Source organism: Ignavibacteriales bacterium (assembly GCA_026390595.1).
Classification (GTDB): Bacteria; Bacteroidota; Ignavibacteria; order UBA10030; family UBA10030; genus UBA9647.
In genome coordinates this window covers 1-57,671 of sequence record JAPLFQ010000021.1, presented here as the reverse complement: position 1 = coordinate 57,671, position 57,671 = coordinate 1, and the positions used below count along the sequence as shown (strand labels likewise).

Annotated in this window: 45 protein-coding genes (1 of these 45 running past the window's edge); 38 read left to right on the top strand and 7 right to left on the bottom strand. The window is 54.6% G+C overall.

Translation table 11 applies throughout. From position 1 onward, the window contains the following. The 4 genes from NTU47_10410 to NTU47_10395 form a co-directional block, all read left to right on the top strand. Nucleotides 1–973: the 3' portion of a M28 family peptidase gene (locus NTU47_10410; GenBank protein ID MCX6134211.1), read on the top strand. It extends 545 nt beyond the left edge of the window; only the last 973 of its 1,518 coding nucleotides appear in the window; its start codon lies beyond the left edge, outside the window; its stop codon occupies nt 971–973. A gap of 11 nt (nt 974–984) precedes the next feature. Beyond that, nucleotides 985–2,625, top strand: a complete 1,641-nt coding sequence (locus NTU47_10405; GenBank protein ID MCX6134210.1) for a M1 family metallopeptidase — start codon at nt 985–987, stop codon at nt 2,623–2,625. Between the two features lie 190 nt (nt 2,626–2,815). Further along, nucleotides 2,816–3,178: a thioredoxin gene (gene trxA, locus NTU47_10400; protein ID MCX6134209.1), complete on the top strand. Its 363-nt coding sequence runs from the start codon at nt 2,816–2,818 to the stop codon at nt 3,176–3,178. A gap of 340 nt (nt 3,179–3,518) precedes the next feature. Then, nucleotides 3,519–4,685, top strand: a complete 1,167-nt coding sequence (locus NTU47_10395) for an alanine--glyoxylate aminotransferase family protein (protein ID MCX6134208.1) — start codon at nt 3,519–3,521, stop codon at nt 4,683–4,685. Nucleotides 4,686–4,755: 70 nt separating this feature from the next. On the opposite strand, the gene NTU47_10390 is transcribed toward NTU47_10395, so the two are convergent. From NTU47_10390 to NTU47_10375, 4 genes are all read right to left on the bottom strand, one after another. Further along, complete coding sequence (locus NTU47_10390) at nt 4,756–5,277, bottom strand: hypothetical protein (GenBank protein MCX6134207.1); 522 nt, start codon at nt 5,275–5,277, stop codon at nt 4,756–4,758. Nucleotides 5,278–5,430: 153 nt separating this feature from the next. Further along, nucleotides 5,431–5,868: a hypothetical protein gene (locus tag NTU47_10385; GenBank protein MCX6134206.1), complete on the bottom strand. Its 438-nt coding sequence runs from the start codon at nt 5,866–5,868 to the stop codon at nt 5,431–5,433. Between the two features lie 73 nt (nt 5,869–5,941). Next, entirely contained in the window at nt 5,942–6,148 is a 207-nt protein-coding gene (locus NTU47_10380; protein ID MCX6134205.1) for an Arc family DNA-binding protein, read from the bottom strand. Next, a complete protein-coding gene (locus NTU47_10375) occupies nt 6,145–7,020 on the bottom strand; it encodes an SPFH domain-containing protein (protein ID MCX6134204.1) in 876 nt (291 codons plus the stop codon). Before NTU47_10375 ends, NTU47_10380 begins: the two co-directional genes overlap by 4 nt. A gap of 262 nt (nt 7,021–7,282) precedes the next feature. On the opposite strand from NTU47_10375, the gene NTU47_10370 reads away from it, so the two are divergent. From NTU47_10370 to NTU47_10355, 4 genes are all read left to right on the top strand, one after another. Further along, nucleotides 7,283–7,840, top strand: coding sequence for an RNA polymerase sigma factor (locus NTU47_10370; protein MCX6134203.1), 558 nt, complete (start codon nt 7,283–7,285; stop codon nt 7,838–7,840). 61 nt (nt 7,841–7,901) lie between these two features. Then, nucleotides 7,902–8,726: a zf-HC2 domain-containing protein gene (locus NTU47_10365; GenBank protein ID MCX6134202.1), complete on the top strand. Its 825-nt coding sequence runs from the start codon at nt 7,902–7,904 to the stop codon at nt 8,724–8,726. 24 nt (nt 8,727–8,750) lie between these two features. Continuing rightward, a complete protein-coding gene (locus NTU47_10360) occupies nt 8,751–9,620 on the top strand; it encodes a hypothetical protein (protein MCX6134201.1) in 870 nt (289 codons plus the stop codon). Between the two features lie 107 nt (nt 9,621–9,727). Then, nucleotides 9,728–10,573, top strand: coding sequence for a DUF4097 family beta strand repeat-containing protein (locus NTU47_10355; protein MCX6134200.1), 846 nt, complete (start codon nt 9,728–9,730; stop codon nt 10,571–10,573). Between the two features lie 67 nt (nt 10,574–10,640). Here the strand turns inward: NTU47_10355 and NTU47_10350 are convergent, their stop codons facing one another. Both NTU47_10350 and NTU47_10345 read right to left on the bottom strand, forming a co-directional pair. Continuing rightward, a complete protein-coding gene (locus NTU47_10350; GenBank protein MCX6134199.1) occupies nt 10,641–11,960 on the bottom strand; it encodes a VWA domain-containing protein in 1,320 nt (439 codons plus the stop codon). 195 nt (nt 11,961–12,155) lie between these two features. Beyond that, nucleotides 12,156–13,673 carry a hypothetical protein gene (locus NTU47_10345; GenBank protein MCX6134198.1) on the bottom strand — a complete coding sequence of 506 codons (1,518 nt, stop codon included), beginning with the start codon at nt 13,671–13,673 and terminating at the stop codon, nt 12,156–12,158. Nucleotides 13,674–13,870: 197 nt separating this feature from the next. Here NTU47_10345 and NTU47_10340 point away from each other — a divergent pair, with 197 nt between their 5' ends. The 28 genes from NTU47_10340 (at nt 13,871) to ccsA (ending at nt 53,773) form a co-directional block, all read left to right on the top strand. Next, nucleotides 13,871–14,440, top strand: a complete 570-nt coding sequence (locus NTU47_10340) for a sigma-70 family RNA polymerase sigma factor (protein ID MCX6134197.1) — start codon at nt 13,871–13,873, stop codon at nt 14,438–14,440. A 93-nt stretch (nt 14,441–14,533) separates the two neighbouring features. Continuing rightward, on the top strand, nt 14,534–15,625 hold the full coding sequence (locus NTU47_10335) for an anti-sigma factor (GenBank protein MCX6134196.1): 1,092 nt from the start codon (nt 14,534–14,536) through the stop codon (nt 15,623–15,625). A 678-nt stretch (nt 15,626–16,303) separates the two neighbouring features. After that, nucleotides 16,304–22,396, top strand: a complete 6,093-nt coding sequence (locus NTU47_10330) for a fibronectin type III domain-containing protein (protein MCX6134195.1) — start codon at nt 16,304–16,306, stop codon at nt 22,394–22,396. 312 nt (nt 22,397–22,708) lie between these two features. Next, entirely contained in the window at nt 22,709–23,725 is a 1,017-nt protein-coding gene (locus NTU47_10325; protein MCX6134194.1) for a PDZ domain-containing protein, read from the top strand. Nucleotides 23,726–24,143: 418 nt separating this feature from the next. Beyond that, nucleotides 24,144–25,553 (top strand): PAS domain S-box protein, encoded by a 1,410-nt coding sequence (locus NTU47_10320; GenBank protein MCX6134193.1) that lies wholly within the window; start codon nt 24,144–24,146, stop codon nt 25,551–25,553. 8 nt (nt 25,554–25,561) lie between these two features. Further along, nucleotides 25,562–26,929 (top strand): sigma-54 dependent transcriptional regulator, encoded by a 1,368-nt coding sequence (locus tag NTU47_10315; protein ID MCX6134192.1) that lies wholly within the window; start codon nt 25,562–25,564, stop codon nt 26,927–26,929. A gap of 285 nt (nt 26,930–27,214) precedes the next feature. Continuing rightward, a complete protein-coding gene (locus tag NTU47_10310) occupies nt 27,215–27,463 on the top strand; it encodes a hypothetical protein (protein ID MCX6134191.1) in 249 nt (82 codons plus the stop codon). Between the two features lie 85 nt (nt 27,464–27,548). Further along, nucleotides 27,549–27,746 carry a hypothetical protein gene (locus NTU47_10305; protein MCX6134190.1) on the top strand — a complete coding sequence of 66 codons (198 nt, stop codon included), beginning with the start codon at nt 27,549–27,551 and terminating at the stop codon, nt 27,744–27,746. Nucleotides 27,747–28,061: 315 nt separating this feature from the next. Continuing rightward, on the top strand, nt 28,062–28,511 hold the full coding sequence (locus tag NTU47_10300) for a MarR family transcriptional regulator (GenBank protein ID MCX6134189.1): 450 nt from the start codon (nt 28,062–28,064) through the stop codon (nt 28,509–28,511). 676 nt (nt 28,512–29,187) lie between these two features. Further along, a complete protein-coding gene (locus NTU47_10295; GenBank protein MCX6134188.1) occupies nt 29,188–29,763 on the top strand; it encodes a hypothetical protein in 576 nt (191 codons plus the stop codon). Continuing rightward, a complete protein-coding gene (locus NTU47_10290) occupies nt 29,712–32,006 on the top strand; it encodes a T9SS type A sorting domain-containing protein (protein ID MCX6134187.1) in 2,295 nt (764 codons plus the stop codon). The genes NTU47_10295 and NTU47_10290 overlap by 52 nt, the downstream gene beginning before the upstream one ends. A 99-nt stretch (nt 32,007–32,105) precedes the next feature. Continuing rightward, nucleotides 32,106–32,762, top strand: coding sequence for a hypothetical protein (locus tag NTU47_10285; GenBank protein ID MCX6134186.1), 657 nt, complete (start codon nt 32,106–32,108; stop codon nt 32,760–32,762). Beyond that, nucleotides 32,752–35,010, top strand: a complete 2,259-nt coding sequence (locus tag NTU47_10280; GenBank protein ID MCX6134185.1) for a T9SS type A sorting domain-containing protein — start codon at nt 32,752–32,754, stop codon at nt 35,008–35,010. The genes NTU47_10285 and NTU47_10280 overlap by 11 nt, the downstream gene beginning before the upstream one ends. Nucleotides 35,011–35,374: 364 nt before the next feature. Further along, nucleotides 35,375–35,755 carry a hypothetical protein gene (locus tag NTU47_10275; protein MCX6134184.1) on the top strand — a complete coding sequence of 127 codons (381 nt, stop codon included), beginning with the start codon at nt 35,375–35,377 and terminating at the stop codon, nt 35,753–35,755. A 61-nt stretch (nt 35,756–35,816) separates the two neighbouring features. Beyond that, on the top strand, nt 35,817–36,176 hold the full coding sequence (locus NTU47_10270; protein MCX6134183.1) for a hypothetical protein: 360 nt from the start codon (nt 35,817–35,819) through the stop codon (nt 36,174–36,176). Between the two features lie 712 nt (nt 36,177–36,888). Next, nucleotides 36,889–39,081 carry a cytochrome b/b6 domain-containing protein gene (locus NTU47_10265; protein ID MCX6134182.1) on the top strand — a complete coding sequence of 731 codons (2,193 nt, stop codon included), beginning with the start codon at nt 36,889–36,891 and terminating at the stop codon, nt 39,079–39,081. Nucleotides 39,082–39,085: 4 nt separating this feature from the next. After that, nucleotides 39,086–41,098: a cytochrome c3 family protein gene (locus NTU47_10260; protein ID MCX6134181.1), complete on the top strand. Its 2,013-nt coding sequence runs from the start codon at nt 39,086–39,088 to the stop codon at nt 41,096–41,098. Next, the gene (locus NTU47_10255) at nt 41,091–41,957 is read left to right on the top strand and encodes a hypothetical protein (protein MCX6134180.1); all 867 of its coding nucleotides are present in this window, start codon (nt 41,091–41,093) and stop codon (nt 41,955–41,957) included. Before NTU47_10260 ends, NTU47_10255 begins: the two co-directional genes overlap by 8 nt. 89 nt (nt 41,958–42,046) lie before the next feature. Beyond that, nucleotides 42,047–43,537, top strand: coding sequence for a NapC/NirT family cytochrome c (locus NTU47_10250; GenBank protein MCX6134179.1), 1,491 nt, complete (start codon nt 42,047–42,049; stop codon nt 43,535–43,537). A gap of 58 nt (nt 43,538–43,595) precedes the next feature. Beyond that, on the top strand, nt 43,596–44,057 hold the full coding sequence (locus tag NTU47_10245; protein ID MCX6134178.1) for a Rieske (2Fe-2S) protein: 462 nt from the start codon (nt 43,596–43,598) through the stop codon (nt 44,055–44,057). After that, the gene (locus NTU47_10240; GenBank protein ID MCX6134177.1) at nt 44,054–45,133 is read left to right on the top strand and encodes a cytochrome b N-terminal domain-containing protein; all 1,080 of its coding nucleotides are present in this window, start codon (nt 44,054–44,056) and stop codon (nt 45,131–45,133) included. The genes NTU47_10245 and NTU47_10240 overlap by 4 nt, the downstream gene beginning before the upstream one ends. Further along, nucleotides 45,130–46,602: a cytochrome c3 family protein gene (locus NTU47_10235; protein ID MCX6134176.1), complete on the top strand. Its 1,473-nt coding sequence runs from the start codon at nt 45,130–45,132 to the stop codon at nt 46,600–46,602. Before NTU47_10240 ends, NTU47_10235 begins: the two co-directional genes overlap by 4 nt. A gap of 42 nt (nt 46,603–46,644) precedes the next feature. Next, nucleotides 46,645–47,178 (top strand): cytochrome c family protein, encoded by a 534-nt coding sequence (locus NTU47_10230; GenBank protein ID MCX6134175.1) that lies wholly within the window; start codon nt 46,645–46,647, stop codon nt 47,176–47,178. 100 nt (nt 47,179–47,278) lie between these two features. Further along, nucleotides 47,279–47,680, top strand: coding sequence for a hypothetical protein (locus NTU47_10225; GenBank protein ID MCX6134174.1), 402 nt, complete (start codon nt 47,279–47,281; stop codon nt 47,678–47,680). A gap of 112 nt (nt 47,681–47,792) precedes the next feature. Then, on the top strand, nt 47,793–49,106 hold the full coding sequence (locus tag NTU47_10220) for a hypothetical protein (protein MCX6134173.1): 1,314 nt from the start codon (nt 47,793–47,795) through the stop codon (nt 49,104–49,106). Nucleotides 49,107–49,116: 10 nt separating this feature from the next. Next, nucleotides 49,117–50,355, top strand: a complete 1,239-nt coding sequence (locus tag NTU47_10215) for a cytochrome C (GenBank protein ID MCX6134172.1) — start codon at nt 49,117–49,119, stop codon at nt 50,353–50,355. A 10-nt stretch (nt 50,356–50,365) separates the two neighbouring features. Beyond that, the gene (locus NTU47_10210; GenBank protein MCX6134171.1) at nt 50,366–51,451 is read left to right on the top strand and encodes a hypothetical protein; all 1,086 of its coding nucleotides are present in this window, start codon (nt 50,366–50,368) and stop codon (nt 51,449–51,451) included. 69 nt (nt 51,452–51,520) lie between these two features. Beyond that, the gene (ccsA, locus tag NTU47_10205) at nt 51,521–53,773 is read left to right on the top strand and encodes a cytochrome c biogenesis protein CcsA (GenBank protein MCX6134170.1); all 2,253 of its coding nucleotides are present in this window, start codon (nt 51,521–51,523) and stop codon (nt 53,771–53,773) included. Nucleotides 53,774–53,965: 192 nt separating this feature from the next. Here the strand turns inward: ccsA and NTU47_10200 are convergent, their stop codons facing one another. Further along, nucleotides 53,966–54,673 carry a response regulator gene (locus tag NTU47_10200; protein ID MCX6134169.1) on the bottom strand — a complete coding sequence of 236 codons (708 nt, stop codon included), beginning with the start codon at nt 54,671–54,673 and terminating at the stop codon, nt 53,966–53,968. A gap of 507 nt (nt 54,674–55,180) precedes the next feature. On the opposite strand from NTU47_10200, the gene NTU47_10195 reads away from it, so the two are divergent. Further along, nucleotides 55,181–56,305, top strand: coding sequence for an alanine dehydrogenase (locus NTU47_10195; GenBank protein MCX6134168.1), 1,125 nt, complete (start codon nt 55,181–55,183; stop codon nt 56,303–56,305). Nucleotides 56,306–56,332: 27 nt separating this feature from the next. Next, nucleotides 56,333–57,619, top strand: a complete 1,287-nt coding sequence (locus NTU47_10190; protein ID MCX6134167.1) for a 4-hydroxybutyrate CoA-transferase — start codon at nt 56,333–56,335, stop codon at nt 57,617–57,619. The last annotated feature ends 52 nt before the right edge of the window (nt 57,620–57,671 follow it).

The window sequence follows — 57,671 nt, the reverse complement described above, 5'->3', positions numbered from 1 at the left end:
ACGGAAATTCGCTGCAGATCATGGGGCCGTCGCATTCATCGAGCTTTATAAAGGAACGTTCGCCTGGCGTGGACTGGCTTCGTTTCTGAGCCGGCCGGGCATGGAACTCGGCGCAGCCGGACCGGATCTTCCGCATTTCATGATTGAAGATACATCCTTCGCTATCGGTGCGAAGCTGCAGGCTCAGGGCAAAGGGCCTGTCTCTATCCAATCAGGAGGGATTCGGCGTGAACCTATTCAGGCTCGCAATGTGATCGGCTTCGTTAGGGGCTCCGATCCAAAACTCCGCGACGAGTACGTTCTCCTCACCGCTCACTACGATCACATAGGGACGGGCAAAGGGAGGAGCTCGTCGGCGGACACGATCTTCAACGGTGCGCGCGACAACGCAATGGGAATCGTTGCCCTCATTGAGGCAGCGCAGGCGTTTTCTATCCAGCCGCCCAAACGCTCGGTCATCATCGCCGCGGTCACGGGAGAGGAAGTGGGAGAGTTCGGCAGCCGGCATCTGTCTCTCAATCCTCCCGTCCCGATGGATCATATTGTGTTCGACCTGAACAGCGACGGCGCCGGCTTCGATGACACGACGATCGTGACAGTGGTCGGGTTGGAGCGCACAACGGCTGAGGGTCCCATGCAGGAGGGATCCAAGCGGTATGGTTTGACGGCGATCGCAGACCCGGTCCCCGAACAACATCTGTTCGACAGATCGGACAATGCGAACTTCGCAGCCGTCGGTGTTCCGGCGCCTACATACAGCGCCGGCTTCCGATCGTTTGGTGATGAAATCTTGAAGTACTACCACAAAGCGGAAGATCAGGTCGACGATTCGTTCAATTTCTCCTACTTCCTCAGATTCTGCAAGGCCTACGTCCACTCTGCCCGGCTCATCGCAGACATGAAAGAGAAGCCGTTCTGGAAACCCGGGGACAAGTACGAACCCGCGGGTAAAAAACTCTATCGGATTCAATAAAGCTGAGACGGATGACGACCCGGTCTTTCTTCCTGCTTCTCCTTGCCGCATTTGCTTCTACGACAAGGTTGACGGCACAGGAGCGCCCGCTCCAACCGGGCATGGACGTGCTCCACTATGAATTCTCTCTGTTACTTCCTGAGGAGGGCCGCCACATCGAAGGGCTCGCCCGTCTCACCGTCCGTCGAACACTGCCTGTCGATCATCTCATGCTTGACCTCGTCGGCTTGCGTGTCGACACCGTGTGGGTGAACCAGAAGCCGGTCGGATTTGAACGAAGGCCTGGCTTGTTGGACATCCCTTTGATCCCATCCCGGGATTCTTCGCCGGATACACTGCTCATCGCGGTCCGGTATGGCGGCGAGGTGAAGGATGGACTGATCATCCACACCGATGAGAAGGGGCGCTGGTATGCGTTTGGCGACAATTGGCCGACGCGGGCCAGGTGCTGGCTTCCGACTGTCGACCAGCCCGGCGACAAGGCCACCGTGACGTGGACTATCGTAGCGCCCAGCAATCGTACCGTCGTCGCCAACGGAACATTGGTCGAACAAAAAACGCTTCCTCTCAAATCCGGCGTAGCGAGTCAAACATCCACCACGTGGACCACGACTCGGCCGATTCCTCCGTATCTCATGGTGATAGCAGCTGGGCCGCTTGTCGCGTACGACCTCGGTTTGACCGCCCGGGGTCTCAGTGAGTTCCCCCCGGGTGTCAGACAGTCGGTTTTTGTTGTCCCGGAGTTGGCGGACTATCCGCCGGGGCCGTTCAAGAAAGCGGGAGAGATTGTCGAGTACTATTCCCGCACAGTAGCGCCGTTTCCGTTCGAAAAGCTGGCGCATGTGCAGAGTTTCACGCGGTACGGCGGAATGGAAAACGCGAGCGCGATCTTTTACGCGAACGATCTCTTCGAGAGCCGGAGCACCAACACCGGCATCATCGCACACGAGACGGCTCATCAGTGGTTCGGCGATGCGGTGACGCCGCGCAGTTGGGGACATCTCTGGCTTTCGGAAGGCTTCGCGTCGTATTTCGAGCAGCTGTGGGTACAAAAGAGCGAGGGTACGGATGCATTCCGGAAGGGGATGATCAGACTGCGGAATGAGATCATCGATTCAAAAGTGACCTACAACCACCCTGTCATCGACACGCTGCAGGCAAATCTCATGCAGCTTCTGAATTCAAACAGCTACCAGAAGGGCGCCTGGGTCCTGCATATGATGCGCTCGATGCTTGGGGATAGTCTCTTCTTCGCGGGAATCAGAACATACTATGATCACCACCGTCACGGCACGGCGACGACCGATGATCTGTGCGAGTCTTTTGAGCAGGTCTCCCGTTCGAAGCTTCGATGGTTTTTCGATCAATGGCTCCGCAGACCCGGACTTCCCGAACTGAGGACTGCTTGGTCGTACGATGAAGCGCTGCATCGTGTTACCGTGGACATCTCCCAGAGACAAAGCGCTTCTGCGTACAGGTTCCCGTTGGCTCTTGAAGTGCATTCCCATGAAGGCAAGGTCCACATCGTGTCCATAGATGTTCCGGCCCTGGAATCCGCACGGATCCAGCTTCCGCTCATCCTTGAATCGAAGCCGCTGAAACTGGTGTTCGATCCTCAGGTTGCTCTCCTCGCATCAATCAAATCGAACTAGACCCCGGAGAATCAGTCCGGTTGTTGTCGTCTTGCGCTATGGAAAAGCCCAATTCTGCCCATGTTTATTCGCCTTTTTTGATAATCCGAATCCTTCTTGGAATTCCCGCATCACATTTGCAGCATGGTCGGAACAAGACCAAATCGGAATTGAAACACCAAAACAACCATCAAACTGTTCGGAGCAAATTATGGCAGAGAATCTCACAAAACAGACGTTCGTCGAAAAAGTGTTCGACTTTGAAAACAACCCCGAGTGGAAGTATGAAGGCGAACTTCCTTGCGTCATCGACTTCTGGGCGCCGTGGTGCGGTCCGTGTCGCGCCGTAGGTCCCGTCATCGACGAGCTCTCCAAAGAATATGCCGGTAAAGTCAACTTCTATAAGATCAACACGGATGAGGAGCAGGAACTTGCCGGTGCATTCGGCATACGCAGCATCCCATCGCTCCTCTTTGTGCCGAAGTCCGGTCAGCCGAAGATGGCGGTCGGTGCCATTCCGAAAAACGCCATGAAGGAAGCAATCGACAAAGAACTGCTCACCGGAGTCAACTAAACCGCTTTCGGCCCTCCTGCCGGCCATCGTAGTTCCACGACGGCCGGCGGGGATGTCAAGCCGAGCAACATGAATTTCGAGCGAAGCGCCGGGCAATCCCCGGCGCTTTTTTTTCCTCACAGTTTCAAACCCGCGACAATTGAGCCCGACTGTCAGTCAACACGCTGTCTCAACTGACATGGGTCCCGACGGAATTCAATCCCCCCGCTCACCAACAGAACTGCTTTTTCAATACTTTTACGTATCTTCTCCTGATTGATGTTCATCTCCTCTGTGGTTGCCGAACACAAAAAGAGTCTTTACCTTGAGCCGAATCTGAACTTAGAATGAGGATCGCACAATGAAGAACCGAAAGCTCCTGATGATTCCCGGACCCATCGAATTCACGCCAGATGTCTTGCGCGCGATGGGAATGCCTACCACCAGTCACGTCGCCGCAAACTTCATCGAGGTTTTCGGTCAGGCGCTCGAGAATCTCCGGAAGGTCTTCCTTTCTCCTTCGGGTCAGCCGTTCGTGGTGCCAGGGTCCGGAACGCTGGCAATGGATATGGCAGCCGCGAACGTTATCGAACGCGGCGACCGAGCTCTCGTCGTCAACTCGGGGTACTTCAGCGATCGGTTTGGAAAGGTTCTCGAGCGGTATGGTGCACATGTCACACACGTGCACGCCCTGACGGTCGGGGACGCCCCGTCATTGAGTGAGGTCAAAGCAGCGCTGCAAACCATCAAGCCGAAAGTGATGACGATTACTCACGTCGATACCTCCACGGCGGTGGCGACAAGCGTGAAAGATCTGTCGGCACTTGGACGCAAGCATGGCGCTCTCGTCATCGTTGACGGAGTGTGCGCGACGGCGGGGGAGGAGATGCGTCAGGATGAGTGGGGGATTGACATCGCATTGACAGCGTCGCAGAAGGCGATTGGTGTACCGCCGGGACTTGCCATCGTGGTTGCAGGACCGCGCGCGATGGAGGCATTCCGGAAGCGCACAACGCCGGTCGGAAGCTTCTACTCCGACTGGACGGAATGGTTGCCGATCATGCAATCGTATGAAGGGCGAAAGCCGAGCTACTTCGCGACGCCTGCTGTGAACCTGGTGTGGGCACTCAACGTCAGTCTGCAGGGGATTGTGTCAGAAGGAATGGACGTTCGATTTTCCAGGCATCGCAAACTGAGTGATGCGTTCAAAGCCGGTATTGGTGCCTTGGGATTGAAGCAGCTTCCCGTGAGAACAGATCTCCTTGCCACAACTCTGAGCGCCGTCTACTATCCTCAGGGAGTCGACAAAGGGGTGTTGAAGTACATCGATGAGGCGGGTGTTATCGTGGCCGGTGGGCTGCATCCTGCCATCCGGGATCAATACTTCCGTGTCGGCCATATGGGAGCCGTGACGGCTGCAGACATCCTCGCAACGGTTGGTGCGATCGAAAGCGGATTGAAGCGGGCTGGCTATAAGTTCGAATCGGGAGCAGCCCTCGCCGCTTCCCAGAAAGTGCTTCAAGCCTGACGGTTTTTTCAGGCCAACTGAACTCACCCATTCGACAATCTGCAATCGCCGATCGACAATTACATGTCTTTCAATGTACGGCCGAATGTGTCGCCGTGTCTCTCCGCATCATGATCATCTGATAGAACATAAGCGCCACCAGCCATGGGAGTTCAGGCCATTTCAGGGCCGCCCGGTTCATCTTGACGTCGACGAAGTACTTCAGGAATCCCCGCCCCTTCATATGCACGAGTGATTCACCTGCATCCGTGTACCATTCAAACGTGCTTCTCCACATATTTATTCGGAGCTCCAGCTTGCGTCCTTCCGAAAGTTCGAGAATTCCTCCCCCTTTCCACGCACGCGCAACATACGTCGCAATTTCTGCCCCCGAGGCCGCATTCCGTACGACTGTTTTCGAACTGAGAAATCCGACTCTCTCAATCGTCCAGTTTCCTTCCTCGCAGTGAAACACCGCGGCGGAGCTGAGCATCTTGGGGAGCTTCATGGTCCCAACAAGGTCGTCACCGAAGCGCAGTTCGAACTCGGATTTGAAGCCCTGGAGCTGCTGCCACACAATTTCATGGTCTACAAGTGCACTGATTTTTCGCATCGATCGTTTCCTCGTTATTTCCGAATCAGATGATCAAAAACTTGTCGAAACCGCCTGCTCAAGAAATCAGAATGCCGTGCCGAGCCTCTAAGAAGTGTTTTCTATGTTCTTGCTTGGCGCCTTTGCGTGAAGATTCTTGATATGACTCCTCGATCACAAATATCCAACGATAACACACCAGCCGAGCATCAAGATCCATGGGAGTTCACGCAGGTCTTTCCCTTTACCCAGTATCTCGACGTCAGCCGATGGACGGAAGAGCCCTCGAAAGCGGAACCGGATCAACGGTTCTCCTGACGGAGTCTCGAATTCAGCGCGCCCTTTCCAGAAATCAGATCGCAGCACGAGCGCCTGACCCTCGTTCGTGCGGAGAATGCCGCCTCCGTCGGGGAAAATCATTTCGAAGACACCAACCTCCCGGAACGAACCGTCGGCCCGTACAACGATCCTTCCCGACTCCCGCGCCAGCGGCTCCATCTCCCAGGAACCGCCGATCCCCTTGCCGTGTCCGGCGGGGTGGAAGAAGCCGCTGACCGTAAGCGTTGCGACGCAGTCGCCTGCCGACCGGAGCTCGTAATCGTTCCCGAACATTCTCGGCTTGACCCATCTCAGACTCCCGGCTTGCGGGGCCGATCGTTCCTCACGAACGGGTCGTGCCGAAAGGTCAGGAAGCGGGAGAGGATATGTCCGTATTCTCTCTGTTATCACTGTTCTCTTCCTGTGATTTCAGCCTGCCCGATTTCCGCAGCGCATCCGTGAGGATGAATTCGATCTGCGCGTTGACGCTGCGCAGATCGTGTGCGGCCCACTTTTCGAGACTCGTATAATGGCTCTCGTCAAGCCGGAGCAGGAATTTCTTCTTTTCGCTCATTGATACAATGTTCCGGTATTGATGACGGGCTGCGCCGCGGACTCGGAAACGAGCGCAACCAGGAGGTTGTTCACCATCGTTGCTTTCTTCTCCTCGTCGAGCTCGACGATGTGCTGCTCGCTCAGCGTACGGAGAGCCTGATCGACCATGCCGACTGCGCCTTCAACGATCTTCTTGCGTGCGGCGATAACAGCCTGCGCCTGCTGGCGACGTAACATGGTCTGGGCGATTTCCGGCGAGTACGCCAGGTGACTGATGCGCGCATCTTTCACCTCAACGCCTGCAATCTCGAGCCGCGTCTGCACCTGGTGCTTCATGCGCTCCGAGATCTCCTGCGGCCTGCCGCGGAGCGAAGGGACTGTTTCCTCCTCGGCGTCATAGGGGTATTCCGACGCAAGAGCGCGGATGGCGGTTTCACTCTGAATTGCGACGAAGTTCTCATAGTGCTCGACATCGAAGAGAGCTCGGGCGGAATCGGTGACGGACCAGACAACAACGGCCGCGATCTCAATCGGGTTGCCGTGGAGATCGTTCACTTTGATCTTTTCACTGTTGAAGTTCCGTATCCGCAGCGAAACGTGCCGCTTGATCGCAAACGGATTCGCATACCAGAATCCCGACTCCCGGACTGTCCCGATGTACTTTCCAAAGAGCACCAGCACGCGGGCTTCGTTTGGCTGCACAACGAAAAACCCGGCGGGGAAAAGCAGCGTGGCGACGAACAGCGGAATTTCCAGCCACAGATACATGAGCGCTTCGTTCACCGCGATGAAATAGACCAGGTAGGCGTTCAGGGCGATAAGGATTACCTGAAGAACGAAGGCAGAATATCCATTCATTCCTTTGGCTTTGAATTCAGTAACTGTATTCATTGAATGACTCCTTTCCAGATGTGTGATAGCATAATGATATCATAGCGATATCACAAAGTCAAGTTAAATTTCCAACTATTCTGTCATTCCAGATAGTGCGAAACACTGGAAATTACTGCGATTTCGATGCATTTTCAAAGGGTAGTCGCTGTGGAATTGTGTGCACTCAGTTGACGCAACCTTTTTCCACGAGGCCGGTCTCTAGTTATGGCCGGTTGAGATCCAAATCACCACACCGGCCGGGGACCCTAATCGGAGTCGAGTGAATTCACTCTTAGCTACAGACAATGAGCTCATGTTGCAGGTTCGCGAGGGCGATGTCGCGAAATTGGGCATACTGTTCGAACGGCACCATGTGAAGCTTTACAACTTTCTCGCGCGTGTCACGAACAGGCGCGACTCCAGCGAGGACCTGGTGCAAGAAGTATTCTTCCGCATGCTGAAGTACGGGCATTCGTTCCGCGGTGAGGCGCCGTTCACGGTGTGGATGTATCAGCTGGCGCGCAACGCTGCAACTGACCACTACAGGAAGTGGAAGAACGAAACGCCCATGGAAGGAGCCGAGGATGCGCCCGATCGGGACTCGGCACCCGACGATTCACTTCTGCGCGATGAGAGGGCGGAGCATTTAAGGAAAGCACTGGCATTGCTTTCGGTTGACAAGAAGGAAGTGCTGATTCTGAGCAGGTACCAGGAACTGAAGTATGAAGAGATTGGCGCCATACTCAATTGTCCGGTTGGCACCGTCAAGGCGAGAGTTCACAGGGCGCTGAAAGATCTGAAACGGGAATATCAAAAGTTGACCGGCGAGAGGTTCTGAGGCACGCGACATCGTAATATCGTTATTTGCATATGCGACAGACAGATATCAAGGTGACATCATGAAGAAGACGATTCATATTCTGATTCAACTCCCTGATTACCTTGCGGGAAGTGTGAGCAAGGCCGAAAGGACATCGATTGCGCACCATCTCAAGTCCTGCAAGTCATGCCGATCGGAGTACACAGTCCTCGCGAAGGTCTGGGCGGAGCTTGGTCGCTTGCCTGATGAGAGGCCGGGTCCGCAATTGCAGGAGCAATTCTACTCCAAACTCGAGACGCTGAAGGCTCCCAGCGAACCCCGCGTGGCGCCGGAGATGCGGTTGATCGATCGGATGAACAACCTGGTCGAGCGACTCTGGCCAAAACAACCGGCTGTTCAGATCGCAATCGCGCTAGTTTGCCTCCTCGTTGGATATGTCATCGGTTTCAGGATAGATGGCGGGAACGGTTCCAATGGCGATGTTGCCCGGCTTCGGAGCGAAGTCGTCAACATGCAGCGACTCGTCATGGTCTCGCTCTTGAAAACGGAATCTGCCAGCGAACGGATTCGTGGAGCGAATTGGTCCGAGCGGATCAACCAGCCGGACACAGACGTCTTCTCTGCGCTTTTCGAGTCGCTCAACTATGATCCCGTGGTCAACGTACGGCTGGCAGCGCTCGAGGCACTGACGAAATATTACGCCGAAGCAGAAGTCAAAAAGGGGATCATTGGTTCATTGTTGCGTCAGACCTCTCCGCTCGTTCAACTGGCTCTCATTCAGGTCATCACAACCGTTCATGACGCTGAAGGCGTGGCCGCATTAATGGAGCTCCTGAAGAATAAAGATCTCAACAAGACTGTCCGGGAGCGAGTGGAGAAACGCATCAAAGAAATGGGATCATAGCTCATCAATCAAGGAGTCGTACACATGAGACATCGGTGGATTGAGATACTGTTGATTGGCTGCGGGTTGATGATGCTGCCGGTCGGCTGCGCTGTTGGACAGAGGAACGCACTTTCCGAAAGAGAAGAGATCAAGAAGAGCTTCCGGTTGTCCGACAACGGTCACAGGCAACTCGTCGTCGACAACATCAATGGCGAGATCAACGTGGTCGGTTATGACGGAGACAGCATTGAGCTCGTTGCTCATAAGGAAATCAAGGCAGAGTCAGGCGAGAAAATCGAAGAAGCGAAGCGGGAAGTGACGCTGGAGATCAGGGAAGAGAAGAACAAGATCATACTCTACGTTGATGCCCCGTGGCGAAGAGGCGACGGGATCCACTACAGGGGATGGCACTACTACGGGTATGACGTGACGTATGATTTCGACCTGAAAGTGCCTCGCAAAATCAGCCTCTATTTGAAGACCATAAACCACGGCAAGGTCCTGGTTCAGAGCATCGAAGGTGAGTTTGAGGTGAACAACGTGAACGCGGGAATCGAGATGAGCGATATCAACGGACCGGCCATCATCAGGACCGTGAATGGCCCTATTAAAGCCTCTTTTACGAAAAATCCCGGCTCCGATTGCTCCTTCAAGACGGTCAACGGCAAGATCGAGGTGGTGTTGCACGACGGGTTGAATGCCGATATGAAGCTGAAAACGTTCAACGGCAAGGTGTACACCGACTTTGACGTCTCCTCGGTGCCTCGGGAGAACAGGACCGTGGAAGAGCGCAAAGGATCCCGCAGAATCTACCGGCGCGGTGGTTCCCAGACCGTTCGGGTTGGAAAAGGGGGACCGGAGTTTTCGTTTGATACGCTGAACGGCAGCATCTACGTCCTTAAGCACGACTGAGTTGGTCTGCTCCGAGTGGTGGCCTGAATGCCATTCCGACCACACTGAGGTTTCCAAAACGATTGCATATTGAACAACCGAAATTAAGATAAAGAGGAGTACCTGAAATGAAACACGCACGAATGATATGGCTGGTGGGAGTGTTTACAGTGTGCTCATTTGCGCTGGCCTTGGCACAGAGTGCGCCCGCGGACAAAGTAAACGTCCCGCTTTCAGATCCATCCCGCCCGGTGATGCTGAAGATTGGCCTCATCAGCGGAAGCATCACGGTCAAGGGGGGAACCGTGAAAGACGTCACTGTCGAGGCACGAATTCGGGCCACGGAGGATGATGAAGAGAAGGCCGAGAAGCCGCGGGGTTTGAAACTCATCACAAACAATAGTACGAGTCTGACGGTCGAGGAAGATGACAACGTTGTTTCTGTGAGTACCGGGATGCGTGGAGGGTCGCGCACCGTGGACCTCACGCTGCGCGTTCCGACGAATTGCTCGATGCACCTGAGCACGGTGAATGACGGCAACATCGAAGTGGAGAATGTCAACGGCGACTTGGAAATTAATTGCACGAATGGCTACGTCAAACTGACGGGGATATCCGGTTCTGCAGTTGCCAATGCGCTCAATGAAGACATCACGGCATCGTTCGCAAAAGTCAATCCGCAGAAATCGATGTCTTTCAGCTCGCTCAACGGTAAGATTGACGTGACCTTCCCGTCCGACGTCAAGGCGATCGTCTCTATGAAATCGGACCAGGGTGAGATCTATAGCGACTTCGACATGAAAATGCTGACGGAGGATGTCTCCCCATCCTCGAGAGTGCAGGACAACAAAGGAAAGAAAGGGAAATTCCGCATTTCGGTTGAAAAGACTGTGCGCGCGAGTATCAATGGGGGTGGACAAGATATCCAGCTCACAAACTTCAATGGCGATATCTATATCCGAAAAGGAAAATAGAACGGTGTAAACCCCCGAGGTCTGAAAGGTATCTCCTCAGGACCTCGGGGGTTTCACTTCGCCATCCCTACTTCTTCTGCGCCTGGTAGTTTTCGTACTGCATCGACTTCTTTGCCTTCCTGAAATCTACGCTGTCCTCAAGCAATTTCTGAAAGCTCTCCAGCCGCACACGCTGTTCACCGAGCATCGCTCCACCGGCTCCCTTTGAAAAAGCCGCCGGCGACAACATCATAGCCGACTGAGCTGCCTTCAGCTCCCTTGCCGCGTCATCCTTCCGGCCTTCGTCGAGTGCCCTCAGGGCTTTGTCCACACTACGCGTCGAGAGAGCGACATCGACGAGCGCCTGGATTTCGTTGTCACGGTTCTTGTCGACGTCAGCCAGTATCCGTGTGTAGTGGAGAGACGCGCTGAACGAGGGCCACGACTCAAACCAGCCGCGCTTCTCTTCATACCGGAGCACCCCTTTGACCGCCTGCAGCGTTCCCGAACCCTCAGGGATCTCGAGCTCCACGGTGAGGTGTCGCTGTTCGCCGGAGAAGAGATCGCCGAGGGGGATCTTGATCCGTTTGCCTTCATGGTCCCGTTCGCATCCGATCACATCACGAACGTGAATGCCGTCGGCCAGTGTCAGCTCGATCGAAGCGTTCCGCGCTGCGATGCTCGAGAGCCTTGTGAGCTCTTTCCTGAAAATCGAAGCCAGGCTGTTCGGACTCTCGATGAAATAGTAGTTGCCTCCGCCGCTCTGGGAGAGCCCCATCATGAGGTTCTCATTGTAGTCGAGTCCGACACCCATCGTCGTCACGGAAATCGAATTTGACCGGTACCGCCGGGCGATGTGCTTGAGCTCAAGAGGGCTTGTGATACCACGATTTGCGAGTCCGTCAGAGAGCAGGATGACTCTGTTGAGATATTCCCTGTCCCGATGCCGCTCGACCTGTTCCAATCCTGCCACCAGACCGCCGCCGAGATTCGTCGCCCCCCGGGGATAGACCTCATCCAGGAGATTCCGGAGGTCCCGCTTGTCACTGACCCGCCTGGATTCACGCAACACCTGAACGACGTCGTCATAGATCACAAAAGAGAAGTAATCGCCTTCCTGCAGTTGGTCCATGAGAGAGCGGACTGCCTTTTTCGCATACTCGATCTTCCCTTCGTCAGCCATCGAGCCGCTGCGATCGAGAACGACCGCGAGATTCATCGGCTGGCGCTCGCGATTTTCGGCAGGCGGCGTCGTAATGCAGATCTGCAGATATGCCGTCCCGCCGTTGTGGGAAATGTAAGAGCTGCCGAATCGTCCATTTATGGTTGTTCCCTTGTCTGATCCTGTTGCCAGCCCCAACCCCAGCACCGCCGCAACGACGAGTGTAAATGCGATTCGTGCTTTCATGATTCTGTCCTCCTTATAATGACTTCAACATTCGTTATTCGGTGTTCGATATTGTCCGCTAAGAGCGGATGCGCCTCCAGCGCAGAAATTGTCTTATCGTCCACCTGCCTCAAGCTCGTCAGGAGATCTGCTCCTAACCTCCTGGAAGTGACCGGCACCCAATCGAAGAACCGGGAAGGTGACGGTCACTCCACGCTACCACGTGTACCGGATCGTGTAAGACACCGTCTTCTCGTCACCTTTGTCCAGCTTCACCGGAAACCTCAGCGTGGTCTGGTCGACCTTCACCCAATCGCTCGAGCTCTTCACGATCTCCCATTGGCTCCAGCGCCACGGATGCTCGTACACCTGGACATCCGCCTTCTCGTCTTTGTGATTGCGCACTTTTATCTCGATCGTCTCCTCCACGACGTGTCCCGACGCCAGCGTCTTGAAATCCTTCTGTGCCCTTTCTCCGACGATGTCAAACGCATTCCCCAAATATAGACGAACCTCTTCGTCCTTGGGTGTATGGTCGATCTGGTCCTCTCCGATGAATTGCTCTTTCCCGTCATCATCACGCTTGTAGACGCGAACCTTCCCCTTCGGCAGCGGGATGCCGATTCCCGAGGCCAGATCGTTCCTGAATGTCACGTACACGCCGACCTTGGCGTTCGACTGCTGCCCGAAACTTCCTTGCGTCCTGTAGGAGTAGTTGCGATACCAGTAACGCCACTGGTCTGAAAGTCCGTCGTAGATGAAAACCTTATGTGCAGGCACACCGGTCGCTGAAGCCAGCTCAATCTGTTTTGTCTCGTTATTATTGACATCCGTGCGCCGTTGCAGCGAATAAAGCTTGTACTCAAACAAGCTGGTTTGCTGGAATTGCGGAGCCGCCATATTCTGAGCCATGTCCATCTTGGCGCTGAGCCGCGCGTCATACTCCATCGCGTTCTTCACAACGTTCACGTCGCCTGCGACAAGTTTCAAACCTGCGTTTCTGAAACTGGTCCCCGAGTTGTTCGTGACGGTTACCCATCCGGTTACATCGATCTTCGAATCAGCACTGTTCAGCAATGCCACATAGTTGCAGCTCCAGCTCAACTGTCCGGCCAGATAGCTGATTTCCGTTTTCTGATTTCCATCGCGGTTGGAAGACAGCAGCCACTCAAGCTGCGGGCGGAGAATAAGTCCTTCTGAGATCGCAGGCAGAATCAGTCTTCCACTGGGACTGATCTCGATCTTGCCATCGATCTCTGCGATCATCCCTCCGGTGGAGTAGTAGTTTGGAACCGGGTTGCCATACTGCGGCTGAAAAGAATACCCCGTTGCAATAAGTTTCCCCCGCACCGTGTATTCCTTGTGGGTGACAGGGTCTTCGCGGATGAATTCGACCTCTTTGCCGACGTACTTCTCGAGCAGCTTTGCCTGGTGGACCAGGTCGTACTGATAGTTCTGTTCCAGCACACGCACGCCGGACGGGTCCGTGAGGCTGAGGAAGTGGAGCGATGTCCCGTCGATGGTTGCAGGGATGTCCGGCAGGATGACACGGTTCATCCCCCTGACGAGCCGGATTCCCCGCTCCTCGCGGATGAGCGACAGATTTTGGCTGTAGATCGTAAGATCGACGGATGTCCGATCCCCGGCCATTGTCTGCTGATTCCCCTGTGCGAACAGGTCTGCGCCGAACGCCAAAAGCAGCAGGATCATAAGTGCTTTGCGATGGTCTTTCATGGTTGCCCCCTTGATTGTTTAATGGTCCGTTAATGTGTATTTTTTGGATGCTGGATCGTTAAAGTCACACGCAAATGTCACGCTCAAAAGAACCAGCGTTCATCTGCTCTTCGCGTTCTTTGCGCCTTTGCGTGAATCGATTTTCATCTTCTCCGTTCACCTTTTGCCTGTTTATGACATTAACCCGAGAAAGGTAAATGAAGTCTCCCCTCCTTTTTCTTACTACTGATGCGAGGATCCTGGATCTCATCCGGAAGGGGGACGAGGAAGCGCTGGTCTTGTTGTACGATTCCACCCGGAGGCCAATCGTGAACCTGGTGATGCGGAATAGCGGCAGCTCGGACGACGCAGAGGATGTTCTCCAGGAATCCCTCATTGTCCTCTGGGAACGGGTCAGGGCCGGGAAATTTGAGTACAAAGCGAAACTGAGCACCTTTGTGTATGCGACAGCGAAGAACGTGTGGTCGCAGACGTTGCGTAGGAAAGGGAGGGAGGTCTCTGGAAATCTCGACCCGGATGGAGCGGAAGACCCGGCTCCTTCTGCGCTGGAGAACCTGATCGCATCTGAACAAGCGCTCAAGGTAAGTGACGCACTTGGGAAGATTGGCGAGCAATGCCGGAAACTCCTGCTTCTCTTCTATTGGGATGAATTGTCAATGGACGAAATCGCCGTGGAGCTGGGCTTCGCAAACGCCGACACCGCCAAGGCGAAGAAATACCAGTGCAAGAAGGCGCTGGAGGAAGTGTTGAGGAAGAAGAGTGGTTAGACGGTTAGTTGGTTAATTGGTTAACTGGTTAATTAACTATTTAACCAATTAACAAATACCTGGATTCGCTTCCCGCTCAAATTGAGCTAAGACATGGCTAATTCACAAAACACACACTGGACCACCGACGAGCACCTGCTCTCGCAGTACGTCCTCGGCCGACTCGATGCATCACATGCATCCGAGCTGGACAACCATCTTCGGCAGTGCGCTCCATGCCGCGACGCCGTGGAGGCTGAACAGCAGCTCGCCGCCGGCGTTCGCCGCGCCGGCCGTGACGCACTGAAGCAACGGCTCACAAAGCGGATCGAACAACAGGGGACCGGGACAAACTGGTATCGCGTGGCGGCGGTGGCTGCCGCCATCGTTGTGCTCCTCACGATCGGGATAAACAACAAGTGGTTCTTTTCCGGCGAGACAAAGGTCGCCGATTCTCGTCTGAAGTCCGACAGCATCGCACCGAAGACCGAAGTGATTCCTCAGCCGCCGTCTCCGGGTCAGCAATCACCTGAAAAGACACAACTCGCAGATGTGTCGAAGCCATCTTCGGTGGCTGAGCGCGATCTCGCAGAATCGAAGGGGGCAGGAGCAGGGGGTTCCGAGCTTGACAGGAAGAAAGGGGAGGCGGAGGGGGGGAAGCGCGACGTGATGAACGTGCCTGTGCCTGATAACTCCGGGAACATTCTCTCTAAAAAAGATCAGGTGATGGCCGAACCAAATGCAGAAGGGATCTGGGTGGAGGGAACCGTAGTTTCCGGGGAGGAAAACGTTCGCGCTGCGGGGAAGGCGATGGACAAAACGTCTGAGGATTTGCGTGAGATGGCTCCGAAGGGAAAGAAGGAGCCAACAGCTCTGATGTCCTTCGCAGCTCGTTCCCGTGCTCAGCAATCCGATGGCCCGCCGGTGGTGGTTACGCAGCATCCCATATCCGATCTTCCGAAAAGCCAGATGCGCAGAAAGCAAAGTCTTTCCCAGGTGCAGACTTTGTTCTGCTCCGATTCAGGAGGGCTTACGATGTCCCTCTATTCGGATTCCCTCTTCACAAGAAACGACCTAAGTGAGGCCCGCCTTCAAACGATCCGCAAAGACTCCGTGGTTCTTCTGCTGGGTAACCAGAGAATCGGTTACCGGTTGCCTCCCGTTCTTCCGGATCAACTTGCAAAGCAGCTCAAACAGGCACCATGAACTGACCGCGCCCAGACTTGGTAATTGGATATTGGGAGTTGGATATTGGACCTTGACCGGTTTCAAGGCGGTGTGAATTTTCAATCTCGAACGCCGAACTCCCAGCGACGAAGTTTGTTTCTTCCCTCCCGCGAAAACGGCCCGGATCTGCCTCCCGCTGGCTTCTGTCTCGCAAACGCCCCCCACACTGTAAATCCGCTCCATCCCCCCCCCCAAGCTCGTCACGAGCTCTGCTCCTGACGACACGACTGCGTGCGCTTATTTCCTCCCTGACCGAGAAGACCCTCCCGGAACAGCCCTACGTTGACTTTCTGGTCCGTCTGCGCCTCCCCCCAGACCACGCCTTTTCTGTGATGGCCAGCACATGTCACCGATTGCAGGGGCCCCTGCATTGATTTTCTATTCAGACGAACCTATCTTAATAACGACAAATTCTCGTTTTGGCGACGGGAGTAGCTTGCAAGTGACTGCTCCGGGTAGAACACCAGCCGGAATTGCTTACACGTACATCGGCAGCCGAGATTCCAGTGGCACCCGATTGGTGTGCGAGCACCGTTACCTTTCGGGTAAAGTGTGAATCACCCATTCCTTAGTCGCCAAAGCTATTGGTTCATCTGAACAGGTCATAACTTCGCCTACTCTTTCTACCGAATGAAGTTCGTTGCTAAGATATTGACCGTGCAGTTCATCTGTGTTGCTCTCGCGCTGTCGCAACCTCCACCGACGGAACTCAATGCTGGCGGCTCGAGCGGTTGGACTACGTCAAGCTTCGCCGCATTGGTTCCCGCTCCGGCCGCTCCTAGTGGCCTCGTTGCATCACCGACAACGACGGGCGCTGCACTGAGTTGGGGAAGCGTGAGCGGCGCAACTTCCTATGTCGTTGAGGTCCATTCCAATGCGAACTTCACTTCCCTTAAGTGGAGTGGCAGTCCGACATCAGCCTCAGCATCTGCGAGTGGTCTTCTGAGTGGAACGACTTATTATTGGCGTGTGAAGGCAGTCAATGCTAGCGGTTCGAGCGGTTGGACTACGTCAAGCTTCGCCACATTAGTTCCCGCTCCGGCCGCTCCTAGTGGCCTCGCTGCATCACCGACAACGACGGGCGCTGCACTGAGTTGGGGAAGCGTGAGCGGCGCAACTTCCTATGTCGTTGAGGTCCATTCCAATGCGAACTTCACTTCCCTTAATTGGAGTGGCAGTCCGACATCAGCCTCAGCATCTGCGAGTGGTCTTCTGAGTGGAACGACTTATTATTGGCGTGTACAAGCGGTCAATGCTGGCGGCTCGAGCGGTTGGACTACGTCAAGCTTCGCCACGTTGGTACCCGCGCCATCTGCTCCGACACTCTCCACGCCGGCGAGTGGCAGCAACGGAACGCCGGTAAGTCAGACGGTCAGCTGGAACCCGGTCAGCGGTGCGACAAGTTATACTTTGCAGTATTCTACATCCTCGGATTTCAGATCAGACCTCGTCACTCAAAGCGGGCTGCCGTCAACTTCATACAATGTCACCGGCTTGGCCAATGCCACGAAATACTATTGGCACGTGAGCGCAACAAACGCCGGAGGAACGGGCGCCTACTCGAATTTCTTTTCCTTTACGACTATTGTAAGAACTCCAACGGATCTTGGGTATTCGAAGATTTTCGGATGGGACGTCTTGCATTGGAGTCAAGTGACCGGGGCGGACTCTTACGCGGTCGAAGTGTACACTGATGTCTCCTATAGTGCGAATAGCCTGTTCTACGGCGATACTACGACGTCATACTGGGGGTTTTCACTTCTCAGGAATCTGCAGGACGGCACCAGGTACTATTGGCGGGTCAGAGCATCCAATGAGGGTTTTTTTGGGAGTTGGGCAACTTCCAGTTTCACAACTTCGGGCTCGCCACCTGTCAATCCGCCTTCGGCCCCTTCGCTGAGTTCTCCATCGAACGGAGCCACCGGAATAGCGACGACGTCAACGTTGAGCTGGACTTCCTCCTCGGGGGCGACATCGTACCGCCTGCAAGTTTCGACATCGTCTTCGTTTTCGACAACGGTCGTCAATGATTCCACGCTGACGGGGACTTCACAGACCGTCGGACCTTTGAACAACGGCACTCTCTACTACTGGAGGGTGAACGCGAAGAACTCGGGGGGCACGAGCTCGTACTCTTCGACGTACTCTTTTACGACAATAATTGCGGCGCCCACGGCTCCAACGCTCACTTTGCCTGCAAATAACGCAACCTCAGTTTCTGTTACTCCTTCGTTGACATGGAATCAAGTCAGTGGAGCGACGTCATTCACTCTCCAGGTTTCCACGACCTCCGCGTTTACTTCGTTCACCTTTAATCAAAGCGGCCTCACCACAACGTCAGGCACCGCGAGCGGTTTGACGAATAACACGACGTATTACTGGAGAGTGAGCGCCACCAACGCAGGTGGAACGAGCCAGTATTCATCGGCATGGACCTTCACGACAATCGTTGCCGCTCCTCCGGCACCATCGTTGACATCGCCGGCGGACAACGCAACAGGCGTCTCCACAAGTCCCACAATCACCTGGGGTACTTCATCGGGAGCAACATCCTATCGTCTCCAGCTCTCGACATCGTCACAATTCTCATCAACGGTTCTTGATGACTCATCGCTCACCGGAACGTCCCGGCTTGGCGGACCGCTGGCCAATGGCACGAAATATTATTGGAGAGTGAGAGCGAAGAATGCGGGAGGGACGAGTTCGTACTCATCAAACTTCTCGTTCACTACAATCATCGCCGTTCCGGGCGGAGTCTCAGGCCTCGCGGCAACGCCTACAACAAACGGCGCTGCGCTTACGTGGGGGAGCGTCAGCGGTGCGGCCTGGTATATCGTCGAAGTCTACAATGCAAGTTTCACTTCCCGGCTGTCTCGGGATAGTGTGGTTTCTGCCGCTTTGACGGTTGGAGGATTGTCGCCGGGCACCGATTATGCCTGGAGGGTCCAGGGGGCGAATTCTGCCGGATCGGGCGGCTGGACAAATGCTGCGTTCAGGACCCCCACCGCAATACCGGTTGCACCGGGGAATCTCGCATCTACTCCCAGCACCTCCGGCGCATCGATGAGTTGGGCTCTGGTGACCGGATCTACGTCGTACATCGTCGAAGTGTACACCGACTTCACATTCACGACCCGAGTATTCAAGGACAGCCTTGCTTCGCCTCCTTCGATCGTGAGAACGCTCTCCTCTGCCACGAAGTACTATTGGAGAGTCCAGGCGATCAATTCTGGCGGTGCAAGCGGGTGGACGATCTCCAGTTTCACGACATCTTCGTCATTGCCAAATCCTCCATCCGCGCCGACACTTGCATCCCCGGCGAATGGCACATCTGATGTTGCGATATCCACGACCTTGACCTGGAACGCAGCCTCCGGGGGAACCTCGTACCGCTTGCAGCTTTCGACGTCACCGACGTTCTCGACAACTGTTGTCGATGATTCAACCCTGGGCGGAACTTCGCGCTCGATCGGACCGCTCGCTAACAACACGCAGTATTATTGGAGGGTGAGTGCTGCCAACGCAGGTGGGACGAGCCCGTATTCGACTGTATGGAGTTTCACAACAATCGTGGCCGCTCCGCCCGCTCCGACTCTCTCTTTGCCTGCAAACAATTCTGGTGATCAACCTGTCAACCTGACGTTGGGTTGGAATGCAGCCCAGGGAGCCACCAACTACCGCGTGCAGGTCTCGACCTCGACGAACTTCGCTTCACTTGTAATGGACGATCCCACAGTGACAGGGACTTCGCGCTCAGTCGGACCGCTCGCTAACAACACGCAGTATTATTGGAGGGTGAGTGCCGCCAATGCAGGTGGGACGAGCCAGTATTCGACGGTATGGAGTTTCACAACAATCGTCGCTGCTCCGCCTGCTCCGACTCTCTCCCTGCCTCTGAATAATTCAGTTGACCAACCCCTCAGCCTGACGTTGGGCTGGAATGCAGCCCAGGGAGCCACCAAATACCGTGTGCAGCTATCGACCTCGACAAACTTCTCGTCATTTGTGGTTGACGACCCTGCGGTAACCGGCACATCGCTTCAGGCGGGTCCGTTGTCCAACAACACACAGTATTTCTGGAGGGTGATGGCTTCCAATGTCGGAGGCTCAAGTTCATACTCGACCGTATTTTCCTTCACGACGATTGTCGCACCGCCACCGGCTCCGAGACTGGCAGCACCTCAGAACAATGCAGCAAACGTCTCCATAAGTCCAGCCTTTACGTGGGATGCCTCGGAAGGTGCGGCGAGCTACACGATACAGGTCTCCACACTTGCCGACTTCTCAACACTTGTCGCAACTCAGAGCGGCATCACGGGAACTTCGTACGGCGCAGCAGCTCTCTCCAACAACACGCGGTACTACTGGCGGGTCCGGGGGACAAACGTTGGAGGCACGGGTCTTTATTCTTCTGCGTTTTCGTTTACCACAATCGTTGCACCTCCGGGTGCGCCCACGCCAACATCCCCGGCGGATAACACGACCGGCGTTGGAACGACGCCGACGCTCGCGTGGACCTCGCCGGCAGGAGCGACACGATACCGTCTCCAGCTTTCAACGTCTTCGACATTCAACCCGACAATTCTGGATGATGATGCACTCGCGTCACCATCGCGTCAGGTCGGACCGCTGTCCAACAACACGGCGTACTACTGGCGGGTGAGCGCCGCAAATGACGGAGGCACAAGCTCCTTCTCGACCACTTTTTCGTTCACCACCGTCCTCGCCGGGCCGCCGACGCCTTCGCTTTCTTCGCCAGCGAATGGCTCCACCGGTATCCCGGTCAATCCCGCGCTGACGTGGATCGCTTCAGCTGGCGCCGCGAGCTACACCGTGCAGGTCTCCGCGTCCTCCGATTTCTCAACGATTCTGTCTACGCAGGCCGGTGTTACAGCAACATCGTACGGGGCTGCGGGATTATCCGCCAACACACAATACTATTGGCGAGTGAGTGCCACCAACGCCGGAGGGACAAGTCCGTATTCGGCGGCTTTCTCATTTACCACGGTCGTCTCTCCCCCGGCGGCACCGGCGCTCGCATCTCCCTTGAATGGCTCCGCGAGCGTGCAGAGTAACCCAACGCTCAGCTGGAATGGTTCGTCCGGCGCCTCGAGCTACACGCTGCAGGTTTCCACAGCATCTGATTTTTCTTCCACTGTCGTGAACCAGAGCGGAGTGACCGGAACATCATTTAACGTCGTGGGTTTGACGAACAACACGCAGTACTACTGGAGAGTAAGTGCCACGAATGTCGGCGGGACAAGTCCCTACTCCATGGCATTTTCGTTTACGACGGTTGTTACCGCTCCTTCCGCGCCGACACTCGCGTCTCCTTCGAACGGCTCGGTGAACGCGCCAATCAATCCGGGACTCAGCTGGAACAGTTCTCCCGGGGCTGACAGTTACAACCTGCAGCTTTCCACTGCATCCGATTTCTCATCGCTGCACGTCAATCAAACGGGGATCACTGGCACATCATTTACCGCCGTCGGTTTGTCCAACAGTACGCAGTACTTCTGGCGCGTCAGCGCAACGAACGCGGGAGGCACCAGTGCATTCTCCGCGACGTTCTCATTTACCACGGTCATCGCGGCTCCCGGACCTCCGACTCTCGCACTACCGGCAAATGGGGCCACCGATCTCTCGACGGCTCCGACCTTGAGCTGGAACTCATCGAGCGGCGCGTCGAGTTACACTGTGCAGGTCTCGACATCGTCGGGCTTCTCAAGCTATGTGTTGAACCAAAGCGGGGTCACCTCGACGTTCTATACTCTCTCCGGACTTGCAGCCAGCACGCAGTACTTCTGGAGAGTGAGTGCTACGAACTCGGGTGGGACCACTGCATTCTCTACCGCGTTTTCATTTACGACATCGGCGCCGGCACCTGCCGCTCCCGTGCTGAGTTCTCCGGCAAATGGGATGAAAGGAATCAGATCAAATCCTACGCTCTCATGGAATGCCGTCGCGGGGGCAGCGACCTACACTCTTCAGGTTTCCTTATCGTCGAACTTCTCTTCGTTCATGTTTACCCAGAGTGCAATCACAGCGACGTCGTTCGATCTGTCCGGGCTCATACAAAATACACAGTATTTCTGGAGAGTGAGTGCATCCAACCCGGGCGGAACGAGCGCCTGGTCTTCTGTCTGGAATTTCACGATCGAACCGGTGCTTCCAACCGCACCGACCCTTTCAGCGCCGGCGGATGGGGCCGCAAATCTGCCCCGCCTTGTCACGTTCGGCTGGGCAGCAGCAACGAACGCAGTCGCGTATCACCTCCAGGTCTCAGAAGACCCGTTGTTCTCAACCAACATCCTCGACTTGAGAGATATCACTTCGCTCACGATGTCGGTCTCTTTCGATTACAATACGACGTACTACTGGAGAGTATCAGCCATCAACCCCGGCGGTGAAGGAGCGTTTTCAAAAACCCGTAGTTTCAGCATTGTTAGGACGACTGGCGTGGAACTGTTCGAGAGCGGGCTCCCCTCTGAATATTCATTGATGCAAAACTACCCAAATCCATTCAATCCCTCCACGACCATTCGGTTCTCGATTCCTTCATCATCGAACGTCAAGCTCGCAATCTACGACGCGCTCGGCAATCTTGTCCACCTCTTGGTGAACGGCCGCTACGCTCCGGGTCAGTACAGCACGACGTGGAATGCGTCTTCGCAGCCGAGCGGCGTGTATTTCTACCGTATACAAACCGACACGTTTGTCGAAACCAGGCGCCTCGTCCTTCTGAAATAAACTTCCTCGCTGCTCGATTCCGATTCAGATCCCGGGCCCGCAACGCAGAGTCCCGAAGCATCTTCGCGCGTTCTCATTTCAGTCTTCTTTGTCTCCTTTGCGTTGGAACTCCATGAATATCCTCAGACCCCTTCGATCACCTGCATCCGTTGCCTGAAGCCCGTTCGTCACAGATCCCCTGCAGTTCGTCCCAGCTAAATGGTGTGTACCTGCGAGACTCTCAGAACTCACGGAACCTCTGGATGTGGGGCGGCGTCTAACGGGGAAAGGCAATTGACGACATATTCCAAAACAAGAGAAGGAGCGACCATTGTGAAAAATCGAATAATTCTTGCGGTATCAATCCTGTCTGCCTTTTGTCTCTTGATCATGGCAGCAGGCGACGCGAGCGCGCAGCAGGTCAAGGAAAAAGCCAGCACTCAAAAAGGGTGGCTGGGAGTCGCCATTCAGGATATCACATCGCAAATGGAAAAAGCGATGGATCTGAAATCAAAGGATGGAGCGCTCGTTGGTGAGGTCACGCGCAAGAGCCCGGCGGAAGCGGCTGGAATCAAAGAAGGAGACATCATCATTGAGTTCAACGGAAAGAAGGTCGATGACGCGAGCGATCTGCAGAAAGCTGTCGCCGATACGAAGCCGGAGAGCAAGGTGACGGCGGTTGTGATGCGAAAAGGCGAAAAGAAGTCTCTGGATGTTGTCGTAGGGAAACAGCCATCAAAATCGAAAATCGTAACGGTGGCACCGCGTGGAACTGGTAATTTCAATGTCTTCTTTGGTGCGCAGGATTACCAGGGAATGACCCTTCGGGAGCTGAATGAGCAGCTTGGACAGTATTTTGGCGTGGCCGAAGGAGCGGGCGTTCTTGTGTGGGAAGTTGAAAAGGGAAGCGCGGCAGACAAAGCCGGTGTCAAGGCGGGTGATGTGATCTCGACGGTTGGAAAGAAGAAAATCAAAGGCATGCGTGATGTCGGAAGAGCTCTCGGAATCTACGATGACGGAGAGAAGGCGGAGCTCGATGTCGTGCGGAAGGGGACTCATCAGACGTTGACGCTCGAAGTGCAGGAGAGCGAGGGAAACGCGGGCTCACACTACTATTTCGACGCTCCGTCCATGCCGAAACACCGCGGCGGCGTCTTCTTCAACGAGGGTCCGATGGAGTTCGATATGCCGGACATTCACATCGAGTCTCTTGAGCCCGATATGGACAAGCTGAAGATCGAGATGAACCATCTCAAGGGGCGACTGAAAGATCAATCGCTCGAACTGCGCGAGAAAATCGAAAGAGAAGTAAGGCCCCGTGTGAGGGTGCGCGTGCTGCAGGGCATCTAGACATGATGCAATACGAGGCCTGACCGAGAGCCACGCATCCTTTGCGTGGCTTTTTTATTGAGCGGCTGATCTCACGCTGTTTCCACATCCCGTATAATGGTCAATTGTGAACGACTAATTGAGAATTGACAATTGGACGTTCGCTATTCTGCCCTGTTCACGGGGGCACAATCATTTTGCCCTGCGATTGAGCCAAACTCCGAATACTAAAACCTGCTGTTCGTGAGTTCTGCTCGCGATCCGATGCTCGAGCTATGCCGGGATCATTCTTCGACGCCGCTTATAATAGTCACTCGTGAACAATCAACTATCAATTGACAATTGGCCATTCACCATTACACCTCGTTCACGGGGTCACCACTATCTCTTTCCTTGCCAATGAGGCGAAGTTGGAGTACCTTTGAGGCCAAAGACACTCATGACAGTCCATTATTCGAAATATGGCCGGGTTTTCGACCTTCTGCCCGAGATGATCCTCATCGTGGACGCTGAGCAGAAGATCGTGGACCATAACACGGCCGCCGCCGAAGGGACGGGATACCCGTCGAACGAGCTCCTGCATAGCTCGTTGGATCTCCTGCTCCCTGCCGAGCAGCGCCGGGTGCTCATGAGTATCCTGAAGACAAATTACGGCGATCAATCGCTCGAGACGAAATTTGTCAGATCCGACAAGGCGGTATTGGATGTCCAGATCGACCTTCGGAGACTCTACTCGGCCGAGAGATTCTACTCCGTCCTTATTGCGAAAGATATCACCGAGCAGAAGAAGCGGGAACTCGATTATCTCAGGTTCTCGAACGTCATTCAGCATACCGTCAATCCGATTCAGATCACCGATGCCAGCGGGAAGATGGTCTACGTCAATCCCGCATTCGAGACAGCAAGCGGATATTCGAAGGAAGAACTCATCGGCAGGAACCCCAGGATCCTGAACAGTGGCAGGCACGGGACGGAATTCTGGAAGAAAGTCTGGGAATACATTGTGCAAAGGAAGGTATGGGTTGGCGAACTTGAGAATCGTCGAAAAGACGGGAGCCCATTCCACACGGAACTCGTTATTTCGCCGATCGTCGATGGCAACGACCATATCGTAGGCTTCATGGGAGCCCACAGGGACATCACCGAACAGCGGATATTGGAACAGCAGTTGTTCCGTTCTCAAAAAATGGAAAGCATCGGAACTCTGGCAGCCGGTATCGCGCACGAGGTCGGGAATCCGCTGACCTCGATCTCTTCGCTGGTCCAGGTGATCCAGCGGACGACAGCCGATGAGTTCGCAAAGGACAAGCTTGGTCTGATCAAAGACCAGATCAACCGGATCGCACGCATTATCCGCGACCTTGTCGATTTCTCGCGTCCGTCTTCGTACGTCATCAAGCCCACGGACCTGAACAAGGTTGTCCGTGAAGCGCTGAACATCGTGCAGTACGGGAAGAAAGTGAAAGACATCGCGTTTACGCTGGAACTGGCAGACGACCTGCCGAGTTTGCCTGTTGTCCCAGACCAGCTCGCGCAGGTGTTCATCAACATCCTGATGAACGCGGTTGATTCACTCGAGGGGAAACCGGGATCGATCTGGATACAGTCGCGCGCACATGAGGATCATGCGGAAGTGCTGGTGAAAGACACGGGACGGGGAATTGATCCCGGAGACCGCGAAAAAATCTTCGAGCCGTTCTTTACCACCAAGACGGTGGGGCAGGGGACGGGACTCGGGCTCTGGGTCAGCTACGGGATTGTCGAGAGTTTCAATGGCGACATCGAAGTGGAAAGTGAACTTGGCAAAGGGAGTACGTTCAAGATCAAGTTACCGATCAAAGAGGAGTAAGAGGGCTGATGACAGAGCGCATACTTGTTGTTGATGATGAACAGATTATCCGCGAATCGCTTGGGTTTGTTCTGAAGAAGGAAGGATACCAGGTCGAAGAAGCTCCGAACGGAAAGGAGGCGCTCGCGAAACAGGAGGCACGGCCGTTCGATGTGGTCATCTCCGATATCGAAATGCCCGAGATGCGCGGCATGGAGCTGCTGGAACACATCACCAAGCGGACGCCGCAGACGTTTGTCATCATGATCACGGCGTTCGCGTCGATCGAAACAGCGGTGGCAGCACTGAGAAAGGGAGCGTACGACTACGTTCTTAAACCGATCGACTTCGACGACATTCTGCACCGGGTCCGCAAGCTGCTTGATCACAGGGCGCTGTCGCTGGAAAACTCGCTTCTTCGGCAGGAGATTAACCGGACGTACGATTTCGACCAGATCATCGGTCAGAGCCAGAGCATGAAGAACGTGTTCCAGATCATCCGGACCGTGGCCGAAAGCGACGGGACGGTGCTCATCACGGGAAAGAGCGGGACGGGGAAGGAGCTCGTCGCCCGCGCACTCCACTACAACAGCAGGCGGAAAACGAAACGGTTCGTTGCTATCAACTGCGGCGCAATCGTTGAGACGCTGTTCGAGAGCGAACTCTTCGGTCACAAGAAGGGGTCGTTCACGGGAGCGACGACGGACAAAGAGGGACTCTTCAAAGTAGCCGATGGTGGAAGCGTGTTTCTCGACGAGGTGAGCGAAATCCCGTTACACCTGCAGGTGAAACTCCTACGGGCCATTGAACAGAAGGAGGTCATCCCTGTCGGGTACACTGATCCGATGACGACCGATGTGCGAATCATCGCGGCGACAAACAGGGACCTTCGCCAGGAAGTGGAGAACGGAAAATTCAGGGAAGATTTGTTCTACCGGTTGAATGTGGTGGAGATCGATCTCCCTTCGCTTGCCGAAAGAAAAGAAGACATCCCGCTCCTGTGCCAGCATTTCCTTGAAGCCTTCAGAAAGCACATGGGGCGGCCGATCCAGGGGATCTCCAACGAGGCAATGAGCGCGATGATGCAGTACCAGTGGAAGGGCGAGGTCCGCGAACTGGAGAACGTGCTCGAGCGCGCGGTCATTTTCTGTGACAAGGAATTTATCGGTCTTGAGCATCTGCCCGAGTACTTCCGGATGATGACCTCGCAGCACGCGGCGATGCCGGCAGGAGGGCATCAGACTCTGCGGGATGCGGTGAAGGCATTCGAGCGGACGTACATTGAACAGGTCCTGACGCAGCACGACAGAAACAAAGAGGCGACGGCGCAGGCGCTTGGCGTCAGCTTGTCATCGCTCTATCGCAAAATGGAGGAACTCGAAATTCCGACACGATGAGTTCCAGACCTCGGCCATTGAGGAAGAAATGCTTGCCTTTTGACAAGTTTTCCGTCTTTTTTTCCTCCTTTCTAATCTTTGAGAATTCCCTTCTTCCCCCCTTCCCAATAGTAAGCAAGCGGCAAATCGCTCCCCTAGAGTGATGGCCATTTTTGCGAAAATTCGCACGCAAGCGGACGCCATGCATATTTTTTCTGGTGGCACGTTCCTTGCATTTTCGCAAATGGGATAATTTCACATCCCTGCACCGAAGCTACTACCAGACTTGAAACCCAGGAGGAAACAATGGAGCGAGCTAGAATGCAACAAGAGGGGTTAGTTGCGGGTAATCTGAAAGAATCCGTCCGCACATATGAACGTGCCTTGATCATCGATGCGCTGCGCGTCAACGGCAATGACAAACGCAAAGTTGCAAAGCTGTTAGGAATCAGTCTCTCATCGTTGTACAGGAAGCTGCGCGAACTTTCGATTGAAGATACCGAAGAAGGTCACGAGGCCGAACACGCGGCCGAAATGCATCCCGCGATGAACTAGGAAGTTGGCATTTGTTTCATTGATGCACCGGTCGCTGGGGGAAAGTTATTGGTGCATCGCTGCTGCAGTTAAAGGAGTACTGTCTATGAAACCGGGCTGGTGGGTTGCCGGAATACTCGCTGCCTTAGCTGTTGGGGGAACGTTGTTGTATCTTCGCCGACTTGGACTGGATGAAGGGGAAGGACCGTATTTCGTCGAGAACGAAAGCGCGTTGAAGAATTTTGGAGCATTCCCGCATGAGGTGCCTGAGGACGAATTTGAGGGCGTGAACTTTATTTTCTGAGTTCCCGGTTTCAAATCCTCTCAGAAACGAGTGATCTACAGAGCGAATCGTGTTCTCTTTCCCGCAATACCGTTCGCGGGAGGAGAGCCAATTCCCTTGGAAACATCAATAAGAAGAATCTGCCCACAGGTGTGCTTTGCATTCGCATGAGAGCCTTGCTGCCTGTGGGCGTTTTTTTTGCCAGACCATCTTGCGGATCCGCCTGCAGGCAGGAACGATGGCTATGCCCGAGCGGTTTGCGTCATTCGTATGAGCCCGTGATTGTCGGCCCGAGAATCTTCCGGCGAATATCCACCATGTCCCCAAAGAGGAATTATGGCCGTCCAAAAGAACGAACTGGCAGAACACATGGCAGACCTGACTTACGAGCTGCTGGAGAACTGCCAACTGAAAATCGAACGCACCGCGGAAAAGCTCAATCTTACGGTGGCTGAATTCAAGCTCCTCCGCTCGTTGCAAGAGGACGAAATGCTCTCGGCCGGGGCTTTGGCGAAGAGGATGAGTCTTTCCAGCAGCCGCATTACGCGCATCATTGACGGGCTCCTCAAGAAAGGAATGGTGAAAAAGGAGGCAGGAGGCAATGACCGGAGGATCGTCGACATCGGTTTGACCCAAGTTGGTATCGCTTCTCGCTCGCAGCTCAAAGCAATGTACGTATCTGTGCACGAAGACATCATCAACCTTCTCCCATCGGACGCGGGGGAATCAGTCATACAGGCAATGGAGAAACTGCGTCAGGCAACCCAGGAGTGGGTCAAGGAATAGTCCCGCTTCACTTCTTCACGGCCATCTTTTTTCCGCAGGCCGGTTCGCGGCCAGGATCCTCAAACTTCAGTTCACCACCTTATTGTTCTCCCCGTACGCCCCCGGAAAGCCACAAAGGCACCGTCTGCCAGAGTCCAGTGAGCTCCCTTCGCGATTCCTGCCATAAGAATTCAAACGGATCATCGAATCAAAAACAGTAATTTAGGTTTTGTCTGGAGGATGGAAATCGATGAATTCTGTTGAAATTGCTGGATTTCATTGGCTAAGGTGTGCAACAATTCGTCGGCACGCTTGTTGAAAACATTCAGCAGTGATACTGAATACCGGCTGATATTGTTGAACTTTTCAACGGACAATCCGGTCGGGATCGCTTTTTTGAAGAATTCCAGGCATCAGGGTTTCTCCAGAATTCGGAACTACGACTGCTTCACATTAGCAAAGATGGGAATCTGTGACCGAAGTTGCCATACGATCGACAAATTCATTTGATTTCAGCCCAAAAAGATGCTTTGATTTTTCGCGTTTTTGGCACACGAGTTGCCGTTCCCAAACATACGAATGACTGACTTGCCGGCTCTCGCTGAGCTGAATCACAGAAATTGACGATGTAACGGTTATGTTGAACGAAAGACCCCTCAATACAACGAAGCTCCAAAATACTTCACAGGGAGGTACCATGAAGAAATTTCTACTTGGCTTATCCATCCTCGTCGTCTTGATCTTCGTTCTGGCTGTGCCCGTCCTTGCACAGACTCAGACTGCCAAGATCGATATCGTAGGTGTGCCTGACAGGTTCAAGTCAGCAAACAAGAACCAGGCAACGACAGGCCTCAAGTCAGTCGGAGTCGGGAGCCGCGTTGTGTTGGCTCCGAAGGCCCTCTCCGGATTGGGAAACAAATACACGGACACATTGGTTGTTGTGAACAGCGCGACGTGGACGTTGACAAGCCCGTATGGCGTCTCGAAGCCGATTCAGGACACTGCAGCGGGCCTCAACGGTAAAGTAGTGTATTTCGTTGCTGACACGGTTGGCGATTGGACTGTGACGATGACGGCAACAACACCTCTCGGTGCTGCCGCTTCGGTGCAAACGAAAATCGTCGCCGCCAAGTTCATCGGCGCCGGAATCTCGATGACAGCGAACCAAAACGTCCCGATGGGTTGTGCGTGCCACCTCGTGAACCCCAGTCAATTCACCTCATGGTCAAAGACGAATCATGCTACAGCCGTGAAGCGCAAAGTCACGATGTAGCGAAGGCGGAGAATTTCACAACGGTTCCGACGAATGCACCTGGCGTGTTCGACACGTTGGTGACGAAGTACCCCAAATCGATGGCACGAACAGGCATCCAGTGCGAAAATTGCCACGGACCAGCCGGACAGCACATCGCGGCCTTCCCGCAAGCCGGGAACAACAAGCTTGATGAGACGTTGTCGTCTGAAGTTTGCGCACCGTGTCACTTCTCGAGCGACCGGCATGGTATCGGTTATGCGTGGAGCGCATCTGCTCACGCGATTTCCACAACCGAAACCGAGCGTCAGCCTCAATACACGTCCCGCCCCGTATGCGCACGCTGCCATACGTCACAAGGATATGTCAATGAAGTTATCGGTGGAAAAGCCCAGCCGGTCCCGGCAACGACAGGTCTGCTGGTGTACAATGACCCGATGCCAGTCGGCTGCGCCACCTGCCATGATCCGCATGACGGATCAAATGAGAAACAGCTCCGTGCGAAGACCGTCGGCGATGTTTGCATCGGTTGCCACATCACACGCATGAGCAGCCGCGGCCTGCACACCGCACATCAGGGAACGATGTTGATGGGCACGAACACTGCTCCGTTCACGATGGACGTGGCAAACGCGTACCTTAAGGCTCCTTCCGGTTCAGTGCAGCAGAACGACGCTGCGGTCGGCACATGGGGTGGATGGGAACTCCCGGGTTATATGTATGAGAATTCCTCTCACAGCGACATCAAAGAGCGTTGCGCGGTGTGTCATATGGCCAGCTCACCATCATTCCTGGCCTCCGCGGCATCAAACTTCACCAAGCCCGATACTATGATGACGAAAATGGGCGGGCACACGTTCAGAGTTGCATATGATAATACCGTCGGCGGTGTCACCACGACGATCCTCAATCCCACAGGTTGCGAGGAGTGCCACGGTAAAGCCTCGATCGAGTTTGTGGAATTGACAAAGGGGAAGACGGACAAGTTGCTGGCGGCATTGTATGCAGCACTGCCGAAGCGGGATACGATCGTCAGCGATATCAACCCCACCGGCACGCCGATTCTCTTTACCGACACAATCACGTGGCAGAACAACTCAAAGCTGCCGGTGACGTCGAAGCGCAAGCTTTCAGTTGTCGAGCGCGCAGCTGCCTACAATCTGCAGTTCGTTCGGAACGATGGCAGCGGTGGCGTCCACAACTACAATTACACGAAGGGCCTTCTCACCTCCTCGCTCGAGCAGGTGAAACTCGGCGCCGGAGCATCCTCAATCTCCTCGATCAAGGACGTACCGGTTGACAACGGCAAAAAGGTCCAGGTTGTGTGGACCGCATTCCCGGCTGAGATGTATAGCTTTGGCCAGGTAATCAACTACGGCGTGTGGAGAAAAGATCCTATCCTGCCCAGTCTGAACTCTATTAAGAAGGTTGGCAGCTTCACGGAAATGATGAGCACGACGAGCCAGGGCGGCCAGGTTGTCATGGGCGGAAGCGTCTGGTCGTACGTAGGCGCAGTTCCAGCATCGGGGATGGCGCAGTACTCATTCCTTGCTCCGACGTTGTTCGATTCTACGAAGACCTCTGGTCAGCGTTGGACGGTGTTCTACGTCGCCGGCTACACGAAAGACAACCAGGTCATGTATTCCAGCCAGCCCGACAGCGGATACTCGGTGGATAACCTCGCACCGATGGTCCCTTCAGGTCTGAACGCAGCGTTCAAACAAAATGCTGTCACATTGAAGTGGACAGCGAATGTTGAGAGTGATGTGTACCAGTACGCAATCTATCGTGGAACGACAGCGACCTTCAACCCGGCAGGCACCACGCCGGTGGCGAAGGTCCGGACACCTCTCTATCAGGATCCGGTTTCCCAGAGCGGCGTGACCTACTATTACAAAGTCTCTGCACTTGATGTCGCCGGCAACGAAAGCGGCTATGCAAGTGTCAGCGTCTTGACCGATGTGGAAAACGGCAAGAGCGTTCCGACGGAGTTTGCACTGAATCAGAACTATCCGAATCCGTTCAACCCGTCTACCGAAATCGCGTTCTCGGTGCCGAAACAGACTGCGGTGAAGGTCGTGATCTATGGCTTGTCCGGTGAGGTTGTTGCGACGGTTGTGAACCAGACGATGTCAGCCGGTAACTACCGCGTCACGTGGAATGGCAAAACCGACGACGGTCGTGCCGTGGCAAGCGGTGTCTACTTCTACCATCTGCAGGCGGAAGGATTCACCGCGACGAAGAAAATGACATTGCTGAAGTAATCTGATCACCGTTGCCCCGCCCGAGCCGGGCGGGGCAACGCTTAGTGACAAAGGAATTTTGTGTCGCACCTCAAATCGAATACCCAAGAGGGAGGTTGTATGAAGAGATTTCTACTCACCGCTACAGTGTTGGTTGTTCTGATCTTCGTTCTGGCCATGCCGGTTCTTGCGCAGACCCAGACTGCCAAGATCGATATCGTAGGTGTGCCTGACAGGTTCAAGTCAGCAAACAAGAACCAGGCAACGACAGGCCTCAAGTCGGTCGGAGTCGGGAGCCGCGTTGTGTTGGCTCCGAAGGCCCTCTCCGGATTGGGAAACAAATACAGCGACACGACGGTTGTTGTGAACAGCGCAACGTGGACGTTGACAAGCCCGTATGGCGTCTCAAAGCCGATTCAGGACACGGCAACTGGACTCAACGGTAAAGTGGTGTATTTCGTTGCTGACACGGTTGGCGATTGGACTGTGACGATGACGGCAACAACACCTCTCGGTGCTGCCGCTTCGGTGCAAACGAAAATCGTCGCCGCCAAGTTCATCGGCGCTGGAATCTCGATGCAGTCCACGCAAGCCGTTCCCACCGGTTGCGCATGCCATCTTGTCAATCCGTCTAATTTCACAACATGGTCGAAGTCGAATCATGCTACAGCCGTGAAGCGGAAAGTCACAGAAACAGGTGGACACTTTTCCTTCAGCTGCTTCTCGTGTCACTCCGTTGGGTATGATGGATTGACAACGAGCGGCAATGATGGATGATGTAGCGAAGGCGGAGAATTTCACAACGGTTCCGACGAATGCACCTGGCGTGTTCGACACGTTGGTGACGAAGTACCCCAAATCGATGGCACGAACAGGCATCCAGTGCGAAAATTGCCACGGACCAGCCGGACAGCACGTCGCAGGCATGCCGGTCGCGGGCAACAACAAGCTTGATGAGACGCTGTCGTCTGAAGTTTGCGCACCGTGTCACTTCTCGAGCGATCGGCACGGCATCGGTTATGCGTGGAGCGCATCCGCTCACGCAATTTCCACAACCGAAACCGAGCGTCAGCCTCAATACACATCCCGCCCCGTATGCGCACGCTGCCATACGTCACAAGGATATGTCAATGAAGTTATCGGTGGAAAAGCCCAGCCGGTCCCGGCAACGACAGGTCTGCTGGTGTACAATGACCCGATGCCAGTCGGTTGCGCCACCTGCCATGATCCGCATGACGGATCAAATGAGAAACAGCTTCGTGCGAAGACCGTCGGCGATGTCTGTATCGGTTGCCACATCACACGCATGAGCACCCGCGGCTTACACACTGCACATCAGGGAACAATGCTGATGGGAACCAACACCGCTCCGTTCACCATGGACGTTGCGAACGCATACCTCTTGGCCCCATCCGGATCAGTCCAGCAGAACAGCGCTGCGGTCGGCACGTGGGGTGGATGGGAGCTGCCGGGCTATATGTATGAGAATTCCTCCCATAGCGATATCAAAGAACGTTGCGCGGTGTGTCATATGGCCAGTTCGCCGTCATTCCTGGCCTCCGCGGCATCAAACTTCACCAAGCCCGATACCATGATGACGAAAATGGGCGGGCACACGTTCAGAGTTGCATATGATAACACCGTCGGCGGCGTCACCAAGACCATTCTCAATCCTACCGGATGCGAAGAATGCCATGGCGAGGCCTCGATCGAGTTTGTGGAATTGACGAAGGGGAAGACAGACAAGTTGCTGGCAGCATTGTATGCAGCACTGCCGAAACGGGATACGATCATCAGCACGATCAATCCAACCGGCACGCCAATTCTCTTTACCGACACAATCACGTGGCAGAACAACTCAAAGATGCCGGTGACGTCGAAGCGCAAGCTTTCAGTTGTCGAGCGCGCGGCGGCCTACAATCTGCAGTTCGTGCGTAACGACGGCAGCGGCGGAGTTCACAACTACAACTACGCAAAGGGACTGCTCACTTCTTCACTGGAGCAGGTGAAACTCGGCGCCGGAGCATCCTCAATCTCCTCGATCAAGGACGTGCCGGTTGACAACGGCAAGAAGGTCCAGGTTGTTTGGACCGCCTTCCCGGCTGAGATGTACAGCTATAACAAGGTTGTCACGTACGGCGTCTTCAGAAAAGACCCGATGCTCCCGAGCCTGAATTCAATCAAGAAGGTCGGAAACTTCACGGAGCTGATGCAAACGACAGCGGTCGGTGGATCGGCCCTTATGGCTGGAACCGTTTGGACGTATGTCGGCTCAGTCCCTGCGTCTGCAATGCAGCAGTACTCGTACGTGGCTCCGACGATCTTTGACTCAACGAAGACTTCCGGCCAGCGCTGGACGACATTCTACATCGCCGGATATACGGCAGCGAATACCGTGGCATTCGCAACTCAGCCCGACAGCGGATACTCCGTGGACAACATCGCCCCGGCATCTCCGGCAGGGACGACCGCCTCGTTCCTGAACAACGTGGTCAACCTCCAGTGGAAGGCGAACGAGGAGAGCGATATCGCAGCATATGCAGTGTATCGCGGAACGACACCGAACTTCGATCCGGCCGGCACAGCTCCGGTGGCGAAGGTCACAACGCCTCTGTATCGGGACGCAGTTTCCCAGAGCGGCGTTGCGTACTACTACAAGATCTCTGCAATCGACCAGGCCGGCAACGAAAGCGGATACGCCGCTGTCAGTGTTGTCACCAGCGTCGAGACCGGGAGCGGAATTCCGACAGTGTTCGCGCTGAATCAGAACTATCCGAACCCGTTCAATCCGTCTACCGAAATCGCATTCTCGGTGCCGAAGCAGACGCCTGTGAAGATCGTTATCTATGGTCTGTCCGGAGACGTGGTTGCCACCGTCGTCAATCTGACGATGTCGGCAGGCAACTACCGTGTTACCTGGAACGGCAAGACCGATGATGGTCGCTCAGTCGCCAGCGGTGCATACTTCTACCATCTGCAGGCAGAAGGATTCACTGCGACGAAGAAAATGACATTGTTGAAGTAATCAATCGGTTCATTAGGCAGGAGTTCTCAGGCGGATACCATAAGCGTCTGGGAACCCTGCCTTTGTATTTACTCTCAGCCCACGAGTTCTTGCAGGCGGGGAAACCACTTGACGGCAGGCTTTCTCGTGGGATTTCTTCTTTTGAGAAATTGAGAAAGCAGTTATTGGAATTCGGGAAAACAGTTGACAGCAAGCAACTCTCAAAGCCATAAAACAACGCAGGCTGGGTACTTACAGTCTGTCGGCGATGAAAATCTCAACGGAATCAAGGTGGCATACATCTTGAGCGGTTTACTCAGAGAAAGTGAGATCGATGGTCGCCATGAGAACAATTCCAGCGGAGAGTACCTTTCGGGAGGGCCTCTTGCAGCGTGAAGCACAGAAGAAGGTTCTGGTTTTCAGTCCTGACGCCGCGCTGGCGAAGAGCCTTTCACTCTTGCTGGAAGACAAGTATGAGATTGCATGCGAGACGCAGCTTGACAATCTGAAGACCGCCCTCGGCAAAGCATCCCCTGCATTGCTGCTGGTGGATCTCTTCTCGTTCCCTTCCGACATTCTCAAAGAGGTCACCGTTCTTCGGACGAGCAAGCTCAAGATTCCTGTCGTTCTTCTTCGTGTGTACCGTCAGCTTTCCCCGGAGATTGAAGAAACGATCAAGGACCTTGCGGATTTTGTTTTCTACAAGCCGTTTGATGTCAACGCCGTAGCGGATGCCGTTCACAAGCTTCTCGACGGACAGTCCTGAGTGGACGGATTCGCGCTTTTCGCTGTTGCCTCCTCAACTCTCTGGAAGGAGGGCAGGCACCGTGACAAGCGTTGCAGATTTGAGCCGGATCAAGCTTGCCATGCTTCGCCAGCTTGATTTCACCCTGCGTCAGAACTACCACCAAACCCTCGTCGAAGTCTTGAACGAGCTCCGCATGAGGAGCGTTGTTTCCCAACCCGATCCGTCCCCCGACAAAGTATTCTCGGTGATCCTGCAGACCCACTTGCTGACATACAAACCTTCACGCTCAGTTCAGCAGCTGAGGGAAGCGCTGGAACGAATGGCGCGCGGAAAATTCGGATTGTGCGTCCGATGTGGCAGAGAGATATCGGCTGAGGCGCTGCTCCGTGATCCGACGCTGCCGTGCTGTGCGCTCTGCCAGGGAAAAGCGAACGACTAGAAGCGCGATTGAAAACCCGTCATTTGCCACGAAGGCACTAAATCACAAAAGAAGAAGGACGCTGAAAAGTTGAGTTTTCATACACCTTGGTGTCTTTATGCGCCAGAGGCGCATGAGCCTTTGGCTCGGTGATTTGGTGGCGCCACTTTCCGACCGGCTCTCTAGCAGGATGTTGAAAAACAAACCGCGAAGCACGCCAAGAACCGCAAAGGAATTGTTGAGAAATTCTCCTCGGCCGAAATTTAAAATATTTGGCGCTCTTGGCGGCCTTGGCGGTTCATCTTTGGATTTGAAACTTGAATTTCAACTACCTGCTAGGGGAGTACGGGGCAACAGTATCCTGAACAACAGCTCTTCGTGATTCTCGGTGGGAAGGTGGATTTGACGTCCCCCGAGTTTGATCCTCTCATCTCTCATTCCTCCCGCTTGATGGATTCACCGAAGGTCGCTCCGGCACGTCTGTAGGAAGCGTTGGCGCAAGAAATCCCAATGATTGGTGAGTTTATTCACTTTCCCCAATCTGAGAACCACCGCATTCTTGTTCTCGCCCGGGAGAATGGGCCAACTCATATTGATCGCGTATGTTGCTATTTGTTAAGGTTTTTGACTTCTTCCAAATTGTCATTGCTGGCACGAGAGTTGCGAGTTTTCAGTTGAATATATATGCTTTTCTCAAGTGTTGATAAATTCAGCAGTTAGAAGATCCAAGAAAATGGGAACCCATTTCAACATTCTTCGGGCTTTTTTCTGGTTGGTCGTGATTGGCCTTGCAGCCACGAGTGCTGCGGCACAGACGAAAGAAGACTGTCTCGCTTGTCACAGCGACTCATCGTTGGCGATGGAGCGGAAAGGGAAGCAAGTTTCTCTGTTCGTCAACGGAGGCACACTCGACAAGTCGACGCACCGCAAGTTGGTGTGTGTTGCATGCCACTCCGGATTCGATGCTCAGAACGTTCCGCACAAAGAGAAAATAGAGCCGGTTAAGTGCCTCACGTGCCACAAGGATGCTCCGCTGAAGCACCAGTTCCATCCTCAAATGAATCTCACTGCAGGGGGCAAGGGGGCCGGTTCAGGTTCATGCACAGATTGCCACGGTACTCACGACGTTCACTCTCCAAAATCTCCCGACTCGAAATTTCACTCCGCGAAGTTGACTGAGTTCTGCGGATCGTGCCACAATGAGGTGAAGCAGACCTTCTTGCGGTCGTCACATGCTCATGCCCAGGCATTGGGTATTCAGGGCGCTCCAACGTGCATCGATTGCCACAAGAATCCCATCGTGCACGTGACAGCGGCTCAGGACACGACGCAGCTCAAGATTGCCCAGGACAAACTCTGCCTTTCCTGTCACCTGGATGATCCGAACGTGAAGGCAAGGATGTCTCCGACGGCGGGTTTCATCTCCGCATACGATGCGAGCGTCCATGGTTCAGCGCTTCAGCGTGGAAACGGAAAAGCTGCAAACTGCGTGGATTGTCACGGCAGCCATGAGATGAAGAAGGGATCGGACCCGACTTCACGCGTTGCCAAGGCGAGGATTCCTCAGACCTGTGCGCAGTGCCACGCCGAGGTGGCAAAGGCGTTTGAGTCAAGCGTTCATGGAATGGCAGTCAAGAATGGCGTCAACTCGGCGCCTGTGTGTACGGACTGCCATGGTGAACACAACATTCTCAAAACAACCGATCCTCGTTCTCCCGTCGCGGCTGCGAACGTTTCGAGTCAGGTCTGTTCGCCGTGCCACAGTTCGGTGAAACTCAACCAGAAGTACGGGCTCGCAAACGATCGGTTCAAGAGTTTCGCCGACAGCTATCACGGGCTTGCAGGTACTGCGGGGTCTGTTCAGGTCGCGAACTGCGCCAGCTGTCATGGCGTGCATGATATCAAACCGTCCAGCGATCCAACTTCCCGTATTAGCAAAGCCAATCTTATCAAGACGTGTGGATCGTGCCATCCCGGAGCGAACGAGAACTTCACTAAAGGTGCAGTCCACATCATCGCGACCGACAAGCAGGACTCTGCGCTCTACTACGTTTCGACGACCTACATCGTTCTGATCATCGTCGTCGTGGGCGGCATGTTCTTCCACAATGTGCTCGACTTCAGGAGAAAATCGAAGCGTCAGTTGATGTACCGGCGTGGACTGATCCCGCGGCCGCCGGTAGCACACCGGCTGTATTTGCGCATGTCGCTCAGTGAGCGGCTCCAGCACGCATCTCTCCTCACCAGTTTCATCACGCTTGTGCTGACCGGTTTCGCGCTTAAATATCCGGATGCATGGTGGGTCGCGCCCGTGCGCAACATGAGTCCTTTGATGTTCGAACTGCGCGGCATCCTGCACCGCGTTGCCGCCGTTGTGCTCGTGGCTGCGAGCTTGTACCATATCTACTATGTTTTCTTTGTCCCCCGTGGAAAGCAATTGATCCGCGACCTGCTCCCGACGCTCGACGATGCGACGGACGCCATCGGCGTCCTGAAGTACAATCTCGGCATCTCACGGGTGAAGCCGCAATTCGGACGATTCAGCTACATCGAGAAGAGCGAATACTGGGCGCTGATCTGGGGCACGGCCGTGATGGCAGCGACCGGGTTCATCCTCTGGTTTGACAACACGTTCCTCGGCATCCTTACGAAGACGTGGTGGGACGTCGCCCGGGCGGTCCACTACTATGAAGCCTGGCTCGCGACCCTGTCAATTATTGTCTGGCATTTCTACTTCGTCATGTTCAATCCCGATATCTATCCGATCAATCTCGCGTTTTGGAAGGGAACAATAACGGAAGAAGAGATGGAAGAGGAGCATCCGAAAGAGTTGGAACAAATCCGTCACGCCGAAATGAACGCGGCGTTGGCGAAGGAAATTGAATCAGAGAAAGCAGGGACAACTCCGCCAGAGGTAAAAAAGTAAGTCTATGAATTCGCGAACGACACGGAGCAATAGCCAGTCAGTGAGAACCCGCAGGATGCTGGTGACGGCGGCCTCGCTGGTGCTGGCATTGAGTTTCTGGATCACTCCGGTTCGTGCGCAGGAAAATACCGACTGTCTCGGCTGCCACAATGACAAGTCGCTGGAAGGGACACGCGCTGGCAGGAAGATCTCGGTGTTCGTAGACGAAAAGAAGTTCGGAGGATCTGTCCACGCTGCTCTCACGTGCGTGTCATGTCACGAAGACCTGTCGGGAAAGGAGCTTCCGCATGAGGGGAGCTTGAAGCCGGTGAAGTGCGGAACGTGCCATTCGTCGGAAGAAGCTCTTCATGCCAAGTCGCTGCATGGGAAGGCTGTCTCCCGCGGGGACCAGCTCGCTCCACGCTGCAAGGATTGTCATGGTAACCATAACATCTTGTCTGCGAAGGACCCAAAGTCACCCATTTCTGTACTTCAAGTGCCGTTCTTGTGTGGAAAGTGTCACAAGGAAGGATCTCCCGTCACTGCGCAGCGGACGATTCACCAGGATCATATCCTTGAGAATTTTTCAGAGAGTATTCATGGCCAGGCGCTTTTTCAGAAGGGACTGACAGTCGCTCCTAACTGTGCTTCGTGTCATACCCCGCACTCGATTCTGCCGCATACTGACCCGGCGTCCTCGATAGCCCGGGGCAACATCTCCAAGACGTGCACGAAGTGCCATGGGCAAATCGAAATCGTTCACCGCAAGGTGATACGCGGAGAACTCTGGGAGAAGCAGGCGAACGTGCTTCCTGCCTGCGTCGACTGCCATCAGCCGCACAAGATCCGAAAGGTGTTCTATACGCAGGGGATGGCGGACAAGGATTGTCTCCGTTGTCACGAGAACAAGAACATGAAGTCATCGAAGGATGGCCGCTCGTTGTTCGTGAAGGGTGAGCAGCTCGGCTACTCGCGTCATTCAAAAGTCTCCTGCAGTCAGTGCCACTCTGAAGTAAGTGTTTCCCACGTCCGCCCGTGCGAAACGATCTCAAAGAAAGTGGATTGCACGGCGTGTCACGCAGAAGTGGGACAGCAATTCCAGGTCAGTACTCATGGAAAGCTTGTTGCGAAAAACGACTCCAACGGTCCCACGTGCAAGGAGTGTCACGGCACGCATGACGTCCTCGGGAAGCTGAGTCCGAATTCTGCCACGTTTCCGACGAATGTTCCGCTCCTCTGCGCGCGATGCCATCGCGAAGGTCAGAAAGCGGCCGCCCGGTACGGTGGCTCACAGCATGAAATCATCGAGCATTACACTGAGAGCATTCATGGCAAAGGGTTGATGAAAAGCGGGCTGACGGTGACTGCGACGTGCACGAACTGTCATACGCCGCACAGCGTGCTTCCCAAGAGTGATACGCTTTCAAGCGTGAACCCGCGCAATGTGCCGAAGACGTGCGGCCGGTGTCACCATGGGATTGAAGGGCAGTTTGAATCGAGCGTTCATGTGCAAATGATCGGAAAGACGGACAAGCCGCTGCCGGTATGCAGCGATTGCCATACGGCCCATACGATCCGGCGCGTCGACGCAACGGGATTCAAGCTGGAGATCATGACCCAATGCGGCCGGTGCCACGAGGCGATCGCGAAAACGTACTTCGATACCTACCACGGAAAAGTGTCACAGCTCGGGTACGCGAAGACGGCGAAGTGCTACGATTGCCATGGTGCGCACGACATCCTGCCTATCTCAGATTCGCGTTCTCACCTGAGCCGCGAGAATGTCGTTGGGACATGCCAGAAATGCCACGCGGGAGCCACCCGTCGTTTCGCTGGATATCTGACGCATGCGACACATCACGATCCTCAGAAGTATCCGTTTCTGTTCTGGACATTCTGGGGCATGACGTCGTTGCTTGTCGTTACATTCATCCTGGGAGGTGTTCATACGCTTCTCTGGCTGCCGCGGGCGCTCAGGATGCAGCGCGAACGGCGAAAAAACTCCCGGAAACAAGGGGAAGAAGGCAAGAATGGATAAGGCGACCGGACCTGAAACTGCGCAGGCCGCAGGGGAGCACCAGTTCCTTCGGTTTAAGAGGCTGAACCGCGTTCTCCATGTCATCATGATTGTGAGCTTTATTAGCCTCGCTCTGACCGGCATGACGTTGAAATTTGCCTATACAGGGTGGGCAGCGTTTCTCTCTCATCTCTTTGGTGGTTTCGAATCTGCAGGATACATTCACCGTCTCGCTGCTGTTGCGATGATCGGCATCTTCATCGCACACATCGTCGACATCGTCAGGATGAAGAACAAGATCTACGGTTCGTGGCGTGCATTGATTCTGGGACCCGATTCCATGCTCTTCAACAAGAAAGACCTCCAGGATCTGATCGGGAACTTCAAGTGGTTCCTCGGGAAGGGTCCAAGGCCCGAATATGGCCGATGGACGTATTGGGAGAAATTCGATTACTTCGCCGTGTTCTGGGGAATGGCTGTCATCGGGTCGACCGGTCTCACCCTCTGGTTTCCAGAACTCTTTACAAGGGTCTTCCCGGGATGGCTCTTGAATGTGGCGACAATAATCCACAGCGACGAAGCTCTGCTGGCGGTGGGTTTCATATTCACTGTGCACTTCTTCAATACCCATCTGCGACCGGAGAAATTTCCGATGGATATCGTCGTCTTCACGGGTCGAATGACTGTGGAAGATCTGAAGGAAGACAAGCCGGCTGAGTACGAAGAGTTGGTGAAGGCAGGGAAGCTTGATGAAAACCTCGTCGAGCCCTATCCGCCGATCGTCATCCGGGTGATTCGCATCTTCGGCTGGACGGCGTTGTCTGTGGGATTCAGCATAGTCCTATGGATCATTTACGCTATGCTTTTTGCCTACCAATAAAGGCAAGAAAACCATTGCAAATGAAGGGTGTTGATGGTATTATCGTTGTTGTCACAGAGCGTTGTTTCTGAAAAATAATCGCAAATCCCATGAAACGTATCTTTCCGTCGTCATTCTATAATCCGGTCACGCTTGTTGGAGCGGCGGTTGCTCTCGTCAGTCTTGGCCTGATCTTCTTTCTCATGCTGCTCGAAGCTCTGGCCGAATCGCCAAAGCCGTATATGGGAATCATCGCTTTTGTGCTGCTTCCGGCGGTGCTGCTCATCGGTTTGTGTATCCTGATTTTCGGAATCCTCCGTGAGAGAAAACGCGTGCACGATGGGAAGCCCGAGACAAGGCTTCCTCAGATTGACCTCAATAATCCAAAACACAGAACGGCCTTCGCGGTGTTCTCGACAGCTACGATCGCGTTGCTTTTGCTCTCAGCGTTCGGAAGCTATCAGGCATACGAGCATACGGACTCCGACACATTCTGCGGTACGACATGCCATACCGTTATGGAGCCGGAGTTCACAGCGTATCAGAATTCTCCTCACGCCCGCGTGGGGTGCGTGAAATGTCATATCGGACCCGGTGCCGGCTGGTTCGTCCGTTCGAAACTCTCCGGTGCATATCAGGTATATGCATCGATTTTCAACAAATTCCCGCGGCCCATCCCGACGCCGATCGAGAACTTGCGCCCGGCTCAGGAAACGTGCGAACAGTGCCACTGGCCCAAGCACTTTTTCAGCGAGAAGCAGATCCAGAACACGTACTACACATCGGATGAAAAGAATTCGAAGTGGACGCTCAATTTGCTTGTCAAGGTGGGGGGGGGGAATTCAGAGGCAGGACCGACTTCGGGCATTCACTGGCACATGAACATCGCCAATACGGTCACCTATGCAGCGCTCGACTCTCAGCGCCAGGTGATCCCTTGGGTGCAGATCAAATCGGCTGATGGAAAAGTTGTCACGTACAAGTCCACCGACAATCCGCTGAGCGATGAAGATCTCAAGAAGGTGAAGACGCGCCGGATGGACTGTCTCGATTGTCACAACCGGCCGTCCCATATCTACCATCCGCCCGCCCGTTCAGTGAATCACATCATGTCACTGGGATGGATCGATCCGGAGCTGCCCAATGTGAAGAGCGTCGCTGTCAAAGCCCTCGAAAAGTCATACACCACGAAGAAAATCGCGCTGGACAGCATCAAGTTGACGATCGAAGAGTATTATCGCACGACGTATCCCGACGTCATGGCCCAGAAGAGCGCTCAGATTGGACGGACTGTTACCGAGCTGCAGAAGATCTACAGCCGTGACTACTTTCCGGAAATGCATGTGAGCTGGAAGAAGTTCAACGACAACATCGGTCATATGTACTATCCCGGGTGTTTCCGGTGTCACGACGGCAAGCATGTTTCCGACCAGGGAAAAGTGCTTTCCCGGGACTGTAATGTGTGCCATACGATTCTTGCCCAGCAGTTCGAGAAAGACAAGCTTCGCCTGGATTTGGGAGGAATCGAATATAAGCATCCCGTCGATATTGGCGATGCCTGGAAAGAAATGAATTGCAGCGACTGTCACAACGGTCAGTAATGTCCTTGCTGTCAATGTCTGGCTGATCATTGGTCGGATCGATAGAAAGCACGAAACTATGAAGAGTGAATCAACGCCCACGGGTCAGCCCGAGAGTGACAGGAGAAACTTCCTGAAGTACATTCTGGGTGGTGGTCTTGTTGCGTGGCTTGGGGCGGTACTCTATCCTGTTTTGGCATATCTGAATCCTCCCAAACAGGCTGAGGTTGAGGTCACCAGCGTGAAAGCCGGCAAGGTGAGCGCGATGGAGAAGGACAGCGGCGCCATTGTCCGATTTGGTAACAAGCCGGTGATTCTCGTCCGGAACGCGAATGGTGAGTTTCGAGCTTTCTCAGCAACGTGTACACACCTGGACTGCACAGTGCAGTATCGGAAGGATATGGGGTTGATCTGGTGCGCCTGCCATAACGGGCGCTATGACCTGAACGGACGCAACGTCGCCGGCCCGCCGCCGCGCCCGCTCGACGAATACAGAGTTGTTGTCCAAGGTGACGAAATCTCAATCTCGAAAAAAGCATGAATACGCTCTGGTCCAAACTCTACGACTGGGTCGACGAGCGTGTCAAACTCGGCGGCCTGGTGGAATACATGGGCAAGAAGTACGTCCCTGTAAACCGCCATTCGATTTGGTACTACTTCGGCGGCGTTTCACTTTTCCTGTTCATCATCCAGGTAGTGACGGGAATTCTCCTGCTGTTGTATTACAAGGGGGGTGAACAGCTTGCCTTCGAGAGCATTCATTTCATCATGGCAAAGGTCCAGTTCGGCTGGCTGATCAGGTCGATCCACAGCTGGACGGCGAATCTGTTCATCCTGACGGCGATGATCCACATGTTCAGCGTCTTCTTCGAAAAGGCGTATCGCAAACCGAGGGAAATCACCTGGGTCACGGGCATGCTCATGTTCTTTCTCCTGCTGGGCTTTGGATTCAGCGGATATCTTCTTCCGTGGAATGAGCTCGCGTTTTTTGCCACGAAAGTCGGAACGGACATCGCAGGTGCGGTTCCGGTTGTGGGCAAACCGATCATGGTTTTTTTGCGGGGAGGCGAGGATGTCACGGGCGCCACGCTTTCGAGGTTCTTTGGATTTCACGTCGCTGTGCTCCCGGGAATTTTCACAGTGCTTCTTGCCATCCATCTGCTTCTTGTGCAGCGGCAGGGGATGAGCGAGGCTCTGACCGATGACAAGGTGCCTCCGGCGGAACGCAAGACGATGCCCTTCTTCCCGAACTTTCTGCTGCGGGACATGCTCTTCTGGCTTATCGTGCTCAACCTTCTGGCGATTCTGGCTGTCTTCTTTCCGTGGGAGCTTGGGAAGAAAGCTGATCCATTTGCCTCGGCCCCTGCTGGCATAAAACCTGAATGGTATTTTCTGTTCATGTTCCAGACGCTGAAATACATCCCCGGGAAAATTCTATTCTTCGACGGCGAAGTGCTGGGCATCCTCGTCTTCGGAGTGGCCGGGGCGCTCTGGCTCCTTGTTCCTTTCTTGGACAAGAAAACTGCACGCGGCGAGGACAATCGGCTTATCAATTACATTGGGATTTTTGTAGTCTTCTATATCCTGGCACTCACAATCGTCGGGTGGTTCCTATGAGCAAGACTACCCGTATGTTGACTGCAGCGATCGTGTTGCTGACTTGTTCCCTCAGTCTGGCGTTCACAGAGGATAAATGCCTGACGTGTCACGAGACCGTCGGCGGCAAGGCCGTGGACCTCTTTAAGCGGGATGTCCACCACGCGAAGGGAGTTTCCTGTGCAGGTTGCCATGGCGGCAATGCACAAACGGATGACATGGAAAAAGCGATGGACAAGAAGGCCGGGTTCATCGGAGTACCGAAAGGGGATGAAATCTCCGAGGCCTGTGCGCGATGCCACGGTGACGCGGAACAGATGAAGAAGCTCGGATCTGCGCTTCCGATTACACAGTACGCCAACCTTGAGATCAGTGTTCACGGAAAACTGGCCACGAACGGGAAGGGACACATTGTTCAGTGTATCACCTGCCATAATGCTCATGGCGTGGTTTCCGTAAAGAATCCTGCTTCACCTGTCTATCCCCTGAACATTGTCAAGACGTGCACCAAATGTCACGCTGATGCCGCATTCATGAGGAGCTACAATCCCTCGCTGCCTGTCGACCAGCTCGACAAGTATCGCACGAGTGTCCACGGGACGAAAAATGTCAAGGGAGATGCGAAGGTAGCACAATGCGCGAGCTGCCACGGCAGTCACAACATCCTTTCTGCAAAGGATACCAGATCTTCTGTATACCCGGGGAACATTCCTTCGACGTGTGCGCATTGCCACAGCGATGCGAAGTATATGAAGGAATACAAGATTCCCACAGATCAGTTCGACAAGTTTTCGAAAAGCGTCCATGGCGTTGCGCTGCTGCAGAAACATGACAACGGCGCGCCGGCCTGCAACAGCTGTCATGGAAACCACGCGGCCACGCCTCCGGGAATCACATCGGTTTCCAAGGTCTGCGGCACCTGTCACGCTCTTAATGCCGACCTGTTCTCGGCGAGTCCGCATAAGAAGGCATTCGACGATCGAAAACTTCCTGAATGCGAGACGTGTCACGGGAATCACGAGATCATCATTGCCACCAATAAACTCCTTGGCGTGACGTCGGAGGCAGTGTGCAGCCGCTGCCACAACGCGAGCCAGAACGTCAAAGGATTCGCGGCTGCGGGATCGATGCGCGGTCTCATCGACAGCCTTGAAACAGCCGAACAGCACGCGATTGCTTTGGTGGATGAAGCCGAACAGAAGGGCATGGAGATTTCGGAAGCGAAATACAAATTGAGGGATGCACACCAGGCCCGGCTCGAGTCGAGAACGATGGTGCATGCGTTCAACGAAGCCCGCTTCCGGGACGTGGCGACCAAGGGTTTGGTTGTTTCGGCTGCGGTGAACCAGGAAGCAGTACAAGCACTCGATGAATATGTATTCCGCAGAGTCGGCCTCGGTCTTGCGACGCTCGCCATCACCGTGCTGGCTGTTTCGCTCTATGTGTTCATCCGAAGGCTCGAACGGCGACAGGCTTTGGGAGGAAAGTAACTCCCATATTTCCACAACGATCCACTACTCAGGAGGTTCTCTATGGTAACCCGTTTTCTCACTCTGCTGTTGATTCTGATGGTTGCCGTCGGGTTCACGTCATTGGCTCAGAATAAGTACATCGGCGTCAAGATGTGCTCCATGTGCCATAAGGCGGACAAGACGGGAAATCAGTTTGGCGTGTGGCAGAAGAGCAAGCATGCCGGAGCATACAAGACCCTTACGGGCGAAAAGGCTGCAGAAATTGCCAAAGCAAAAGGCATCAAGAATGCTGCAGAAGCCCCGGAATGTCTCGAGTGCCATGGCGCAGTGGATGTGAAGCTTGCAGATAAGACGTTTGATGTGAAAGACGGCGTGCAATGCGAAGTGTGTCACGGTGCAGGATCGGCATACAAGAACATGGCAGTCATGAAAGACAAAGCGAAAGCAATTGCCGCTGGTCTGCATGAATTCAAAGACATGGCAGCAGTCGAGACACTGTGCAAGACCTGCCACAACGACAAGAGTCCGACCCACAAAGCCTTCAAGGTTGAGGAGATGTGGGGAAAGATCAAGCACTCAGTTCCAAAGGGCTAAGAGCCCGCTGCAGTGTTCTCAGGTTGCTTCAGGAGCGGCGCTGCACCAGACGTCGCAGCGCCCGCTCTCCCTTTCGGTTCACGCGCGAGGGGAAGGTGTGATGGACAGAAATGCGGTCCAGAAATCTCTTGAAGTTTGGCTGTTTGTCGCAATAGCGGCATCGATGAATGGCATGTTCCGGAGCCTGTTCTTGATTCCAAGGATAGGAGAGCATACCTCGCACGTGCTGAGCGTGCTGATGCTGATGATTGTTGTTTTACTGTCGTCCTCGGTCCTGGTCAACAAGCTTCTTAGAGACTATGACAATACCGACTTGTTCATCATCGGATCGTTTTGGGCGGCATTGACGGTAAGTGTTGATTGTTTGTTTGAGCACTATGTCCTCGATATCCCTTGGAGATCGATTTTGAGCGACTATAATCTGCTCTCCGGAAGAATCTGGATCATGGTGCTGGCCACGGAGATTATCGGACCGTGGTTCATGGCTTCGAACAGGCGTTGACAGCACCGAAACGCCGGCCTCCGGGAGGGGAACTTCACCGTGCCCGCCTCCGACGATTGTTCTTTCTCTGAACCAGCGGCAAGGATCTCAACAACTACTAATCTGAATGCTTATGAAGAAACTCCTGGTTGTCACCTGTCTCATCGCCCTTTCCGTTTCGGGTGCGTTTGCCCAGCGACTGCAGGTCCGGTTTGTTACGTCGGCCTATGCCTGGGAGCGTCAGGACTCAATCGGTACGTCCTCACAGCACCTGTTCGGATATCAGACCATCCAGCTCTCGCTTGCAGGCGAGAAACTCTCGTTCAATACCTACATGCAGGGCTTCAATGATTTCACCGGACCTGCGAAGAATGAGGGGACGCTGAGGGTCTACAATTTCTTTTTCAAAGCCTCCAACATCGGGAACATGGCGGACGTGAGCATGGGGCGTCAGGCGATCTTTGCCGGCGTCGGGTCGGGAACGATCGACGGCGGACTCGCCTCGCTCAAGTTCCTTGATTCCCGGCTCAAGCTCGTCGGGTACTACGGTGCTCTTCCGTCGGAACGCTACAAGATGGCGTTGATCAACAACGCGGGGGACAACTACATGACGGGTGCTCAGCTCGTTGCTTCGCCAGCGGACTTTGCTCAGGTCTCGGTGAGCTACATGCAGAAGCATCTCAGACCCGAAACATACATCGGCATTCGCCGGGACTCCCTCTTCAATCCGTACCCGATCGAGATCAAGCCCTCTGCCGCGGCGGAAGAATATCTCAGCGGCGACATCAACCTGGAATACACCGACGTCGTTTCGGGGTACGGACGGTTTGACTATGATCTCCTGTCGGAGAAGAACTCCCGCATGCAGGTATTTGCCCGGGTCAGTCCGTTTGTAAACCTGAACGTCAAAGCACTGCAACCGCTGAGCCTGACCGGCGAGTACATCCAGCGTGATCCGCGGCTGCTTTATAATTCGATCTTTTCGGTGTTCACGTTCAACTCTTTGAAAGAATATGAGGCGGGAGCTGAATACGCCATCGGTCAGTACTGGCAGGTGTTTGCGAAATACGGCACCGTTTCCTACAACGATGCGACACAGAACCAAATCACCGTCGGAGTCAACGGAGAACATGTTTCGATGAGTCTCACGCGGGATAACGGAGACGGCGGGGAGTTGAGCGCCGCATCGCTGAACCTTGGTTATCCGCTGCTTGAGAACAAACTGACGCCGACTCTGCTTCTCGGTTACGCACATTATAAGTTGAGTGAATACTCCTCCAAGCTGGATGATGCTCTCAGCGTTGCGGTCGGTGCCGTGTATCGTCCTTCACGGGCTTTCTCGGTCGATGTGCAGGCGCAGTGGATCCAGAACAAGATCTATAACAGCGACATGCGGTTTTTCGTCAGGGTAAACTATCTCCTCAGTCAACAACTCAGACTCTTTTAGCAGAAACCCAATGAGAACTCCAAAACCTCCATCATCCACGACTGTCCGGCGGGTTTTCAACAGGCTTTTGCCTGTGGCTTCATGTCTGCTGGCCTTCACGCTGGTTGCATACTCCGGCGCGTTTGCCCAGTCGAAAGACCGACCGGCAACAATCAAATTCTCACACCGCTTTCACGTCAGGGACGCGGGTGCCGCATGTGCGGATTGTCATACCGCTGCGCCGACGAGCACACTCGCCACGGACACGCTGCTCGCGACACACGAGAACTGCAAGTCCTGTCACGAGGAGCAATTGAACTCCAAGTGCGCATTCTGCCATACGAATGACGACCCGTCAACGTATGCGGCTAGCGCGCTGCCGAAGCGAAACCTGCTCTTCTCGCACAAGCGCCACGTCGAGACGCTGAAAGTGGAATGCGAAAAGTGCCATACAGGAGTCGACAAGGCGGAGATCGGAGTTTCTGTCGCGATCCCGGCGATGCCGTCATGCAATACATGCCATAACGACGTCAAAGCGTCCAATGCGTGTGAAGGATGCCACGTGGACATGGCGGCGCTCCGGCCGAGAGAGCACAACCGAACGGATTTTGTGCGCGAGCACAAGATGGTCGCCCGGATATCGACGTCGACCTGCGCTTCCTGCCACACGCAGGAGTCGTGCGCAGACTGCCACAACGGCTCAGACCTTCTTAAAATCGACGTCGCCGGCAAAGACCTGATGTCACTCCGGTCGCCGAGACTTACGTCTATCGATCGCGGCCAGGGAATGAGGACGGCGAAGGTTCACGATCTCAACTTCAAGTTTACGCACGGCCTCGCGGTGGAGGGGAAGACCTCCGATTGCCAGAGCTGCCACAATCAGCAGACGTTCTGTGCAACGTGCCACGAATCAGGCGGCAACGTCAATCAGGGCAGGTTCCAGCCCGAGTCCCATCGGAAGCCGGGATTTGCGACGATCGGCGTCGGATCCGGCGGAGGTGCGCACGCAAAACTTGCACGGCGGGATATCGAGAGTTGCGCGTCGTGCCATGATACTCAGGGGACAGATCCAGCGTGCATCACATGCCATATGGATTCAGACGGCATCAAGGGTACAAATGCCCGAACTCACCAGCCGGGATTCATGGCGGGTGAGCACGGTTCATGGCACACTGATCCGGGTGCCACGTGTTATGTGTGCCATACAGACGCCAATGCTCGTGTCGGCGGAATCAAAGGACAGAAGTTCTGTGGCTATTGTCATAAGTGAGCAGAGACCTATGAGAAAACACTATATCCCTACGATCGTACTCCTGACGGCGCTTGTCGTCATCGCTTCGCTGTTGAATTCCTGCAGTGATCTCAAGAGCGTGCAGGACCTGCCGATGGCATCGTCCGGAACGCTGAAGATTCACGAGGCCGGCTGGCTTGATACCACGGCGTCGAATTTCCACGGAACGGTACTGAAACAGGCCCAGTACAATCTTGACAACTGCGCGACGTGCCATTCGAGACAATTCACAGGCGGGACAAGCGGCGTGGCATGCTCCAAGTGCCATCAGTATTATCCGCACCCGGCCGGATTCGGCGCTTCTACAGGCCACCCGCAGTACCTCTATAATCAGAACTATCCTCTGAGCCAATGCAAGACGTGTCATGGCGCAACGTATGCAGGAGGCGGAAACGCGAATCTTTCCTGCATGAAGTCGGGATGCCATGTCGATGCGAACAATGCTGCAAAATCGCCCGAGGCTTGCAGCGCATGCCACGGCAACTTCAAAGCGGCCGCGACTGATCTCATCGCTGCAGCTCCGCCGAAGTCTGTCCTGGGACTTACCGACCCGGCTACGCGCGGTGTCGGCGCCCATCAGAAGCACCTTGCCACCGCAACACTGGGCAAAGCGCTGAAATGCCAGGAATGTCATACAGTCCCATCGCAGCTCACCTCCACCGGTCACCTCGGATCACTGCCGGCAGAAGTTGTATTCAATGATACGCTCGCGCAGCTGAAGTCGGGCAACGGATCGCTCGTGCCGAGGCCTTCGTATGATCCGGCGACGCTCAAATGCAGCAATACGTTCTGCCACGGCAACTGGAAGGTCAGGAAAGCCACTTCGGCGTCACAGTTCGTGTATACGGATTCTGTGATGGTTGGCGCCAATGATTCTCCCTCGTGGACAGGCGGATCGGCTGCGTCGACGTGCGGTACGTGTCACGGAATTCCCCCCAAAGGGCACCTCGTGCTGGCAGTTTCGTCATGCGGCACGTGCCACGTGGGCGTCGTCGACAACAACGGGCAGATCGTCGACAAGTCAAAACATAGTAATGGAAAGATCAACGTGTTCGGTCAGGAGTACGCATTCTGATCGGGCAGTTGACTCTTCACACGAGTTGTATCATCAACCATTGAACGAAGGGAGAGGCTGAGAGAGAAGATGGTAGGGACTTTCATTGTCTATTTGTCATGTGCCGCTTCGGCGATTTCCGCCTACGCGTACTATCGGAGCACCAGAGGAGATCAGCGATATCTTTCTCTCGCGAGGAACAGTTATGGAATCATGACGGCTGGCGTCATCGCAGCGTCCTTGATGCTGATGCTGTATATCCTGCGCCACCAGTTTGAATACGATTATGTCTGGGCCTACAGCTCGAAGTCACTTCCGCTTCACCTGTTGATAACGACCTTCTGGGCCGGCCAGGAAGGAAGTTTTCTCCTCTGGGCGCTCTGCGGTTCCATCATCGGTATTATCCTTATGGCGTACACCCGCCGGAAGGGGATGGAAGCGGAGACGATGACGGTGTTCGGGATCGTCCAGGGCTTCCTGCTGTTGCTGCTGATTGCAAAATCTCCTTTTCAATACATCTGGAATGTGCACGCGGATGCTTCCGTGGGCATGGTTCCCCCTGACGGTCGGGGCCTCAATCCGCTGCTGCAGAATTTCTGGATGATCATTCATCCGCCGATTCTGTTCGCCGGATTCGCGATGATGGCAGTCCCGTTCGTCTTCGCCATGACCGCCCTGTGGCGGAAGGCATACCTCGATTGGATTCCCAATGCTCTCCCGTGGGTCATTGCCGGAACGATCGCTTTGGGATCAGGGATCATGCTCGGCGGTTACTGGGCATACGGTGTTCTGGGATGGGGGGGATGGTGGGGATGGGATCCTGTCGAGAATTCATCCTTGATCCCCTGGATCATCGGAATTATCCTGCTTCACACGATGCTGGTTCAGAAGAAGACGGGCGGACTCGCGAAGACAAATTTCTTCCTGGGTATTTCGACGTACGTCCTCGTGGTCTACAGCACGTTTTTGACACGAAGTGGAATCCTTGGATCGGCCTCTGTCCATTCGTTTGTCGACCCCGGGGCGATCGCCTATGCCCTTCTTGTCGTCTGGATCGTCGCCTCGCTCCTGTTCGGGTTCGGCATGTTGTTCCTCCGATGGAAGGATCTCAAGAATCTCTCGACCCGCTCACCGCTGTTCACGCGGGAATCACTCCTCGCAATCAGCGCCGCGGTTATGGGAGCCAGCGCATTCGTGATCCTGGTGGGCACGAGTCGTCCGCTATTCTCGGCCGGCACTCTCGAGCCTTCATTCTATGACAAGACGAATCTTCCGATTGCCATCGCTCTTGGATTTCTGCTGGCGCTCAGCCTCGTTGTCCAATGGAAGGAAGAGTCTTCCCGCCAAATCCTGAAGAATGCTGCGGCGGCGTTTCTCGCGTCGGTCGCCGTGGTTGTGATCCTGGTCCTGTCGGGCCTTCATGATTTCCTGATCGGTCTGTTTGCCTTTTCCTCACTGTTCGCTCTTTTCGTCAATCTCATCCGCCTGTATACTCTCTCGAAGGATAGCATCCGTTACACCGGGGGAGTCATTGCGCACATCGGACTGACAGTTCTGTTCCTTGGCATCATCGGGTCAGGACGGTACGGCGAAAAAAAGACCGCTTCGCTCGCGCTGAACGAGCCAAAAGAGGTCCTTGGTCATCAACTGACATACAAAGGGTCGAGTCCGATGCCGGATGGCAAGTGGCGCTTCTCCGTTCAGGTGGTCAAGGATGGATCGTCGTTTGAACTCGACCCGGTCATGTACCAGAGCGAGTATAATAACAACCTGATGAGAAATCCCGATTACGCTTCATTCTTGACGCGCGATTTCTACATCGAACCGGTTTCGCTCGAAGAAAACGCTGCCGCGCCGTCATCGCCCGAAGGAACGGTCCTGCAGCTCAAGAAGGGGGAGTCCAAGACCGTTGGTGACGCGACGGTCACATTCGTCCGGTTCGACATGGACCACAAAGGCATGGATCCTGCGAGCGTCAGCGACGGAATGCCCATCGGAGTGGTTCTGAATGTGAAGCGCGGGATGTCGATTGAACAACTTATTCCGGTTACGTTTTACAAAGGTGCTCAGAGTACCCAGGTGCAGGCTGCCAAGACGAAAGATGGGGCACTCAGCTTCGAACTCGCAGGAATGAATGTCGATACTCAAGCCAAAGGCAGTGTGATCGAACTGAAAATATCGGGCATCGCAGGGCCTGTGGCAGCATCGGGGCGATCGGAGCTTCTGGTGATAGAAGCGAGCATCAAGCCTTTTATGAGTCTGGTCTGGGCAGGAGCCGTTCTGATGATCGTCGGGCTTGGGATTTCGCTCTCCACGAAATTCAACCTGAGCATTTCCGCATAGCCAGACTCCCGCAAGACGAACAACGGCATTTCGGCAGAGAGGAAGGTCGTTGAGGGCAAATATCTCCGTGTGTCCTGTTAGCGATGCCCTGTGGTACGACGAAGCGTAGGAAGTAAATGCCCGCCCCGGCTCCCGGCTGCGGGCATTTCATTTTCCTGGGGTCGCAGGAATGACTCTCACTACTTGGAAAGATCAGACAAGATCTCTTCTCGGTGAGGGTTTGTCAGGAATTGCGTAGAGCTTTAGTCCGCGAAGCTCTTCATTGTACATCTCATCTCTGAAATTCATCAGTCTGCGCAGAATGTCAGACATTCTGTCGACATTGTCCTGTATCTCCCTGAGATGTGAATTGAGCTCAGCGCTTGGTCTTTCCGGGGACGCGTGGATCTTGCTCAGTGTCAGATCGATAATGGCCATCGGGTTGTTGAGCTCGTGATGAACGGTGCGAATGATTGTTGTTATCGCTTCGCTGCGTTGGCGGACAATTTCGCTGCGTCCCAGTGATTTCTGGTATTCCCTTTTCTCAAGTCCGGCGAGGATGGCCTTCTCCAAAACGTAGGGATTCGCGAGCTCTTCTTTCGTAAGGTAATCGTCAGCGCCAAGTTTGAAGACGTCGTGTACGATCCGGTAGTCCTGGCTGGCGGAGATCACGACGACGACTGTGTCGGAATCGCGGGTTCGCAATGCCCTGAGAAGATCGCCTCCGGTGATGCCGGGAAGATAGAAATCCAGGAGGATTACATCGAACGCTCCTGGCTTCTTGAGAGATTCCAGAGCGTCCTCGGCGGAAGTCACAATCGTGACCTGATAGTTGTACTCAAGTGATCGTTTCAGGATATGGTGAAACGATTGGGCTATTGCCGGTTCGTCTTCAACGATGAGGATGTTGCGGGTTACCATGCCATTCTCCTGATAGTCATCGGCCAGATTCCACACGTCGGTAAGAAATGAATCCCATTGTCCTGGTCAGGCCGGGGGATCGAACAGCGTAAGATAGTGCTATTTGTCAAAATTCACACGTCTGCTTCTCGGGGGACAAAGGACTGAAATCGGGATCCTCTAAAATGTCGGGCTTTCTGCCCCTCTTTTGAACGATTCGACAGAAGCCGTGGGAATACCCGTAAAATGGTCCGAGACGGTGTGGCTCTTTCAGGAGGGATGGAAGTTCAACTTTCGCTTGCCATGTATGGGAAGGCGAACCCGGGCCTTCGCAAGCGTAAGAAAGCTGTCACTTCGCCTCGTTGAAATCACTGCTGGGGAGTGCGAGGTCTTAGAGGGCCAGGCGGCACGCTTTTTGACCATTGAGGGCAGAGCCAGGGTGCCGAGAGCGGAGCGATTGGTTTCCCGTAGATATTGAAATGACTTTGAATCAATCCTAACCACCATCACATTTCTGCGTGGAAAGCTATGAACATTGGCATTCTCAAAGAAGAAGCCGCCATCGAACGACGCGTAGCGCTGTCACCGGCCGGTGTCCAGGATCTGACATCAGAAGGGCACAACGTCTACGTTCTTCATCAAGACGGCGCTCGGGCGATTTTCAGGGACGAGGACTATCAGATTGCCGGGGCGACGATTACCTACAGCCCTGACGAGATTATCAACCGATCTGATCTCGTGCTGAAGGTCTCGCCTCCGACGGAAGCGGAACTGCAGATGCTGCGGGAAGGGCAGACGATGTTTTCGACTCTGCACCTTGCGGTCTCACGGCGCAAAGTGCTCGAAAAATTGCTGGCGGCAAAAGTCACCGCCGTCGCCTTTGAACTCATCGAGAATGAAAAAGGGGATCTGTCGCTGCTCCAGGTGATGAGCGAGATCGCGGGACAGATCGCAATACAGGCGGGAGCACATTACCTGCAGGCGGGACAGGGCGGACGGGGAACATTGCTCGGGAGCTTGCCGGGAATTCCACCTGCAAATGTTGTGATTCTTGGCGCGGGAACCGTTGGGAGAACTGCGGCCCGGATTGCGCTCGGCATGGGTGCCAATGTGACGGTGCTGGACAAAGACCTTTCGCGGCTCAGAGAACTCGAACATCTTTTCCAGTGGAAGATCAGCACGAGCCTCGCAACCAGCTACCACGTGTCCCGGTCGGTCCGGTTCGCCGACGTTGTCATCGGTGCCGTCCTGCTCAAGGCCGAGAAAGCGCCGCACGTCATCACGGAGGCCATGGTGAAGGAGATGAAGCCCGGTTCGGTCATCATTGACGCCTCCATTGACCAGGGAGGGTGCGTCGAGACAAGCCGCCCCACCACGATCGACGACCCGGTGTTCGTTATGCACGGTGTGACGCATTACTGTGTTCCGAACATGCCCGCCGTTGTCGCGCGCACCGCAACCATGGCCATGACCAACTCACTGATGCCGTACATTCAGCAGGTATGCGAGATAGGAATCGTCAAGGCCTTGCGGGAGAATGCCGGTCTCGGCAAGGGGGTCTGCACATATCAGGGTGTCTGCACGAATGAAGTGATAGCGCGCATTTTCGATTTCAAGTCCCAATCCATCGGCACGCTCGTTAAGAACTCTTGAGCATAGATCCGGACACAAGTGAGGATTATGAACTGGTTAGACCAATACAAAAAGAAAGTCGTATCGCTCGAGGAGGCTGTCTCCGTTGTCAAGTCGGGAGATCGCATCTTCCTGAGCGGCAATGCGGCAACGCCGACGCTTCTGGCGAATGGCCTCGCCCGGAGAAAGGACGAGTTGCACAATGTTGAAGTGAACCACATCCTTGTGCTCGGTGAAGATCCGCTTTCCGAGCCTGGAATGGAGAGCCACTTCCGCCACAACTCCTTGTTCGTCGGAGCCGCCGATCGCCGTGCCATTCAGGAAGGGCGATCCGACTATGTCCCGGTCCATCTCTCAGAGATCCCCGGACTTTTCGTGGATCAGATTATTCCCATCGATGTCGCGTTGGTCCACCTTTCCCAACCCGACGAACACGGCTTCATGAGTTTTGGCGTTGAATGCGCTGCGTCGAAAGCCGCGGCGGAAAACGCGAAACTTGTCGTGGCACAGGTCAACGACCGTATGCCGCGGACGCTTGGTGACGTGTTCATTCACGTGTCCCGTGTTCACAAGGTCGTTGAATGTTCAGAGCCGCTGAAAACCCTGAAAGAAGGGGTTTCATCCGATCTGGAACGCAGGATAGCGTCTCATATCACGGACCTGGTAGAGGACGGTGCGACCCTGCAGCTGGGAATCGGCGGCATTCCGGACGCGGTGCTTTCGCTTCTCGAAGGAAAGAAAGACCTCGGCATCCATACGGAGATGGTCTCGGACGGTGTTGTCAAGGCCATCGATAGGGGGATTATCACCAACCAGAAGAAGACGCTTCATCCGGGCAAGGTGATTGCGACGTTTGTGCTTGGGTCTGAGAGTCTGTATGACTACGTGCACAACAATCCGCTGTTCGAAATGCACCCGTGTAACTACACCAACAATCCGTTCATAGTCTCCCAGAACGTGAAAATGGTGGCCATCAACTCGGCTATCGAAGTCGATATTACCGGGCAGGTCTGCTCAGATTCCATCGGAAGCCGTATCTACAGCGGCTTCGGGGGCCAGGTCGATTTCATCCGTGGGGCAGGCTACTCAAAGGGGGGCAAGCCGATCATCGCTCTTCCCTCGACTGTAAAGGATGGGGAGGCTAGCAGAATTGTCTCGCAGCTCAAACCAGGGGCCGGTGTGGTGACGTCACGGGCTGACGTGCACTACGTTGTGACGGAGTTTGGCGTGGCATCGCTGCATGGCCGTAATCTTCGCCAGAGGGCCGAAGCCCTCATGGCCATAGCGCACCCGAAGTTCCACAACGATCTTGAAAAGGCGCTCCGTAAGTCATAGTGTCACTCCGCAATAAGAAATGAAAAGGCCGTCGGACATGTTGTCCGACGGC

Coding starts and splice junctions, on each gene's coding strand:
- NTU47_10315 (MCX6134192.1), top strand. CDS start 25,562: ATGACAGAGCGCATACTTGTTGTTGATGATGAACAGATTATCCGCGAA.
- NTU47_10230 (MCX6134175.1), top strand. CDS start 46,645: ATGGTAACCCGTTTTCTCACTCTGCTGTTGATTCTGATGGTTGCCGTC.
- NTU47_10255 (MCX6134180.1), top strand. CDS start 41,091: ATGGATAAGGCGACCGGACCTGAAACTGCGCAGGCCGCAGGGGAGCAC.
- NTU47_10285 (MCX6134186.1), top strand. CDS start 32,106: ATGAAGAGATTTCTACTCACCGCTACAGTGTTGGTTGTTCTGATCTTC.
- NTU47_10245 (MCX6134178.1), top strand. CDS start 43,596: ATGAAGAGTGAATCAACGCCCACGGGTCAGCCCGAGAGTGACAGGAGA.
- NTU47_10200 (MCX6134169.1), bottom strand. CDS start 54,673: ATGGTAACCCGCAACATCCTCATCGTTGAAGACGAACCGGCAATAGCC.
- NTU47_10345 (MCX6134198.1), bottom strand. CDS start 13,673: ATGAAAGACCATCGCAAAGCACTTATGATCCTGCTGCTTTTGGCGTTC.
- NTU47_10215 (MCX6134172.1), top strand. CDS start 49,117: ATGAGAACTCCAAAACCTCCATCATCCACGACTGTCCGGCGGGTTTTC.
- NTU47_10390 (MCX6134207.1), bottom strand. CDS start 5,277: ATGCGAAAAATCAGTGCACTTGTAGACCATGAAATTGTGTGGCAGCAG.
- NTU47_10195 (MCX6134168.1), top strand. CDS start 55,181: ATGAACATTGGCATTCTCAAAGAAGAAGCCGCCATCGAACGACGCGTA.
- NTU47_10360 (MCX6134201.1), top strand. CDS start 8,751: ATGAGACATCGGTGGATTGAGATACTGTTGATTGGCTGCGGGTTGATG.
- NTU47_10380 (MCX6134205.1), bottom strand. CDS start 6,148: ATGAGCGAAAAGAAGAAATTCCTGCTCCGGCTTGACGAGAGCCATTAT.
- trxA (MCX6134209.1), top strand. CDS start 2,816: ATGGCAGAGAATCTCACAAAACAGACGTTCGTCGAAAAAGTGTTCGAC.
- NTU47_10290 (MCX6134187.1), top strand. CDS start 29,712: ATGGTCAAAGACGAATCATGCTACAGCCGTGAAGCGCAAAGTCACGAT.
- NTU47_10305 (MCX6134190.1), top strand. CDS start 27,549: ATGAAACCGGGCTGGTGGGTTGCCGGAATACTCGCTGCCTTAGCTGTT.
- NTU47_10375 (MCX6134204.1), bottom strand. CDS start 7,020: ATGAATACAGTTACTGAATTCAAAGCCAAAGGAATGAATGGATATTCT.
- NTU47_10220 (MCX6134173.1), top strand. CDS start 47,793: ATGAAGAAACTCCTGGTTGTCACCTGTCTCATCGCCCTTTCCGTTTCG.
- NTU47_10300 (MCX6134189.1), top strand. CDS start 28,062: ATGGCCGTCCAAAAGAACGAACTGGCAGAACACATGGCAGACCTGACT.
- NTU47_10240 (MCX6134177.1), top strand. CDS start 44,054: ATGAATACGCTCTGGTCCAAACTCTACGACTGGGTCGACGAGCGTGTC.
- NTU47_10395 (MCX6134208.1), top strand. CDS start 3,519: ATGAAGAACCGAAAGCTCCTGATGATTCCCGGACCCATCGAATTCACG.
- NTU47_10225 (MCX6134174.1), top strand. CDS start 47,279: ATGGACAGAAATGCGGTCCAGAAATCTCTTGAAGTTTGGCTGTTTGTC.
- NTU47_10350 (MCX6134199.1), bottom strand. CDS start 11,960: ATGAAAGCACGAATCGCATTTACACTCGTCGTTGCGGCGGTGCTGGGG.
- NTU47_10295 (MCX6134188.1), top strand. CDS start 29,188: ATGAAGAAATTTCTACTTGGCTTATCCATCCTCGTCGTCTTGATCTTC.
- NTU47_10320 (MCX6134193.1), top strand. CDS start 24,144: ATGACAGTCCATTATTCGAAATATGGCCGGGTTTTCGACCTTCTGCCC.
- NTU47_10310 (MCX6134191.1), top strand. CDS start 27,215: ATGGAGCGAGCTAGAATGCAACAAGAGGGGTTAGTTGCGGGTAATCTG.
- NTU47_10235 (MCX6134176.1), top strand. CDS start 45,130: ATGAGCAAGACTACCCGTATGTTGACTGCAGCGATCGTGTTGCTGACT.
- NTU47_10385 (MCX6134206.1), bottom strand. CDS start 5,868: ATGTTCGGGAACGATTACGAGCTCCGGTCGGCAGGCGACTGCGTCGCA.
- NTU47_10210 (MCX6134171.1), top strand. CDS start 50,366: ATGAGAAAACACTATATCCCTACGATCGTACTCCTGACGGCGCTTGTC.
- NTU47_10335 (MCX6134196.1), top strand. CDS start 14,534: ATGGCTAATTCACAAAACACACACTGGACCACCGACGAGCACCTGCTC.
- NTU47_10365 (MCX6134202.1), top strand. CDS start 7,902: ATGAAGAAGACGATTCATATTCTGATTCAACTCCCTGATTACCTTGCG.
- NTU47_10405 (MCX6134210.1), top strand. CDS start 985: ATGACGACCCGGTCTTTCTTCCTGCTTCTCCTTGCCGCATTTGCTTCT.
- NTU47_10355 (MCX6134200.1), top strand. CDS start 9,728: ATGAAACACGCACGAATGATATGGCTGGTGGGAGTGTTTACAGTGTGC.
- NTU47_10340 (MCX6134197.1), top strand. CDS start 13,871: ATGAAGTCTCCCCTCCTTTTTCTTACTACTGATGCGAGGATCCTGGAT.
- NTU47_10265 (MCX6134182.1), top strand. CDS start 36,889: ATGGGAACCCATTTCAACATTCTTCGGGCTTTTTTCTGGTTGGTCGTG.
- NTU47_10190 (MCX6134167.1), top strand. CDS start 56,333: ATGAACTGGTTAGACCAATACAAAAAGAAAGTCGTATCGCTCGAGGAG.
- ccsA (MCX6134170.1), top strand. CDS start 51,521: ATGGTAGGGACTTTCATTGTCTATTTGTCATGTGCCGCTTCGGCGATT.
- NTU47_10280 (MCX6134185.1), top strand. CDS start 32,752: ATGATGGATGATGTAGCGAAGGCGGAGAATTTCACAACGGTTCCGACG.
- NTU47_10260 (MCX6134181.1), top strand. CDS start 39,086: ATGAATTCGCGAACGACACGGAGCAATAGCCAGTCAGTGAGAACCCGC.
- NTU47_10250 (MCX6134179.1), top strand. CDS start 42,047: ATGAAACGTATCTTTCCGTCGTCATTCTATAATCCGGTCACGCTTGTT.